Source organism: Sporosarcina sp. SAFN-015, from assembly GCF_059415085.1.
Map to the genome: position 1 here is coordinate 424,564 of NZ_JBPFDR010000002.1, position 52,229 is coordinate 476,792.

At 44.2% G+C, this 52,229-nt stretch carries 54 protein-coding genes; 36 read left to right on the forward strand and 18 right to left on the reverse strand.

Translation table 11 applies throughout. The features are described 5' to 3' along the window. The first annotated feature begins 123 nt into the window (after positions 1-123). From ACR65H_RS05235 to ACR65H_RS05265, 7 genes are all read left to right on the forward strand, one after another. Positions 124-822: an ABC transporter ATP-binding protein gene (locus ACR65H_RS05235; RefSeq protein WP_440499103.1), complete on the forward strand. Its 699-nt coding sequence runs from the start codon at positions 124-126 to the stop codon at positions 820-822. Then, a complete protein-coding gene (locus ACR65H_RS05240) occupies positions 812-2,089 on the forward strand; it encodes an ABC transporter permease (protein ID WP_440499104.1) in 1,278 nt (425 codons plus the stop codon). Before ACR65H_RS05235 ends, ACR65H_RS05240 begins: the two co-directional genes overlap by 11 nt. Before the next feature lie 111 nt (positions 2,090-2,200). Continuing rightward, complete coding sequence (locus ACR65H_RS05245) at positions 2,201-3,130, forward strand: HD-GYP domain-containing protein (RefSeq protein ID WP_440499105.1); 930 nt, start codon at positions 2,201-2,203, stop codon at positions 3,128-3,130. 79 nt (positions 3,131-3,209) lie between these two features. After that, on the forward strand, positions 3,210-4,592 hold the full coding sequence (gene fumC / locus ACR65H_RS05250) for a class II fumarate hydratase (RefSeq protein ID WP_440499106.1): 1,383 nt from the start codon (positions 3,210-3,212) through the stop codon (positions 4,590-4,592). A 1-nt stretch (position 4,593) separates the two neighbouring features. Then, positions 4,594-5,007 carry an HIT family protein gene (locus tag ACR65H_RS05255; protein ID WP_440499107.1) on the forward strand — a complete coding sequence of 138 codons (414 nt, stop codon included), beginning with the start codon at positions 4,594-4,596 and terminating at the stop codon, positions 5,005-5,007. Between the two features lie 62 nt (positions 5,008-5,069). Next, positions 5,070-5,567, forward strand: a complete 498-nt coding sequence (locus ACR65H_RS05260) for a PCYCGC motif-containing (lipo)protein (RefSeq protein WP_440499108.1) — start codon at positions 5,070-5,072, stop codon at positions 5,565-5,567. A 456-nt stretch (positions 5,568-6,023) separates the two neighbouring features. Further along, positions 6,024-6,545, forward strand: coding sequence for a DinB family protein (locus ACR65H_RS05265; protein WP_440499109.1), 522 nt, complete (start codon positions 6,024-6,026; stop codon positions 6,543-6,545). A 57-nt stretch (positions 6,546-6,602) separates the two neighbouring features. On the opposite strand, the gene rsiV is transcribed toward ACR65H_RS05265, so the two are convergent. Beyond that, positions 6,603-7,478 (reverse strand): anti-sigma-V factor RsiV, encoded by an 876-nt coding sequence (gene rsiV / locus ACR65H_RS05270; protein ID WP_440499110.1) that lies wholly within the window; start codon positions 7,476-7,478, stop codon positions 6,603-6,605. Next, positions 7,471-7,971: an RNA polymerase sigma factor SigV gene (gene sigV, locus ACR65H_RS05275; protein WP_440499111.1), complete on the reverse strand. Its 501-nt coding sequence runs from the start codon at positions 7,969-7,971 to the stop codon at positions 7,471-7,473. Before sigV ends, rsiV begins: the two co-directional genes overlap by 8 nt. A 132-nt stretch (positions 7,972-8,103) precedes the next feature. On the opposite strand from sigV, the gene ACR65H_RS05280 reads away from it, so the two are divergent. Both ACR65H_RS05280 and ACR65H_RS05285 read left to right on the forward strand, forming a co-directional pair. Then, on the forward strand, positions 8,104-8,760 hold the full coding sequence (locus ACR65H_RS05280) for a Dph6-related ATP pyrophosphatase (RefSeq protein ID WP_440499112.1): 657 nt from the start codon (positions 8,104-8,106) through the stop codon (positions 8,758-8,760). Positions 8,761-9,088: 328 nt separating this feature from the next. Beyond that, positions 9,089-9,649 (forward strand): integrase, encoded by a 561-nt coding sequence (locus ACR65H_RS05285; protein ID WP_440499113.1) that lies wholly within the window; start codon positions 9,089-9,091, stop codon positions 9,647-9,649. A gap of 75 nt (positions 9,650-9,724) precedes the next feature. Here ACR65H_RS05285 and ACR65H_RS05290 read toward each other — a convergent pair whose 3' ends face one another. The 3 genes from ACR65H_RS05290 to nfsA all read right to left on the reverse strand — a co-directional run bounded on the left by ACR65H_RS05290 (position 9,725) and on the right by nfsA (position 12,214). Then, entirely contained in the window at positions 9,725-10,051 is a 327-nt protein-coding gene (locus ACR65H_RS05290; RefSeq protein ID WP_440499114.1) for a nucleoside triphosphate pyrophosphohydrolase, read from the reverse strand. 40 nt (positions 10,052-10,091) lie between these two features. Beyond that, positions 10,092-11,261 carry a class I SAM-dependent methyltransferase gene (locus ACR65H_RS05295; protein WP_440499217.1) on the reverse strand — a complete coding sequence of 390 codons (1,170 nt, stop codon included), beginning with the start codon at positions 11,259-11,261 and terminating at the stop codon, positions 10,092-10,094. 221 nt (positions 11,262-11,482) lie between these two features. Beyond that, positions 11,483-12,214, reverse strand: coding sequence for an oxygen-insensitive NADPH nitroreductase (nfsA, locus tag ACR65H_RS05300; RefSeq protein WP_440499115.1), 732 nt, complete (start codon positions 12,212-12,214; stop codon positions 11,483-11,485). An 86-nt stretch (positions 12,215-12,300) separates the two neighbouring features. Between nfsA and ACR65H_RS05305 the strand changes: the two genes are divergently transcribed. Both ACR65H_RS05305 and ACR65H_RS05310 read left to right on the forward strand, forming a co-directional pair. Further along, positions 12,301-13,860: an FMN-binding glutamate synthase family protein gene (locus ACR65H_RS05305; protein ID WP_440499116.1), complete on the forward strand. Its 1,560-nt coding sequence runs from the start codon at positions 12,301-12,303 to the stop codon at positions 13,858-13,860. Between the two features lie 123 nt (positions 13,861-13,983). After that, positions 13,984-15,627, forward strand: a complete 1,644-nt coding sequence (locus ACR65H_RS05310; protein WP_440499117.1) for an AMP-binding protein — start codon at positions 13,984-13,986, stop codon at positions 15,625-15,627. Between the two features lie 115 nt (positions 15,628-15,742). On the opposite strand, the gene ACR65H_RS05315 is transcribed toward ACR65H_RS05310, so the two are convergent. Further along, positions 15,743-16,108 carry a DUF2188 domain-containing protein gene (locus ACR65H_RS05315; RefSeq protein ID WP_440499118.1) on the reverse strand — a complete coding sequence of 122 codons (366 nt, stop codon included), beginning with the start codon at positions 16,106-16,108 and terminating at the stop codon, positions 15,743-15,745. Between the two features lie 216 nt (positions 16,109-16,324). Here ACR65H_RS05315 and putP point away from each other — a divergent pair, with 216 nt between their 5' ends. The 3 genes from putP (at position 16,325) to hflX (ending at position 19,869) form a co-directional block, all read left to right on the forward strand. Continuing rightward, positions 16,325-17,809 carry a sodium/proline symporter PutP gene (gene putP, locus ACR65H_RS05320; protein WP_440499119.1) on the forward strand — a complete coding sequence of 495 codons (1,485 nt, stop codon included), beginning with the start codon at positions 16,325-16,327 and terminating at the stop codon, positions 17,807-17,809. Positions 17,810-17,890: 81 nt separating this feature from the next. Next, complete coding sequence (locus ACR65H_RS05325) at positions 17,891-18,577, forward strand: VOC family protein (protein ID WP_440499120.1); 687 nt, start codon at positions 17,891-17,893, stop codon at positions 18,575-18,577. Between the two features lie 20 nt (positions 18,578-18,597). Further along, positions 18,598-19,869: a GTPase HflX gene (gene hflX, locus ACR65H_RS05330; protein ID WP_440499121.1), complete on the forward strand. Its 1,272-nt coding sequence runs from the start codon at positions 18,598-18,600 to the stop codon at positions 19,867-19,869. A 261-nt stretch (positions 19,870-20,130) separates the two neighbouring features. On the opposite strand, the gene ACR65H_RS05335 is transcribed toward hflX, so the two are convergent. Next, positions 20,131-21,849, reverse strand: a complete 1,719-nt coding sequence (locus tag ACR65H_RS05335; protein ID WP_440499122.1) for an ABC transporter ATP-binding protein — start codon at positions 21,847-21,849, stop codon at positions 20,131-20,133. Between the two features lie 230 nt (positions 21,850-22,079). Here ACR65H_RS05335 and ACR65H_RS05340 point away from each other — a divergent pair, with 230 nt between their 5' ends. The 17 genes from ACR65H_RS05340 (at position 22,080) to ACR65H_RS05420 (ending at position 37,097) form a co-directional block, all read left to right on the forward strand. Then, on the forward strand, positions 22,080-22,967 hold the full coding sequence (locus ACR65H_RS05340; protein WP_440499123.1) for a DUF6612 family protein: 888 nt from the start codon (positions 22,080-22,082) through the stop codon (positions 22,965-22,967). Between the two features lie 280 nt (positions 22,968-23,247). Further along, positions 23,248-24,198: an ABC transporter permease gene (locus ACR65H_RS05345; RefSeq protein ID WP_440499124.1), complete on the forward strand. Its 951-nt coding sequence runs from the start codon at positions 23,248-23,250 to the stop codon at positions 24,196-24,198. Further along, a complete protein-coding gene (locus ACR65H_RS05350; protein WP_440499125.1) occupies positions 24,191-25,141 on the forward strand; it encodes an iron chelate uptake ABC transporter family permease subunit in 951 nt (316 codons plus the stop codon). Before ACR65H_RS05345 ends, ACR65H_RS05350 begins: the two co-directional genes overlap by 8 nt. Then, complete coding sequence (locus ACR65H_RS05355; protein ID WP_440499126.1) at positions 25,138-25,899, forward strand: iron ABC transporter ATP-binding protein; 762 nt, start codon at positions 25,138-25,140, stop codon at positions 25,897-25,899. Before ACR65H_RS05350 ends, ACR65H_RS05355 begins: the two co-directional genes overlap by 4 nt. 17 nt (positions 25,900-25,916) lie before the next feature. After that, positions 25,917-26,879: a siderophore ABC transporter substrate-binding protein gene (locus ACR65H_RS05360; RefSeq protein ID WP_440499127.1), complete on the forward strand. Its 963-nt coding sequence runs from the start codon at positions 25,917-25,919 to the stop codon at positions 26,877-26,879. Positions 26,880-26,978: 99 nt separating this feature from the next. Beyond that, entirely contained in the window at positions 26,979-27,965 is a 987-nt protein-coding gene (locus ACR65H_RS05365) for a FapA family protein (RefSeq protein ID WP_440499128.1), read from the forward strand. A 146-nt stretch (positions 27,966-28,111) separates the two neighbouring features. Then, positions 28,112-29,254, forward strand: a complete 1,143-nt coding sequence (locus ACR65H_RS05370; protein WP_440499218.1) for an MFS transporter — start codon at positions 28,112-28,114, stop codon at positions 29,252-29,254. A gap of 303 nt (positions 29,255-29,557) precedes the next feature. Continuing rightward, on the forward strand, positions 29,558-29,905 hold the full coding sequence (locus ACR65H_RS05375; protein WP_440499129.1) for a DUF6054 family protein: 348 nt from the start codon (positions 29,558-29,560) through the stop codon (positions 29,903-29,905). Position 29,906: 1 nt separating this feature from the next. Continuing rightward, positions 29,907-30,848 (forward strand): phosphotransferase enzyme family protein, encoded by a 942-nt coding sequence (locus tag ACR65H_RS05380; RefSeq protein WP_440499130.1) that lies wholly within the window; start codon positions 29,907-29,909, stop codon positions 30,846-30,848. Positions 30,849-30,892: 44 nt separating this feature from the next. Next, on the forward strand, positions 30,893-31,546 hold the full coding sequence (locus ACR65H_RS05385; RefSeq protein WP_440499131.1) for a uracil-DNA glycosylase: 654 nt from the start codon (positions 30,893-30,895) through the stop codon (positions 31,544-31,546). After that, positions 31,539-32,069 carry a DNA topology modulation protein gene (locus ACR65H_RS05390; RefSeq protein WP_440499132.1) on the forward strand — a complete coding sequence of 177 codons (531 nt, stop codon included), beginning with the start codon at positions 31,539-31,541 and terminating at the stop codon, positions 32,067-32,069. Before ACR65H_RS05385 ends, ACR65H_RS05390 begins: the two co-directional genes overlap by 8 nt. Beyond that, positions 32,066-32,638: a hypothetical protein gene (locus ACR65H_RS05395; RefSeq protein WP_440499133.1), complete on the forward strand. Its 573-nt coding sequence runs from the start codon at positions 32,066-32,068 to the stop codon at positions 32,636-32,638. Before ACR65H_RS05390 ends, ACR65H_RS05395 begins: the two co-directional genes overlap by 4 nt. Positions 32,639-32,653: 15 nt before the next feature. Further along, on the forward strand, positions 32,654-34,387 hold the full coding sequence (locus ACR65H_RS05400; RefSeq protein ID WP_440499134.1) for an ABC transporter ATP-binding protein: 1,734 nt from the start codon (positions 32,654-32,656) through the stop codon (positions 34,385-34,387). A gap of 47 nt (positions 34,388-34,434) precedes the next feature. After that, positions 34,435-34,647: a hypothetical protein gene (locus ACR65H_RS05405; RefSeq protein ID WP_440499135.1), complete on the forward strand. Its 213-nt coding sequence runs from the start codon at positions 34,435-34,437 to the stop codon at positions 34,645-34,647. Between the two features lie 26 nt (positions 34,648-34,673). Next, complete coding sequence (locus ACR65H_RS05410) at positions 34,674-35,267, forward strand: DNA-3-methyladenine glycosylase (RefSeq protein WP_440499136.1); 594 nt, start codon at positions 34,674-34,676, stop codon at positions 35,265-35,267. Positions 35,268-35,330: 63 nt separating this feature from the next. Beyond that, positions 35,331-35,846: a type 1 glutamine amidotransferase domain-containing protein gene (locus ACR65H_RS05415; protein WP_440499137.1), complete on the forward strand. Its 516-nt coding sequence runs from the start codon at positions 35,331-35,333 to the stop codon at positions 35,844-35,846. A 195-nt stretch (positions 35,847-36,041) separates the two neighbouring features. Further along, entirely contained in the window at positions 36,042-37,097 is a 1,056-nt protein-coding gene (locus ACR65H_RS05420; protein WP_440499138.1) for a YkvI family membrane protein, read from the forward strand. 77 nt (positions 37,098-37,174) lie between these two features. Here ACR65H_RS05420 and hmpA read toward each other — a convergent pair whose 3' ends face one another. Next, complete coding sequence (hmpA, locus tag ACR65H_RS05425) at positions 37,175-38,362, reverse strand: NO-inducible flavohemoprotein (RefSeq protein WP_440499139.1); 1,188 nt, start codon at positions 38,360-38,362, stop codon at positions 37,175-37,177. A 163-nt stretch (positions 38,363-38,525) separates the two neighbouring features. Here hmpA and ACR65H_RS05430 point away from each other — a divergent pair, with 163 nt between their 5' ends. Both ACR65H_RS05430 and ACR65H_RS05435 read left to right on the forward strand, forming a co-directional pair. Continuing rightward, positions 38,526-38,969, forward strand: a complete 444-nt coding sequence (locus ACR65H_RS05430) for an RrF2 family transcriptional regulator (protein WP_440499140.1) — start codon at positions 38,526-38,528, stop codon at positions 38,967-38,969. A 36-nt stretch (positions 38,970-39,005) separates the two neighbouring features. Beyond that, complete coding sequence (locus ACR65H_RS05435) at positions 39,006-39,932, forward strand: manganese-dependent inorganic pyrophosphatase (protein ID WP_440499141.1); 927 nt, start codon at positions 39,006-39,008, stop codon at positions 39,930-39,932. 57 nt (positions 39,933-39,989) lie between these two features. On the opposite strand, the gene ACR65H_RS05440 is transcribed toward ACR65H_RS05435, so the two are convergent. Together ACR65H_RS05440 and ACR65H_RS05445 are read right to left on the reverse strand one after the other, a co-directional pair. Continuing rightward, positions 39,990-40,775 carry an AAA family ATPase gene (locus tag ACR65H_RS05440; protein WP_440499142.1) on the reverse strand — a complete coding sequence of 262 codons (786 nt, stop codon included), beginning with the start codon at positions 40,773-40,775 and terminating at the stop codon, positions 39,990-39,992. Positions 40,776-40,821: 46 nt separating this feature from the next. Further along, complete coding sequence (locus ACR65H_RS05445; protein ID WP_440499143.1) at positions 40,822-42,198, reverse strand: FAD-dependent oxidoreductase; 1,377 nt, start codon at positions 42,196-42,198, stop codon at positions 40,822-40,824. 102 nt (positions 42,199-42,300) lie between these two features. On the opposite strand from ACR65H_RS05445, the gene ACR65H_RS05450 reads away from it, so the two are divergent. After that, positions 42,301-43,008 carry a DsbA family oxidoreductase gene (locus ACR65H_RS05450; RefSeq protein ID WP_440499144.1) on the forward strand — a complete coding sequence of 236 codons (708 nt, stop codon included), beginning with the start codon at positions 42,301-42,303 and terminating at the stop codon, positions 43,006-43,008. A 19-nt stretch (positions 43,009-43,027) separates the two neighbouring features. Here the strand turns inward: ACR65H_RS05450 and ACR65H_RS05455 are convergent, their stop codons facing one another. The 7 genes from ACR65H_RS05455 to ACR65H_RS05485 are packed head-to-tail and all read right to left on the reverse strand — an operon-like array spanning position 43,028 to position 48,821. Continuing rightward, complete coding sequence (locus tag ACR65H_RS05455) at positions 43,028-43,414, reverse strand: Na+/H+ antiporter subunit G (RefSeq protein WP_440499145.1); 387 nt, start codon at positions 43,412-43,414, stop codon at positions 43,028-43,030. Next, entirely contained in the window at positions 43,392-43,676 is a 285-nt protein-coding gene (locus ACR65H_RS05460) for a Na(+)/H(+) antiporter subunit F1 (RefSeq protein WP_440499146.1), read from the reverse strand. Before ACR65H_RS05460 ends, ACR65H_RS05455 begins: the two co-directional genes overlap by 23 nt. Then, on the reverse strand, positions 43,673-44,155 hold the full coding sequence (locus ACR65H_RS05465; protein ID WP_440499147.1) for a Na+/H+ antiporter subunit E: 483 nt from the start codon (positions 44,153-44,155) through the stop codon (positions 43,673-43,675). Before ACR65H_RS05465 ends, ACR65H_RS05460 begins: the two co-directional genes overlap by 4 nt. Positions 44,156-44,178: 23 nt before the next feature. Then, entirely contained in the window at positions 44,179-45,663 is a 1,485-nt protein-coding gene (locus tag ACR65H_RS05470) for a Na+/H+ antiporter subunit D (protein WP_440499148.1), read from the reverse strand. Further along, entirely contained in the window at positions 45,656-45,994 is a 339-nt protein-coding gene (locus ACR65H_RS05475; RefSeq protein ID WP_440499149.1) for a Na(+)/H(+) antiporter subunit C, read from the reverse strand. The genes ACR65H_RS05470 and ACR65H_RS05475 overlap by 8 nt, the downstream gene beginning before the upstream one ends. 3 nt (positions 45,995-45,997) lie before the next feature. After that, entirely contained in the window at positions 45,998-46,420 is a 423-nt protein-coding gene (locus ACR65H_RS05480) for a Na(+)/H(+) antiporter subunit B (RefSeq protein WP_440499150.1), read from the reverse strand. Beyond that, complete coding sequence (locus ACR65H_RS05485; protein WP_440499151.1) at positions 46,407-48,821, reverse strand: Na+/H+ antiporter subunit A; 2,415 nt, start codon at positions 48,819-48,821, stop codon at positions 46,407-46,409. The genes ACR65H_RS05480 and ACR65H_RS05485 overlap by 14 nt, the downstream gene beginning before the upstream one ends. A 283-nt stretch (positions 48,822-49,104) precedes the next feature. On the opposite strand from ACR65H_RS05485, the gene ACR65H_RS05490 reads away from it, so the two are divergent. Then, on the forward strand, positions 49,105-49,779 hold the full coding sequence (locus tag ACR65H_RS05490; RefSeq protein WP_440499152.1) for a histidine kinase: 675 nt from the start codon (positions 49,105-49,107) through the stop codon (positions 49,777-49,779). A gap of 63 nt (positions 49,780-49,842) precedes the next feature. Here ACR65H_RS05490 and murB read toward each other — a convergent pair whose 3' ends face one another. Further along, positions 49,843-50,754, reverse strand: coding sequence for a UDP-N-acetylmuramate dehydrogenase (murB, locus tag ACR65H_RS05495; RefSeq protein WP_440499153.1), 912 nt, complete (start codon positions 50,752-50,754; stop codon positions 49,843-49,845). Between the two features lie 475 nt (positions 50,755-51,229). On the opposite strand from murB, the gene ACR65H_RS05500 reads away from it, so the two are divergent. After that, positions 51,230-51,757, forward strand: a complete 528-nt coding sequence (locus tag ACR65H_RS05500; RefSeq protein ID WP_440499154.1) for a YceI family protein — start codon at positions 51,230-51,232, stop codon at positions 51,755-51,757. Positions 51,758-52,229: the final 472 nt, after the last annotated feature.

The window sequence follows — 52,229 nt, forward strand, 5'->3', positions numbered from 1 at the left end:
AAGAGAGTCTTCCCGCGTTCAAAGTCTACCACTATCTTAAGAATATCTTCATTTTTCTCCTCACTCCCCCTTAAGAATCTCTCCGTACAATGGGAAACAGTTAATACGTTGGAGGAGGAAATTATGATACAAGTTCAGGAATTAACGCATTCATTCAGGATTGGCAAGAAAGGCAAGGAGAAACGAGTGCCGGTGTTAAAGGGGCTGTCCTTTGCAATCAATGAAGGAGAAATTGTTTCGATTGTCGGCCGAAGCGGGTCCGGGAAATCGACGTTGCTTCATATTTTGGCAGGATTCCTTAAACCGGATGCTGGCATCATTCAAATCGGCGATGCCCGGACATCCGCGTTTAATGAAGCGGAAAGTGCAAAGTTCCGTCTCGGTCATTTCGGCTTCATCTTTCAAAACTTCCAGCTTATGCCGGGTCTCACCGCATTTGAAAATGTAGAGCTGCCATTGAAACTAGCTGGAGTAGCTAATAAGGAACGCAAGCAAAAAGTCCGCCAGCTGCTTCAGCTCGTCGGCCTTACAGACGTTCAAGATCATTATCCAAATGAGTTATCGGGTGGGCAGCAACAGCGGGTGAGCATTGCGCGTGCTCTCATCACCGATCCGCCCATCATCTTTGCGGACGAGCCGACGGGGAGCCTCGACTCGGAGACGGAGCAGGACATCTTGCTGCTCATCCAATCGCTGAATAAATCACGTGGCATTACATTCATCATCATTACGCATGATGACACGGTGGCGGAAACAGCGGATCGCATTTACCGTATGCATGACGGTGAATTGACAGAAGGGAGTGTCGTACATGCAATTTAACGATCAAATCGATTTCGTAAGGCAACATATCAAAAAAAATAAACTGCGCGTCTTCATGACAATTCTTGCCGCAACGATGGGAACAGCATTTTTGATCGTCCTTGCATCCGTCGGGTTCGGCATTCATGACACGATGCGAAAAGAAATACTCGATAACCGATTGGTAAACCAAGTTGAAGTATATTCAAGTGAGATGGATCAAGCGAAAGTGGAAGAACTGAAACAACGAGACCATGTGAAAGCGGTCGTCTTTCGCCAGTCTGTAAGCATTAATCAGCAAACCGATCTCGACGGGTTCATCGGCAGTCATAACATGACAGTTACAGAGTTTCAAGAGGAAGCAAAAGTGGGCTTTGCTTTACAAGAAGGACGCTTGCCGGAAAATAATAATGAAGTCGTTGTCGGCAGTCATTTCGCCGAAAGCCTGATCGAGATGGAAGCGGGTGACAGCGATCAAGAGGCGGAACCGCCAACTTATAAAGAGCCGCTTATCGGCAAGCAATTCACATATAAAATGGGATTGTTTGAAGAAAAAGAGCTTTTCCCGGAAGAAACAACATTGACGATCGTCGGCATCGCGAAAGAACCGGCGAAAGACTGGGTCATGGACACAAACATTTATGCGGACGCGGCAATCATGCCGGAATTGAATCAGATTTTCATCAGCCACGTTGAAGACGCAGACAGCCAGTTATTCTATGGAAATGTCAATGTCTATGCTGATAATCTAGAGAACGTGACAGCTGTCAGCAAAGCGCTTAAAGACGAAGGATACTCCGTTTATTCCATTGCAGATCAGCTTGAACAACTCGATGTCTTCTTTCTTGCATTCAAAGCAGGTCTCGTCTTCGTCGGCACAATCGCAATCTTAATTGCATCAATCGGGATTTTCAACACGATGACGATGGCAGTAACGGAGCGGACGCGTGAAATCGGGGTCATGAAAGCGATCGGAGCAAGCCCTAAATTAATTCAAAGACTGTTCCTCATGGAGAGTGCCTGGATTGGCATTGTAGGAACGATCATTGCAGTTGCAATCTCTTACGGTGTCAGTTTCATCGCCAATATAGTTTTGCCGATCATCGTTTCTACTGCACTCGGAGAAGAGGAGTTTACTAACTTGGATATTACTTTTTCCATTATTCCATGGCAGCTTGTTATTATCGCATCTGTCATCAGCATTACTGTCGCTATGGTTTCCGGTTGGCGTCCTGCTCGCAAAGCGACAAAAATTGATGTCATTCAGGCGCTTAGACAGGAATTGTAAAAGAAAATATATTCTATTTATTCTAAAAGTATTGTAGAAGTTCCCTGCATTCTCCGTTATAATGAAAAAAACATGCGAAAAAAGTCGAAACCTGTAAAACGGAGGATGCCTATGGGAACAACTCAAAACCCTTCACAGCGACAAGTAGCTGGCCAATACCCCGTTCTTCGGATGACATCAGGACAGATTACGCTTATCGGACGATGGGATAATGTTGCGGAAGCCCTCTTTTCAGTGAATGAAGGGGGGTCTTTCTGTGCCCAATATAACCCTGATAACACGATTGTCGAAACGTATACGCTATTGGATGGAGAAGTGGATATCGAATACCGCGATACTCGAATAAAGATGAAAGTCGGGGAGACGCTTGACGCTTCCTGCTACGACAAGATCGTCACATTTTACGGAACATCTGACGCAGAAATACTTATGAAAATGGATGCTGACTTCTATGAACAATTATTTTTTGAAACGTTGACATTACAAAACGAAATGGATGCCGTTTCGAGCGTTGACGGCTATACGTATCATCATTGCGACCGGATCAGACAATACGCGATCGAAGTGTGGAAACGGATGGACCAGCCGAAAAGCAGACTTAAATTGCTTCGGTGGGGTTCTTACTTCCATGACATTGGCAAGCTCGCGATTCCACTAAAAATACTAAATAAGCCCGGGAAGCTTACGCCGGATGAATGGGAAACGATGAAATCCCATTCCTTGAAAGGTGCTGACATGATGCGTTCCCATCCAGTGGAGTGGCTGAAAGATGCCGCATTTATCGTTGAGCAGCATCACGAACGATATGACGGCAAAGGCTATCCATATGGATTACAAGGAGACGAAATCTCCATCGAGGCAGCCATCGTCTCAGTCGTAGATGCCTTTGATGCAATGACAACGGAACGCGTCTATAAACAAGCGTTAACGGTGGAGGAAGCACTTGCTGAACTGAAAAAGGGCAAAGGGACACAGTTTCATCCCGATGTTGTGGATAGATTCATAGAAATAATTTTAGAAAAGAAATTGCCGGGTGCTTAAAGACTTGGATTCAACTCCGAAAAGGTGCATGATAGAAGAGGAAGTATTCAATTATTCATATGTGAAAGGCGGAGGGAACATGGAATATCGTATCGAGCATGACACATTTGGAGAAATTAAAGTACCGGCGGATAAGTTATGGGGCGCGCAGACACAGCGGAGCAAGCAGAACTTTAAAATCGGCGGAGAACGCATTCCCCTTGGCGTCATACGTGCATTCGCCCATTTGAAAAAATCGGCAGCGATTGCAAGCAACTCATTTGGCAATCTATCTGATGCGAAAATGAAAGCAATCGTCGCAGCGGCAGAAGAAGTAATTGAAGGCAAATGGGATGACCATTTCCCGCTCGTCGTTTGGCAAACTGGCAGCGGCACGCAATCGAACATGAATATGAACGAAGTGCTTGCGAACCGAGGCAATCAGCTGTTAGAGGAATGGGGCGAGGAAGAGCGCCTTCATCCGAATGACGATGTGAATAAATCACAAAGCTCTAACGATACATTCCCGACAGCATTGCATGTAGCTGGTGTAATTGCAGTTGAACGTGAATTGCTGCCTTCCTTGCAAGTGCTGAAAGAAACACTCGGCAAGAAATCTGAAGCGTTCATGGACATCATCAAAATCGGTCGTACGCATTTGCAAGATGCGACGCCGCTCACATTAGGCCAAGAAATTAGCGGCTGGCATCGCATGCTTGAGAAAACGGAAAAGATGTTGAACGAAAGCGTCCAATCGATGAAAGAACTTGCCATCGGCGGAACTGCAGTCGGAACAGGGTTGAATGCACCGAAAGGATTCGGAGAGAAAGTCGCTGAAGAAATTTCGAAATCGGTCGGTATCCAATTCACCTCGGCGGCAAATAAATTCCATGCCCTCACTAGCTATGATGAAGTCGTCTATACGCATGGTGCCATGAAGGCTCTTGCAGCAGATTTGATGAAAATCGCGAACGATGTAAGATGGCTAGCGAGCGGTCCGCGTTCAGGAATCGGCGAAATTACGATTCCTGAAAATGAGCCAGGCAGCTCCATCATGCCAGGCAAAGTGAATCCGACACAAAGTGAAGCACTCACAATGGTCGTTGCACAAGTAATGGGGAATGATGCGGCAATCGGATTTTCTGCTAGCCAAGGAAACTTCGAATTGAACGTATTCAAACCGGTCATCATTTACAACTTCCTGCAATCTGCAAAGCTGCTTGCGGACGGCATGCGCAGCTTCAATGATAATTGCGCGGTCGGAATCGAACCGAACCGGGAAGAGATTGATCGCAAAGTCAAAAACTCGCTTATGCTCGTAACGGCTTTAAATCCGTATATCGGCTATGAAAATGCGGCGAAAATTGCGAAGACGGCACATAAAGAAGGAACGACATTGAAGGAAGCAGCATTGAAAACTGGATTATTAACGGAGGAGCAATTTGACGAGTACGTTGATCCTTCGAAAATGATCGGCCGGTAATATGTACGAAGCAACTTGTCCATACTGCAATTTGACCGCGGATCCAGAGCAGCAAATCATTTTTGAGACAGAAACATGCGCTTATATTCAAAAGCCTTCCGAACAAAAAGTGTTGGAAGGCAGCGGCTTAATTGTGCCGAAACGGCATGCGGTCGACGTATTTTCATTGACGCCAGAAGAATGGCGGGATACGCAGGAGTTGTTACTGAAGGCAAAAGCTTATTTGGAAGAGCGTTATGCCAATGAGGGCTATACAGTCGGCTGGAATACAGGCGAAGTGGGCGGGCAATCGATACCGCACGCTCATCTGCATGTCATTCCACGGTTTTCGGATGAACCGTTAGCCGGCAAAGGCATCCGTTATTGGATTAAGCAGAAAGAGAATAAACGCGGCGCAATGTCCACAAAGTTGTAACCTTCTCCACGCCGTTTTCCGCTATGATGGAAGGACAAGAAATCCTAAAAGGAGCAACATGAATGAAGAAACTTACTCCACTCATACTAATTTTGATTCTTATTCTTTCCGCTTGCGGAGAAAAGGCGCAGCAACATTCCGAAGATGAACATTTGGAAGTGGGCCATGAAAAACATTTGCCGAATGGGGACTTGCAGGAAGTGACCGAATCAGCAGCAGTGCTGCCGAAATTTTTGGATGACAAGCCTGAAGATATGCGACTCGTCTACCAAGTGGCTGCATCCGCTTCGGACGTGCTGTCCTATATGCCATGCTACTGCGGCTGCGGTGAAAGCGCAGGCCATGGAAGCAATTTGAACTGCTTCGTCGACGAAATACGCGAAGATGGCTCCGTCGTCTGGGACGACCACGGAACGCGCTGCCTCGTCTGCCTAGAAATTGCTGTGAAATCGGTGCAAATGAAACAAGAAGGTAAAACGATGAAGGAAATCCGTGAATTCATCGATGAAACGTACAAAGAAGGCTACGCAGAACCGACAGATACGCCGATGCCTGCATAATTAAATGCTCCATCCTTTCCGGATGGAGCATTCAGCCTGTTGACAAACGCTCGCATCCGTTGTTGCTCGTCTCGCGCGTCCGCTCATGAACTTTAGTTCTATTCGCGTCTTCGCTCGACTTCGCGCCTAGGCTGGCAAGCGTTTTCAATCAGGCTGAGGAAATTCCTGCCCATTGCCACTTGCCTTAAAAAAGAGTGTAGACAAAGTCCAAAAACGACTTTGTCTACACTCTGAATGCTCCATCCTTTCCGGATGGAGCATTTTTTCATTTTCGCGCATAAACTCATAAAAAGACGCATAAATTGCTGCAATGACGCATAAAACATTTTATTACAAATATAACCAACAACTTATTTTTCTGAATATGTTTTTACTACTTTAATTTTTCTTCAAAACATCGTATGCTGTGGATGAGAATTGAATGCTCCTATTTCGTTCTACATAAGGAGAGATATAATGGTTTTTGAAGGGAATAATAAAATCCGAAGAAAGATCTATCAGACCATCGATGGGATGACTGATGTCGAATTCAATAGAACTCCATCCACTGGCGGGTGGTCTCCGAAGCAAATTTTGGAGCATCTTGCATTGATGGAAACATATATAGCTTCAAAAATATCAGGAGAATTAAAGAATCCAAATAGCCGAAAAGCCTCCAAGAAAATCATCGTCCTATCCGGAAGCTTGCTTGTAAAAGGGAAACTCCCTTTGCAAACACAACCGACCGATACGTACAAATCGATCGCGGAAATCAAAGAAGAGCTTCATAATTCAAGGATTTATTTGCTCGATGTTTATGATGGCAGCTGTAAGGAGCATTTACGCGAAAAGTCCTTCAAGCATCCAAATCTCGGTTTGATTCCTTTAGAACAATGGTTTCCGGTTGTTGGCCTATACGAAAAATGCCATTTGAAGCAATTGAAAAAAACGATTGATGAATTGCGAATAAACGGCTATTCATGGGAAGCGGCAGAATAATGAAAGTCCCCGAACGCTTTTACGCAAGGGGACTTTTTTTATATCGGATCGCATTTTTTATCGAATATACACATCACTCACCAACAAATCCTTCACTACACTAGTCGGGATTTCAAAGGTTACAACACCCATGTACCCAGGGGCGACTTCATATTTATCGAATGAAATGACAAGTTTTTGATCATCTGTAATATAGAAATTCTGATCCGGCTTGATTGTCGTAAAGCCTTCGCCATATTCATTGTCAGTGAAATAAGAAATCATTTCATCCGTCGCCATCTGCCGTTCCATCTCTTCTGCGATATAAGCATTAATTGCTTCGATATACGAGTCATCTTTGAATAGGCTTGGCAATGTAATCAAGACATTATCGACTTTATCGATTGTATCATATCTCATCGTTGTCGATGAGGAGCCGACTGTATTTACTTGATAACGCATGATCGAAAGAATTCGGTCATTATCCGTCAATACTTCATAGCCCGCGTCAACACCGAGATGACCGCCACCATCTTCCTTCAGCTCGGCAATCTCCTTCTCGAATTGCTCGAAAAGCTCCTTGTTCTCTTTCGCATATTTTTCGTTCAATGCTGCTTGCAATTCATCGTCCTCTAATCCGGTAATGATAGGCGTCGATACGTCTGCTTGATAAGTGCCTTCATCTATAGTGAATTGCTGTACAGTGAACACTTCTACGATTGAACCCAGAACAGGCACATCTGCCATCGACTTAGCGAATGCTGGACTGACATTGATGCCGCCTACGAAGAGAACCGCCGCAGCAGCAACTCCAATTAAGCTATTCCTAAAAACCGGCCATTTCTTTTTGCGTTTCATTTTGGCTTCGTGAATGGAAGCCCTCACAACACGATCCAATTCTTCGGGAATCTCAATGTTTTCATAATCATCCTTCAGTTTATCCAAATTACTCATTCGCTTGCTCCTCTCCCATTTCAACACGCAACTTCCGTAAAGCTGCGTATAGCCTCGTCTTCACCGTGTTAAGATTATCTCCGGTGATCTCGGCAATTTCCTCGAGTTTTAGATCCTCAAAAAACCGCAGAATTATTATTGTTTTATAAAGTGGTGGAAGGTGTTCGACCGCTTCTTGCAAATCTAAATCGCTCAATTCATTTTTCGAAGCAGGTAAATGGCTTTCCAAGATTTCGTCTTCCATAATGGACACCCGCTCATGTTTCCGGATGAAATCAATGGCGGTATTGACGATGATCCGGTACAGCCATGTCTTCAAATAGTTCACTTCTTCCAGTTTATCGATGGAACGAAGAGCTTTGAAGACCGCTTCTTGTACAATATCAAGCGCATTCTCTTTGTTTTTCACATAACTATAAGCTAATCGATAATAGGTTTGTTGATTTTCAATTATATATCTTTCCACCAGTTCGAACTTTTCTTCTTTTGTCATGACAGTTACACCTTCTTCAAAAATAACGCAGCGCGCTCACGTCTCATTAGTATGGACGGTTGATGCTAGAAAATAGTTTTCCACGATTATGCTATAATTTGAGCAATATACTGCAAGGGGATGTATTGCACAATGAACAATGAACCTTTTGTCGCTTCGTGGAGCGGCGGAAAAGACTCGGCGATGGCTTATTATCGTGCACTTCAATCAGGCGGAGTCGCCAAACGAATTTGGACAATGTTCGAAGAGGATAAGGAGCGTTCGAAATCACATGCATTGCCATTGGAAATTATTCAAGCGCAGGCTGAGAGTCTCGCACTTCCTTTGATGATACGTGGTGCAAACTGGAAAGGGTACGAAGAACAATTTTTAGATGCAATGAAGGAATGTGTAGATGCAGGCATTCCGAACGGCGTTTTCGGAGATATTGACCTGGAGGACCATTTAACATGGGTTCAAACGGCATGCGCCAAAGTCGATATGAACGCAATCCACCCGCTTTGGATGGAACCGCGCCGGAAGTTGTTGGAGGAATTCGTAAACGCTGGCTTTGAAGCATATATTATTGTCGTCAATACGAGAATGATGCCTGTTGAATTCATCGGGCGTAAATTCACGATCGAATTGATGGATGAGTTGGAGGCGCTCGGGATCGATTCATGCGGAGAATCAGGGGAGTTCCATACCGTTGTCGTCGACGGACCAATTTTTAAGGAACGTGTTCCTATCGTGTTTAAGGAGAAGCATAGGCGGGATGGATATGTATTTTTGTCCGTCGGGTTGGAATGAAATAATTAATAAAGAGAACCTGCCAACTTAGACAGTTAGCAGGTTTTTGACAATTTGGTGTAAGTTGGGATTTTTCTATTGAAAAAAAGATGTTACATATTTATAATGAAAAAGTCGCTTATTTGTAAAATTGCATTTGACGCAGATTTACTGAGTTGTACCGCGAAAAGCGCATAATTTGATACAGCCACATAAAAATCTCCTCAAAAACGCATTGAACACTTCAAATACGCATAAATCCACTTATTCACTTATAACCGTGTTGAAATATGCATAAAAACAGTTATGCCTTAATTTACAAAATAGAAAAGGATGTCAGGGAAATAGAATGGAAGAACGAATGACGGAATCGCAAATCGTCGCTTTGATTGAATCGACCATCCACGCCGTAAATATGGACGTGGAATTAAAGCAGGAAAGTACAGGTGTCAATATGATGTATGATTTCATTAAAGATGAAGTGATTGTCGATATTGCTCGTGTACGAAAGGCCTGCCAGGAACTTCCTGAACCGATGCCACTGGAAATCTATCTTCGCGTATTGACAATCCACGAGTTGGGGCATGCGATGGACCGTAAAGCCTTACTCGACTCACTTGACCGCACGAAAGAGATCATCCATATGAAAAAACAAGCCGCTGCAGAAATGCGGTCTACAGATTTGCCGTTCATGACGATGGTTATGGAAGAGCATGAAACCGATATCGCCTTCGAAGAAACTGCATGGGCCAATGCTGAAATATTGAATAGCTTTTTCGAAATCGTCGATGGAGCCAGTTTTGAAAAAGTGAAAGTTCATAGCCTTGCGACATACCGTACTGTGTATGAGGCTGATTTGGAAATCTATAATGGATTTATTCGCAAGCAAGAGAAATTATTAACTATATAACATGAAAGAAACCGCCTGCCTGAGAAATTCAGCGGCGGTTTTTCGTTGATAAAAATAGCATCCAGTTCCTTCTATTCACTCATCTTCTACATTAATCAAGAAGATTCTCTCATCAAATCCTCCACGCTTTTCTGCTTTTTGTAGACGGACTTTCTCCAATTCATCAAAGCTAGATTCATGGGAAAGGGCGGCTGCGTGGATCAGTTCCAATAAATCGGCCAATTCCTCTATCGCATCCTCCGCTGTTTCTGCTGCTTCATACTCAGCGAGTTCCTCATGCATTTTCTTGTTAATTTCGATTGTGAACTCATCATCGTTCATAATGCGAGTCGTGCAAGTTTTCCCTGAGCTTTCGATTATTTGGGGAATCAAGTCGCGGACAAGTTTATTGTAAGTGGGCATCATATCAACTCCTTAGGAGAACCGTTGTAACAGGTTAGCATTATTGTAAATAGCCCGCAGCTTTCAATTCCCGTTCCAAAAACGGTTTTGCGTTCAGCAAATCCCGAAACGCTTCATATTTTACGACAGAATCGGAAGTTGGCTTCTTACCCGTTTTATAAGCACGGATTAAAATATTCTTCGGCGTATGCTCCATATCGATGAATTCAAGCAGTTGTGCATCATATCCAACGAGCGTCAAAAGTTCAGCGCGGATGGAGTCTGTTGCAAGTGCCGAGAAGCGCTCTTTAATAAGACCGTGCTGCAACAAAACGTCTAGAGCCGGGGATTGGATTTGTGAAAACAGTTCATGCTGGCAGCAAGGGACGCTTAAAATTACTTCGGCTCCCCATTTGACAGCGCGGGCAAGTGCCATATCTGTTGCAACGTCGCATGCATGCAATGTGACGACCATATCGACGGACGTTTCATTGTTATAGTCGTTAATATCACCGACGAGGAATTCAAGTTGTTCGTATCCAAGATCTTTTGCGATTAGGTTACATTCTTCGATAACTTCTTTTTTCAAATCAAGCCCGGTTACGCGAATGTCTAATCCTTTTTCGATATGCAAATAATGATAGAGGGCAAACGTCAAATACGATTTGCCGGAGCCGAAGTCCAAAATACGAACGGGACGGTCTTTTGGCAAGTGGACGAGCGCGTCATCAATAAATTCAACGAATCGGTTGATTTGACGGAACTTATCGTATTTCTGCTTTTTCACCTTACCTTCGGGAGATTGCACGCCGAGTCGAATAAGGAAAGGATATAGAGTTTCGTCATCCAATAAATAATTCTTTTTCCGGTTATGCGACAAATCAACCGTTTTCGTCATTGCCGTCTTTTCACCTTTCCAGGAAACTTTGAACTTTTTCGTTAACTGGATATGGACTTTTTCATCTGCAAATTCCGCATGCATCTGCTTGAATTGCTCCAATAATTGTTTGAGAACTGGTTGAATATGTGGAACTCTTATATTTTCATGTTTCAAAATACGCTCATAGTGATATTCAAATTGAATATGGACTTCTTTTTTTATTTCCACAGGTTTTAGTTTCACTTTTTGCAAGCCGGTCGATTTATAACGGGGCTGACTGATCGTCCCTTGGATGAACGTCCCTTCTTCTATACGGCGGGCGACTTCTTCCACTAGTTCTTCAAATTGCATCATGATGGACCTCTTTTCGTACAAATATGTACATATAACAATACAACAAGGGATTGAAAAAATGTGCTCCTAACGCTTCGCTTTTACTCTCAACGCTTTGCTTTTGTTCGCAGAGCCCGTTCTACGTGACGGGCTGTACTCGCAAAAGCCGTTCTTCGTAACGGCTTTGGCTAATCCCTTGCAGTAAGACCCGTTTATGCGTTATGAGCATGTTTAGTGCTTTACTTAAATGTAAATCCTTTCTTTGCTAAGAAGTCTTTCATGAATGCTCGTCTTGGTGCGGAGAGGAAGTCGGCCATTTGCACGGACCAAGCCGTATCTTTCTGGTTTGACCCGCGGTTTAAATAATAGTCGTGCATTGTTTGATCATAGGCTGGCAGGAGTTCATCGTATTTGGCAGCATTGTAGCTGTTCTCATGGATGATCGCTTCGACCGGCAATCTCGGTTTCACTTCGTTCGCTTCGTCAGGAACGCCGATCGACATGGCGAACATCGGCGCGACGCCGTTCGGGAGCTCCAATAGGTCGCTAATCTCTGCCGGGGCGTTGCGGATGCCTCCGATATAACAGATGCCGTAACCTTTTGATTCCGCAGCGATGGCGACGTTTTGTGCGAAAAGCGCTACATCGATGGCGCCGACAAGCATGTTTTCTGCATGAGTATAATCGATTTCCTTGCCGTGAAGTGCAGCCGCACTAGCCAAACGGCAATAATCAGCACAAAATATGAGGACGGCTCCTGCGGTTAGGAATTGTCTTTTATTACTGGCCAGTTCCGCAAGTTGTTCACGTTTTTTCTGATCGGTTACATGGATGACCGAATAGGCTTGGACGAAATGGGAGCTTGCCGCGTGTTGCCCTGCATGGACCAGTTCTTGGACGTCTTCCTTTGATAGGGGTATGTCCTTGTATTTTCTAACGGATGCGTGTGATGTCAATAATTCGATGACCATATGTATCCCTCCAAAAATATGTTATTCAAATTGTGCGAATATATTCATGTTACACTACATGAAACGCATAGAAAAGGGGTGTGCTCATGGGGTGGTTTGAAGGTATCTCGTTAACGACGACATTGCTCGTCCTAATTTTAGTCGTCATTCCGATATCCTTTGCCATTTATCTTTATTTTTATGACAAACGGCAGAAGCAACATGCTATTCTGCGGAATTACCCGGTCCTCGGACGGATGCGGTATATGCTTGAAAAAACGGGTCCTGAGCTGCGACAATACTTGTTTAATGCCGACCATGAAGGAAAGCCGTTCAATCGGGAAGAATATTTGCATATGGTGCTGCCGGGGAAGTATTTGAACAGCATTATCGGTTTTGGATCAAAACGTAATTTTGAAGAAGCTGGCTACTATATCCGCAATGCACTGTTCACGAAGCAGAATGAGGAAATGCGTGTCGATAATGACGGGTTGATCAATACGATGCGCTACCGTATTGATGAAGATAATCTGTTTTCTCGGAAAGAGCATCGAGAGGAGATACCTGCATTGCCTTGGTTGTTGCCCAAAGAAGATGCGATAGTTATCGGGCCGAACTGTGAGCATCCTTTCCATGTCCGAAGCTTGCTCGGACAATCTGGCATGAGCTATGGGGCACTCGGTGAAAATGCAATCTCAGCTTTGTCGAAAGGGATCGGGATGGCGAAAGAAGCTTGGATGAACACTGGAGAAGGTGGTCTTTCCCCTTACCATTTGGCTGGGGACGCTCATATCATCGCGCAAATTGGATCGGGACTATTTGGATTTCGCACAGAGGAAGGGGAATTCAGCTGGGAGCGCCTCCGTGAAAAGGCGGAAATCCCGCAAGTGAAAGCATTTGAAATTAAAATGGCGCAAGGCGCGAAAATGCGGGGAGGCCATGTTGAAGGGGAGAAGGTGACGGAAGAGATTGCAAAAATCCGAAATGTCGTCCCTTATACGACGATCAACAGTCCGAACCGCTTTAACCAATTCTCGGATTACCCGACCTTATTTGATTTTATCGAACAAATTAGAGACCGTGGAGGCAAGCCTGTTGGTATTAAGATTGTCATCGGCGGCAAGGAGGACGCGGAGGAGCTTGCGTCGTTCATGCATGAGACGGGCAAAGGTCCGGATTTCATTTCCTTGGATGGAGCGGAAGGGGGATCCGGTGCTACGTATCAAGATTTGGCGGACAGTGTCGGATTGCCGCTAAAATCGGCACTCGTCTTATTGGACGATGCACTGCGAAAATATGAAGTGCGAGACCAAGTGAAAATTATAGCTTCCGGGAAAATAACGACGCCGGATAAAGCTGCAATCGCTTTGGCGATGGGAGCCGATCTTGTTCAAATTGCCCGGGGCTTCATGATTTCAGTCGGATGCATTATGGCTGAACGATGCCATACGAATGAGTGTCCAGCGGGTGTAGCAACGACGGATAAACATCTGCAAAGAGGACTTGTCGTGGAGGAAAAGAAATTCCGCGTCACAAATTATATTTTGACGATGCGTGAAGGGTTATTTAGAATCGCGGCTGCTGCCGGACTCGATTCACCGACAAAATTCGAGCGTCATCATGTCGTTTACAAAGATGAAAGGGGACGTGTATTCCCTGTTGAATAAACTGTTTGAGTCGTTCCGCCTAGTTGGTGGGACGACTTATTTTAATGTAAAGTACCTAAGACACCTTCTGAATTTTGTGATAATATATAAATAAATATAGATTCGTAGAAAGGGGTTTGATGGATGTCTTTGTTAAGTAAAACGGTTGGCGAGGTCGTAAGGGATTGGGCAGCAGCGTTGCCAGAGCAAGAGGCCTATGTATATCCGGAACTTGGAATTAGAAGGACATATAAACAGTTTGATCGAGAGACAGATGAGCTGGCGAAGGCATTCATCGGGATGGGGATCAAACGCGGAGAGCATATCGCCATTTGGTCCGATAACAAACCGCAATGGTTGTTGAGTCAGTTTGCAACAGGGAAAATGGGAGCTGTCCTCGTTACGGTGAATACAAATTACCAAGCGAAAGAGCTCGAATATTTGTTGAAGCAATCAGATGCGACGACGTTAATACTGGATGAAGGATTCAAAGGGACGAGTTATATCGACATTATCCGTTCGATCTGTCCAGAACTGCATGATAGTAAAGATGGTGTCGTTTCCTGTGACAAGCTGCCTAAATTGAAAAGAATTATTCTTATGTCGGATCGTGAAGAATCCGGAATTTATAAATGGTCAGAATTTCTTGCCCATGCTGAAGGTATTACAGACGAGGAATTGGCTGAACGGGAGAATGGCATGTCACCCGATGATGTCATTAACATACAATACACGTCAGGGACAACAGGTTTTCCAAAAGGTGTCATGTTAACACACCATAATATTGTGAATAACGGAAAGATTATCGGGGATTTTATGAAATTGACGGAGAAGGACCGTCTATGCATTCCTGTGCCGTTCTTCCATTGTTTCGGAGCTGTTTTGAGCAATCTGGCGGCAGTGACGCATGGTTCGACTATGGTCATCCTTGAGCAATTCCATCCTCTCCGCGTCTTAGAAGCGGTTCAAGAGGAGAAGTGTACAGCTCTTAATGGTGTACCGACAATGTTTATTGCCGAATTGAATCATCCGGATTTCAAGAAATTTGATACATCGACATTACGAACTGGTATTATGGCAGGATCCACTTGCCCGATTGAAGTTATGAAACAAGTGATTCACGAGATGGGTGCAGATGAAATTACGATTTGCTATGGACAGACGGAAGCATCACCTGTCATTACACAGACGCAAACTGATGATCCGATTGAAAAGCGGGTGTCCACTGTTGGAAAACCACATCCATTTGTCGAAGTGAAAATTATAGATCCTGTGACGGGAACCGAGATGCCTGTTGGCAGTCCGGGCGAACTATGTACACGTGGTTATCATGTGATGAAAGGGTATTATAACAATGAAGAAGCAACGCGAGAGGCGGTCGATGGAGATGGTTGGCTTCGTACAGGAGATATCGCAATCATGGACGAGGACGGCTATATCGACATTACGGGTCGAATAAAAGACGTAATCATCCGTGGGGGTGAAAACATCTATCCACGTGAAGTAGAAGAATTCCTTTACACACATCCAGGAATATCAGACGTTCAAGTTGTCGGAGTGCCGGATCCGAAATATGGAGAGGAATTGATGGCGTGGATCATCCCGAAAAAGGGTTCTTCCATTGACGAGGAAGCTGTACGTTCATTTTGCCAAGGAAGTATTTCATATCACAAAATCCCGAAATATATTAAGTTCATTGACGAATATCCGATGACCGCGTCAGGGAAGATCCAGAAGTTCAAACTTCGTGAAATGTCGATTGACGAATCATTGAGTCATCAAGTGTAAAGTTCTACACATAGCAACAGGTGAAGGAATGCAAACTTCCTCCACCTGTTTTTAAATTGAGGATTAAGATTCTTATTAAATCGGTATATAAACTCATTTATAAGTTGCTTTGGTATCAGTCATATAGAGTTGATTCGACTGATCCGTCGGCGTGGTGGATGACTAGGATTCCATTATGTTCATTTACGTACGGTTTCGCTTTTTCAAGAAGATCATCTTTTGTGTCCTCTTTGAAGATTGCGCGTTCGCCATTTTCTTTTATAAGAATCCAATCTTCGTTCCGTGCTTTCGCTTCATATTTAGCACGGTCAGAGTTATCGCCATGTACGTATTCCCTTGCTTTAGCTGTCGCAATGGAAATCGCTCGGCCCTCTTCATTCCCTTCTCGCAATAAAGCATTCGCAATTTCGATTGCCTTATTACGTACTTCGGGCTCCAAATTTTTAAAGGAATCGGGATAATCGTTTTTATTCCAAGGCATCAGGAATCGCCTCCTTACGCAGATATTCCCGTTTTTTTGCAAGCGTAAACTTCCTTCGTTTAAAATCATTTCAACTACGTTGTCGAAATATGTACATTTCCCGGGAAATTTGTTTCATTGGCATTTTTATAGGAATAATGACGTGGTTTTTCAAAAGATGTCTTTAATTAACGAAAAGGTGTTATTATATAGAAAAATGAAGCGGGAGGGGAAAGTATGTCTAGTGATTTTTATCAATTGATAGCCATTGTTGTATATATGGTGGCGATGCTCTTCATCGGATGGTATGCATATAGGAAAACAACGAATTTGAATGATTACATGCTAGGCGGGCGTTCACTTGGACCTGCTGTCACTGCACTCAGTGCCGGTGCAGCAGATATGTCGGGCTGGTTGCTTATGGGGTTGCCAGGAGCCATTTATGCTGTCGGGTTAACGGAAGCCTGGATTGCAATCGGTTTGACAGTAGGTGCGTATTTAAACTGGCTATTAGTTGCACCAAGACTTCGTGTGTATACGCAAGTGTCGAGCGACTCAATTACAATCCCGAGTTACTTGGAAAGTCGACTTAAAGACAAGTCAAGACTGCTTCGAATTGCCTCAGGTATTATTATTCTTGTCTTCTTTACGTTTTATGTCTCTTCGGGTATGGTTGCTGGCGGTAAATTTTTCATGAGTTCATTCGGACTGAGTTATCATTCCGGAATGTTGATCGTTTCGGCTGTCGTTATTGCGTATACGCTTTTCGGAGGGTTTTTAGCCGTAAGCTATACCGATTTTGTACAAGGTCTTACGATGTTCTTTGCGTTATTATTAGTTCCAATTATCGGTTTGACTTTGACAGGTGGATTTGCGGAAACGGCTGCAAGCATTAGGGAAGTGAATCCAGACATGCTAAGTCTTGTGAAAGGGGCCACAGTAGCTGGTGTTATTTCATCCGTTGCATGGGGGCTCGGTTATTTTGGACAACCACATATTATCGTTCGTTTCATGGCGATTAAATCAGTAAAGGAAACAAAAAGTGCACGCCGGATCGGAATTGGCTGGATGGCGTTAAGCTTGTTCGGTGCTATCGCAACCGCGCTCGTTGGGATTGCTTATTACCAACAGAACGCAGGCGCTGAATTGGTCGATGAGGAAACTGTATTTATTGCATTAGGACAGATCATTTTCCATCCATTCATTGCAGGGATCATGCTTGCGGCAGTACTTGCGGCTGTTATGAGTACGATTTCTTCGCAGTTGATTGTTACTTCATCAGCTCTTATCGAAGATTTGTACAAGGCAATCATCAAGGCGGATGCGACAGATAAGCGATATGTGTTCTTGGGCAGGATGGCAGTGCTTGTCGTTTCATTAATCGCTATGGCGCTTGCATGGCCAAACAATGAATCAATTCTAAAGCTCGTTTCATTTGCATGGGCGGGCTTCGGAGGAGCGTTTGGACCGATCATCTTGCTGTCTCTATATTGGCGCAAGCTGACAGCGACAGGTGCGTTATGGGGAATGGTGGCAGGTGCAATCACTGTCGGTATTTGGGGCACCGTCGACGTTCTGTCAGATAGTTTATATGAAATCGTCCCTGGATTCCTTATCTGTCTAGTCGTAACATATTTCGTCAGCTTGATGACGTATCGTCCGAACGCGGAAATCGACAAGGAATTCTATGACGCGATGGTTTTATTGAAAAAAGAAAGATAATGGAAACGGCCTCCTGCGTATGTAGCGGAGGTCGTATTTTTTTGGATATGGTAATCTATTCTTAAAAGGGGGATCTCGCAGATGAAACTTGATCATGTTGTTTATTTCACATCGAAAAGTCCTGACGAAATTGTAAGCGAGCAGAGGAATGAAGGTAAACATGCAGTGATTGGCGGTAGGCATGAAAAGTGGGGAACGCATAATGCATTACTATATGTGAAAAATGCTTATGTAGAATGGCTATCTGTGGAACGCGCCGAATTTGCGGCAAAAGTGGACCATCCGTTGACACGCTTGCTGCTTCATGATTTGAAGGACAAGGATGGATGGGGCACAATATGTTTATCCGTAACAGATATTGAGCAATTTAATGAGGACATTACAAACAAAGGCTTTGCGACTTCCGGTGTGTTGAATGCAGAGCGGCGGACAGCCGCGGGAGAATTGAAAAAATGGAAAATGCTATTTGTCGATCAACCGGTTTCCGGTGAACTGCCATATCCTTTTTTCATCGAGTGGGAAACGCCTGAAGAGATTCGTTTCGAGCAGTTGCGCGCTGAAGGTGTATTGACTGTGGAAAATGAGGAGATGGAAATCCGGGAGTGCATTTTTGGCGTTGAAGACCCTTTGCGAGACACTGGTGAATGGGCAGTGTTGCTTTCGCAGAAAGTCGGAGATTCAAATGACATTACGATTGGAAATGTCCGGCTGCGGTTCGTCGAACAAGAAGGCGGGAAAGATCGTTTGCAGGAAGTCGTCATTCGTTAAATGAAGAAAGGGGTTTTTTAGTGGATATATTGGTAGAATATGCGGTTCTTGTCGGAGTACAGGAACAGAATGATGAGCATTTTGAATACGAAATGGAAGAGCTTCGAAATTTGGCGGAGGCTATCGATGTGAAAGTCGTTGGCAGCGTAACGCAAAATTTGGAGCGCAGACATCCGACAACTTATGTCGGAAAAGGGAAAATCGCAGAAATTAAGCGTTTTTATGAAGAGACAGATGCAAATCTGATCATCTTCAATGATGAACTTTCTCCTTCGCAGATCCGAAATTTGGAGCAGGAGCTTGAAGTGAAGGTTATTGACCGAACGATGCTCATCCTCGATATATTTGCGAGACGGGCACGTACGCATGAAGCTAGGATGCAAGTAGAATTGGCGCAGCTCCAGTATACATTGCCGCGGCTTGTCGGATTGCGCGCTTCCTTAAGCAGGCAAGGGGGAGGAACCGGCGGAGGCTTCCAAAACAAGGGGGCCGGGGAAACGAAGCTTGAGCTCGATCGTCGGAAAATCGAAGACCAAATTTCGAAGTTGCGCAGGGATCTCGAGCATGTAAGAGATCGGCGTGATACACAGCGGAAACAACGGAAGAAAAGCGGCATACCGGTCGTATCGATTGTTGGATATACGAATGCTGGTAAATCAACGTTAATGAACGCATTACTTCGAAAAATGGATGATGAAAATTCGAAGCAAGTGTATGAAGAGAATATGCTTTTCGCAACGCTTGACACTTCTGTGCGTCGTTTAGTGTTTGCCGACAATAAGGAATTTCTCCTGACGGATACGGTCGGATTCGTTTCGAAGCTGCCCCATCACTTGGTCAAGGCATTCCGCTCCACTTTAGAGGAAGCTCGTGGAGCAGATCTTCTTATACATGTCGTCGACGTTTCAAATCCTGAATACCGTTATATGATGGAAGTGACAAACGACACATTGCATGACGTCGGTGTGGAAAATATTACGACCATCAATGTATATAATAAAGCAGACTTAGCAGGAGTCCCGTATCCTCGGGAAACAGCGGATAGCGTTTGGATTTCGGCTAAAGAAGAGATGGGATTAGATGAGTTGCTTGATTTGATCAAGAAAAAAGTTTTTGAACAGTACATTACTTGCAAGCTGCTCGTTCCGTTTGATCGCGGAGATGTCGTTTCGTATTTGAATGACAAAGCGAATGTGAAGAAGACGGAGTACGAGGAAGAGGGGACATTAATGACCGTCGAAATGGATGGTTCTGAACGAATCAAGTTTGAGGAATTCATTATCAGCCATTAACGAAAAGCGGAAGGCGCCTGCATAGGGGCGACAAGCATAAGGTGAAGATACGGCGTTGCGCTTTTTGCAACAGAGTATCATCGCCTTATGACCTCGAGCCCCTGGCGCCTGAAGCTAGACATTAACGAAAAGCGGAAGGCGCCTGTAGCTGGACATTAAACGAAAAAACCGTACCGTGTGACTCGAAAGTCTACGGTACGGTTTTTATCTATAAAGAGAAAGGGGGTGGGATGGTAGTAGTATCCCCCGGTTCTCGAAATGTTAAACCTCTTGGAATTGAATATTGTGCAGACGGGCGAAAATGCCGCCCTTTCTTACTAACTCATCGTATTTTCCGTCTTCTGCAATTCCGTCTTCTGTCACGACGACAACTCGATCTGCATCCCGGATTGTTGCCAATCGATGGGCGATGACAAGTGTCGTCCGATTTTCGGCAAGCTCGTTCAACGATTGTTGAATGATGCGCTCCGTTTCTGTATCAAGTGCAGAAGTTGCTTCATCCAAGATGAGGATCGGAGGATTTTTCAAAAACATCCTCGCAATTGCAAGCCGCTGCTTCTGCCCGCCGGATAATTTCAACCCGCGTTCACCAATCTGCGTTTCATAGCCGTCAGGAAGCGACGAGATGAAATCTTCCAAATGCGCTTTTTTCGCAGCCGCTATCACTTCTTCATCTGTCGCATTCAAATTTCCGTACGCGATGTTTTCCTTGATCGTCCCTGTGAATAAAAAGACGTCTTGTTGTACGATCCCGATTTGGGAACGCAACGACTGCTGTGTCATGTTGCGAATGTCAATGCCATCAATTGAAATCGCTCCGGAATCAACATCGTAAAATCGCGGTATAAGGGAGCAGATTGTTGTCTTTCCAGCCCCTGATGGACCGACGAAAGCAATCGTTTCACCAGATTTAATTGATAAGTCAATGCCATTCAATACATTTTTATTATCGTCGTATTGGAAATGGACATCGTCGAAATAAATATCTCCATGCAAGTGGCTGACAGTTTTCGCATTTGGCCGATCTTTAATTTCCGGTTCCTGTTCGATTAAATCAAGAAATCTACGGAAGCCTGCCATTCCTTTAGGATATAATTCAAGCAATGCACTGATCTTATCGACAGGCTTGATGAGAATATTGACGAAAAGAATGAATCCGACAAGCTCCCCTGGCTTCAGAATGCCCTTGTACGTATACCATGCTCCTACAACGAGCACGACTAACGTCACAAGCCTAGTCATCATATACATACTAGAATGCGTCCACGCCATTACATTATAAGCGACAAGTTTAGCGAGTCTGAAACTGCCGTTGTCTTTTTTGAAACGCGAAATTTCGAAGTCTTCGTTCGTGAACGATTTAACGACCCGCGCACCGGATACCGAGTCCTCGACCCGCGCATTGACATCCGCAATTTTCCCGTACATGTTCTGCCATGCTGCGTTCATCTTGATATTACAGAATGTCACGAGAACGACGAGTAGAGGCACCATGCAGATTGCGATGATTGCTAGTTCAGGATTAATCCCGTACATAAGAATGAAAGCACCGATGATCGTCATGACCGCAATGAAAGCATCTTCAGGACCGTGATGGGCGAGCTCGCCAATATCGAATAGGTCATTCGTGATCCGGCTCATTACATGCCCGGTCTTCGTATTGTCGAAGAAACGGAAAGATTGCCGATGGACATGATTGAATAGCTGCTGCCTCATATCCGTCTCGATATTGATGCCAAGCTTATGCCCCAAATAACTGACGATGTATTGAAGGAATGTGCTTAGCAAGTAAACTAGCAACAACAAAACGCTCGTCGTAACGATTTTCCCCCAATCTCCGGAAGGCAGAAGGGTATCAATGAACCATTGGACAGCCATCGGAAACGCCAATTCAAGCAAAGCAACGAATATGGCGCTTGAGAAGTCGATGATGAAAAGCCGTCTATGCGGCTTATAATAGGAAAAGAATTTTTTTAGCATAATTATGACGTCCTTTCTGTAGTCCAAGCTATTATAGCGAAATTTATTTAAAAGTGGTACGAAAAGTTTCAGAAGTCGAAATAGTTTAGTGGGTGAGAAAAGACATATAGGATTTTACTGGTAGAAAAGATTCAAATTAGAGGAATTCCGAAAAATGGTGGAACCCTTTTCCTTTAATACCGTATCATTAGGTGTGACATAAAGAGAATTACAGAAGGGAAGCGAATCAGATGAAAAAGTGGTTAAAGGGTCTTGGTGTTGGTGTTCTGGCACTTGGGTTAGCAGCTTGTGGATCTGCAGCGGAACCGAAGAAGGATGCAGAAACTGGTAAAGAAGTAGAGTTAGAAAACAAAAGTGAGATGACGGCGCAGGAAGTATATAGTAAAGCGATGGAAGTGTCTGCAGAGCAAAAGAGCATGCATGCAGTCATGGATATCGACCAAAAAATTTCCATACCAAGTCAAGAGCTTGAAATGGATTCAAAAATTAAAATGGACATGGATGCCATCGTTGAGCCATTGGCTATGCACCAAAAGATGAAGATGGACATGGGCGATCTAGGTAAAATGGATATGGAACTGTACATGACTGATTCAGGTTTCTTCATGAACGACCCTGAGTCTGGCCAATGGATTAAGATGCCTAAGGACATGTACGATGAAATGATGGCGCAAATGGGCGGTGAAACAGACCCGACGTTGGATATGAAAATGTTCAATGAATTCAAAGATGATTTCAAGTTCGAACAGACGGACGACGAGTACATCTTGACGCTATCCGCTTCTGGCGATAAATTCAGCGGTCTAATGAAAGAATTGATGGGTTCTGCTCTACCTGCAGATATGGAAATGACTGAGGAAGATGCTGATCTGTTGAACAACATGGATGTGAAAAGCCTTGAAGTCGTTATGTACATCGACAAAGAGACGTATTACACGAATGCATTTGATTTAGACATGGATATGACGATGAAAGTCGAAGAAGAAGAAATGCACATCGTTCAAAAGATGAAATCTGTCATTTCGAAAATCAATGAAATCGATGAAATCGTAGTTCCTCAAGAAATCCTCGACGAAGCAGTTGACCTTGAAGAATTGATGAACGAAACTCAAGAGTAAAAAAGAGAAAGTGGTCATGGATAGCCAAAAGCGGCTGTCTATGGCTGCTTTTTTATGTGATGAAAAGCGTTAGATTCTCGTCACAATTGCCGAAACCGCTTGAAGTGAGGATTTTATCAATCAATTCTCAACTAACAAACTTGTAATTGATAATCATTTTCAATTATCGGTTGACACTGAATACATACCTGCTATAATTGGATTTGCAGCTAACTGATAATCGTTTTCACTTGAAGGATTCTCAGTTAGAGCAAATATTCGATATCGGAGTTCTTTCTTCATGAAGAAACGTTATTTGTTCATTGCATTACTATTACTCTCATTTCTCTCATTATTCGTCGGAGTGAGCTCCATTAAACCGACGGATCTCCTCGATTTCGGATCTGAGGAGACTGAGATTTTTCTGATCAGCCGTGTACCGAGACTTGTAGCGATCCTACTCGCCGGGGCAGGGATGAGCATCGCCGGTTTGATCATGCAGCAACTAAGCCGAAACAAATTCGTTTCGCCCACAACTGCAGGAACGCTGGATGCTACACGGTTAGGTATTTTAGTATCGATGCTATTGTTTACCAATGCATCGACGATCGAGAAGATGGTTGTGGCTTTTGCATTCGCCCTTGCAGGGACGTTGCTGTTCATGCAAATCCTCGATCGAATCAAGTTCAAGGATGCGATATTCATTCCGCTCGTCGGACTCATGTTTGGGAATATCTTGTCCTCGATCACTACGTTCTTCGCCTATAAATCGAATGTCATTCAAAATATGGCAGCATGGCTGCAAGGTGACTTTTCGATGATTATGAAAGGGCGATATGAACTTCTATACATAAGCATCCCGGTTCTGATCATCACTTATTTGTACGCGAACCGCTTTACGGTTGCGGGAATGGGTGAGGATTTCTCGAAGAACTTGGGTCTTGCGTATAAGCGGATCGTCAATATTGGCCTCATCTTAGTGGCACTTGTTACGACGACGGTCATTTTGACGGTTGGGATGATTCCGTTCCTCGGGTTGATCATCCCGAATATCGTATCGATCTTCCATGGTGATCATTTGAAGAAAACATTGCCGCACACCGCTTTGTTAGGTGCGATCTTCCTGTTGATCTGTGACATATTAGGCAGGGTTCTCATTTACCCTTATGAGATTTCCATCAGTCTGATGGTCGGCGTCATCGGAAGCGGTATATTCCTCTACTTGCTGTTTAGGAGGAAGGCATATGCGTAATTCTACTAAATTGATTATCTTATCTGTTTTGGCTGCCGCATTTTGTGCTTTATATTTATTCCAAGATTTAAATGGCAGTTTTGACTATGCACTTCCTCGCCGGAGCATCAAAGTGATCGCGATGGCGTTGACAGGGGTGGCAATCGCGTATTCGACAGTCATATTCCAGACGATTACACATAACCGGATCTTGACGCCAAGTATAATGGGATTGGATTCCTTGTATTTATTGCTTCAGACGGCCATTATTTTCTTCCTTGGTTCAAACCATATTACAATCGTCAACAAGCATGTCAATTTCATATTATCCGTATCTACAATGATTGTTTTTGCGCTCATTTTATACCGTTTCCTCTTCAAAAGGGGCGGTCAGCCGATTTACTTCCTATTGCTCGTCGGCATAATTGTCGGGACATTTTTCGGAAGCATATCGACATTCCTGCAAGTTCTCATCGACCCGAATGAATTTATGCGGGTGCAGGACAAAATGTTTGCAAGCTTCAATAATGTAAGCGGTGAATTGGTTTGGTGGGCGCTTGGAATTGTCATCATCACGTTCGTCGTAGGTTGGAAATCATTCAATGATCTTGATGTACTGTCGCTCGGCAGGGACACGGCTATCAACCTTGGTGTTTCGTATGATAAAGTCGTCAAAATGATGCTCGTCATATCCGCGGTTTTGATCTCCGTATCGACAGCGCTTGTCGGACCGATTACATTCTTTGGTTTAATCGTCGCCAATTTATCTTATCAATTTTTAAAAACATATAAACATACAGTTCTTATTGCGGGTGCTTCTGTCATGAGCATCATCGCGCTCGTCGGAGGACAGTGGGTCGTAGAAAGGATCTTCACGTTTTCGACGACGCTAAGTGTTATCATCAATTTTGCGGGCGGTATTTATTTCATCTATCTACTATTAAAGGAGAGTCGATCCTCATGATCCAAGTCCGGGAGTTGTCAAAGTTCTATGGAAAAAAAGCGGTCGTTGAAAAGGTGAGTGTCAATATCCATCGAGGAAAGATCACTTCTTTCATCGGGCCCAATGGAGCTGGGAAATCGACGCTGCTTTCAATGGTAAGCCGTCTGATCGATGCTGATACGGGTGAAGTGCTCGTCGATGATGATCGTGTTCAAAAAATGAAATCCAATGAATTTTCCAAGCGGGTTTCAATTTTGAAGCAGTCCAACTTCATGAATGTAAAATTGACAATCCGGGAATTGGTGTCGTTTGGACGTTTCCCTTATTCGCGAGGGAAGTTGAATGCTGAAGACATCAGGATTGTAGAACAGGCAATGGATTATATGGGATTGATGGATATGCAGCATAGCTATATGGATGAATTATCCGGCGGTCAACGCCAACGTGCTTTTATCGCAATGGTTATCGCCCAGGATACCGATTATATCCTCTTGGATGAACCATTGAATAACTTGGATATGAAACATTCCGTCCAAATTATGAAAATCCTGCGCAGATTAGTTGACGATCTTGGGAAGACTGTTGTCATCGTACTCCATGACATCAATTTCGCATCTGTCTATTCCGATCGGATTGTCGCTTTGAAAGATGGGCGAGTCGTCAGAGATGGTCTGACAGAAGAAATCATCAATTCGGATGCGTTGAAGGAAATTTATGATATGGATATTCCTATTAAAAGAATGAACAACTGTAATATTTGCGTCTATTTTAATTCTTAAAAAAAAGGATGGTACTAATGAAAAAGCTTTCAATAACTCTTTTGCTTACGGCTCTAATGATTGTACTTGCTGCATGCGGCACGAAGGACAAAGATAATGAAAAAGCAACAGGTTCCGATGCAGAAAAAAACAATGCAGCTGAAACGATTTCAGTTGAACATGAACTTAGCGACAAGCCTGTTGAAGTGCCGAAAAACCCTGAAAAAGTAGTTGTCTTCGATTTCGGGACACTTGATACGCTGGATGAACTTGGTGTTGAAGTGGCAGGTTTGCCAAGAGCGAACGTTCCAGGATACCTTTCAAAATATGACGACGATAAATATGCAAATCTTGGAAGCTTGAAAGAACCTGATTTTGAAGCAATTCATGCAATGAAACCAGACCTTATCATTATCTCGACTCGTCAAGCGGAGTTGTATGAGGATTTTGCAGAAATCGCTCCAACGATTTATGTAGGAATCGACTATGCTCATTATATTGATTCCTTTAAGCATAATGCTGAATTGATGGGACAAATTTTTGGCAAGGAAGACGAAGTGAAAGCTGAGCTTGCGGAGATTGACGAAAACGTTGAAGCCATTCGTGAAAAAACATCTTCTGTAAATGAAAAGGCGCTTATCGTTCTTGCAAGCGAAGGTAAAGTGAGTGCATATGGTCCGAATTCTCGTTTTGGATTAATTCACGACGTGTTGGGCTTTACAGCGGCCGATGAGAAAATTGAAATCTCTACACATGGGCAAAATATTGCGTTTGAATACATTGTAGAGAAAAACCCTGATGTCCTATTCGTCATCGATCGTGATGCAGCAATCGGCAACGGTGCAAGTGCAAAAGACTCTATTGAAAACGATCTTGTGAAAAAGACTAATGCTTATAAAAACAATAAGATTATCTACCTGAACGGGGAATACTGGTACCTGTCCGGCGGAGGCTTGTTGTCCATGAAGGAAATGATTAAAGAGGTAGAAGCAGCACTATAACTGTAATGAGCAACTGTGCTCAAAAGGTCTGTTCACTAATTAGGTGAACAGGCCTTTTTTTGCTATTATGAGATTAAAACAGTGACTCGAGGTGAGAGCATGGAGAAATCTGTGACGGAAATAACGCAAAATGTCAATGAACTTTTGCATGATGGAAATGTCGATGTGAGAAGCGGCAATATTTGCTTCAACGGTGATGTCCGCATCGGCAAAGATGTGGAAAACTCAATGTTTGTCGGCGCATCGGGGAAGATTTTTATTCACGGGACTGTCCGGAAAGCGACCGTCGAAGCGGGAGCGTCTGCCACCATCGAAGGAAATGTCTTCTCCTCCACTGTGACAGTCGGAATGCAGGAAGTGTTGGAAGAAATACTTGCGGAACAATTAAGCGAACTTATTTCCTATTTGGAGAAGGTGCAGGAAACCGTACTTCAAATCATCCATTTACGCGGCGTCAAGCCAGATGAAGTAAATGCTGGTGAATTGAAAGACGTTATGCGGGTTATTCTAAAGGAAAAATATTTGGATTTTCAACGCGACAAGCTTGAATTCATTCAAAAGGCAAAAGATCATTCTGCCCAATTGTCGCCGGAATGGGAGCCGATCATTGAGAAGTTGTCTAACGTTTTTACAGACACATCGTTGACGGTTGTCAATAATGCGGAAGAGTTTGTAAAGCTTTTAAAGGAGGCCAATGTGCTTGTCGAGAAATTCTCGGCAAAGGGATGCATTGATTCTTTTCTAAAGCTTCCTTATGCCAGTAATAGCGCCTTGTCATGCAATGGATCTATCGAGGTGACGGATGCAGGGCTTTGCAATTGTTCAGTTACAGCGAAAAGTCAAGTTTCCGTCGAAGGCTCTTGTCGTGGTGGGCTCATCGAAGCCGGTGAAAAGGTGTCCATTAAAGAAACTGGGTCTGCGAATGGTGTGAAAACGGTTGTCAAGACGGATAGTGGCGGGACAATTACGATTGGGCTCGCCCGATGCGGCACAGAAATTTGGATAGGAGATCAAGTCCATCATATTGACGTGGATAAATTAGGGGTTCATGCGCGAATGATAGATGGACGATTAAGTATCGTTTAAAAACTGCTTGTGATTACTAGTAGCCTGGTAGTATAATGACAAGTGTCAAGACACTAAACTATACAACGAAGGGCAGACTTATTTTGAATACAAAAAATAGCAGCATCTCCCGCAATAAATTACTCGCGATTTCTGGGACAGGTTGGATGTTCGATGCGATGGACGTCGGTATCCTTTCGTTCGTCATTGCAGCCATTTCGGTCGAATGGCATTTGACGACAAGTGAAATGGGTTGGATCGGAAGCATGAACTCGATCGGTATGGCAATCGGGGCATTTGGCTTTGGATTACTTGCAGACCGGATTGGACGGAAAAATGTTTTCATGATGACGCTCGTACTCTTTTCATTGGCGAGCGGATTATCGGCATTGACGACAACGTTGACCGTCTTCCTCATTTTGCGCTTTTTCGTAGGGGCAGGTCTTGGTGGAGAGCTTCCAGTTGCTTCGACGCTTGTTTCGGAGAGCGTATCGGCAAAAGAGCGTGGACGAGTCGTTGTCTTATTGGAAAGCTTTTGGGCTGCAGGCTGGCTTATTGCAGCGTTGCTTGCGTACTTCATCATCCCTGAATTCGGATGGCGGATAGCGCTCATCCTGACTGCGCTCCCGGCATTTTACGCCATCTATTTACGGAGCAATTTGCCCGACTCCCCGAAATTTGAAAGGGAGGGAGAACCGAAACAGTCAATCGGCGACAAGTTGAAGCTAATTTGGTCCAAGGAATACTCGCGTAGGACGACGATGCTATGGATTGTCTGGTTTACCGTCGTGTTCTCCTATTATGGGATGTTCCTCTGGCTGCCGAGCGTCATGGTCATGAAAGGATTCGATATGATCCATAGCTTCAAGTATGTGTTTATCATGACTCTCGCACAATTGCCGGGCTACTTCACAGCTGCCTGGCTTATTGAAAGGGCAGGACGAAAATTTGTCCTTGCGACCTACTTGATCGGTACAGCGGTGAGCGCACTTCTTTTCGGAAATGCTGAGTCGCTTACGATGTTACTCATTTCAGGCGCTTTCCTTTCATTCTTCAACTTAGGGGCATGGGGGGCATTATACGCCTATTCACCGGAACAATATCCAACTGCCGTCCGGGCGACCGGCTCGGGAATGGCGGCTGCAGTTGGCAGAATCGGCGGCATCTTCGGCCCATTGCTAGTCGGCTCGATGTTGACTGCTGGATACGGCTTCGGATTCATTTTCACGATTTTTTGCGGTGCCATTATTATCGGCGTCCTCGCAGTTCTGCTGCTAGGGACCGAAACTAAACAATTGGAATTGGAATAAGAGATAGGACTGCCGTGGCAGTCCTTTTTTGATTGGAAAAGTCAGCGCGTCCAAAGCGGCAGGACTGCGCTCAAGAAACAGGTTCCGTGCTCAAGAAATCAAATTTGCGCTCAAGAACCGGCTTTTGCGCTCAAGAAATCAAAACCGTGCTCAAGAAGTGGAATTCTGCGCTCAAAGCGTAGCGTTCTGCGCCCAAAGAACGCCTTTTCACGCTCAAACCCACCTCTCCTCCGGTAACCTCAACAAATTGAAACTTCCAAACGATTCCAAACGTATATAAAAATATAGAGAGGGGATGTTGATATGTCAGTTAAGGACTTCAACGTGTCGATTACGCCAGGAGAAGCAGTAGACATCATTCAGTCTGAAATCCTCCGTGGAAGCATTAGCGGTACGTTAGTAGATCATTATAGGAGGACAGCCGGTTCGTCGGAAGTCCATGTGTTGATAATGGAAAAATATTATATGCGTTCGAATAACAGAGCTTCTGTCACGACGACGATTGATAACTTTGATGGTGCAACACGTGTCCATGTCGTCGCGGCGGGCAGCTCGGAAGGTGTATTTTTCCGCTTTGATTGGGGAGCTGGCAATAGCTTCGCGACAAGCGTAGAGCGATCGTTGCAACAACATATTGTTGGAGGCGAATGAATTGATCCAAAAGGTAATGCAGCACTATTTTTCAAAGCCGATAACCCGCCAAGAAATTTTGCGAGATAAAGATCGGCTTGTTGCAGAGGTGGAAGTGGAAGGGGAAACGTATTTCTTGAAAGGTGAAAAACAGCCAGCTGCTTTTATTGAAAGTATCATCGAATTCACCGTGATTATGAATGATGCGGGTTTACCTTTTATCATGCCGGAAAAAACAATAGATGGAAACGGGTATGTAAAGCACGAGGGTTTGCTTTTCATTCTCGAACAGAAAGGGAAGGGAGAAGAGATAAAGAAACTCCACTTATCACATATTAAAGAAATTGGAAAGATGCTCGGTAAACAACATGCCGTTTCATCAAAAACAGATTTCCGTTTCCATACAGGAACAAGCTGGGGCATGTTCGGCGGGAACCAAACGGATGCATTTGGTGAATATGATGAAAATGAATTAAGTTATTTGGACTTGATCAAAACTGTGGCTGAAGATAAAAACTATGCTGTTGAGTTGGCCATGATAAAAGAACTGTATCAAAGTAGAAGAACGCAATTACAAAAAGAGTGGGATTCACTTCCATCGGGGCCGGTACAAGGAGATCTATGTCCTTATAATCTTCTATTCCAACAAGATAAAATTTCCGCTGTTTTTGATTACAATATCGCAGGGGATGAAGTTTTGCTTAATGAGTGTATAGGCGTTGCTGTTTTCTTAGCATGGCATTATGACTTCGAGGGAAAAGAAACTTCTGAAGAACGATACGAAGCATACATAGACGCTTATGAAACTGAAAGGCCTTTATCTGATCGCGAAAAGGAGATGATCCCTCATCTATTCGCAATTATCCGCGCATTTCGATATGATCGGATAGAAGAAGGAATCGAGAAGATCAAACAATGTGACGGGAAAGCATTTTTAGATGAAACAATAAAGTTACTAACTTAACCCAGATATGAAAAACCCGGATAAGGTTGAAAGGGAGTGTGTCGATGTTTCGAATACCTGAATCGATAGCTGAACTTGGCAGGGAGCGGATCAAAGGGTTTCCGGTGGAAGGGTTTGTCTATGGGGAAGGACCCCAGAAGCCAGAGCTGTTGCTGATCGGCGAAGCGCCTGGGGAATTTGAGGCGATAAATGGAATTCCTTTCATCGGCAGGGCTGGTAAGGAATTGATGAAGTCACTTGATTCGATCGGACTTACGCGTGACGATGTGTATATTACGAGTGCAGTGCGCAGCCGTCCATACAAATGGGGAGAGAAGCGGGAGCGTGACGGTTCGATGACGAAACGGAAGTATAATCGGCCGCCGACAACAAAAGAGATCTTGGCGCATGCCCCAGTACTTGATTATGAGTTGGCGAATATTGAGCCGAAGCTTATTGTAGCGCTCGGGAATGTCGGATTGCAAAGGCTGCTCGGCAAAGATGCGAAAGTGACGGAGCTTCACGGCCAATTGCTGGAACGGCCAGTTCGGTTTCTCCCTGATCTTGATGCAACTACGTTTGAGTGGACAGAGCGTCTATATCGAATTGTTCCGACTTTCCATCCGGCAGCGGTATTTTATCGACCGTCCCACCGTCCCGACTTAGATGCGGATTGGTTGGCGATTGGCAGGATGCTGGAGGAATTGCGAGATGAATGACAAGTCATATAACCGGATTTTAATTATCGGATGCAGCGGGGCGGGAAAGTCAACGTTATCTGTTGAGCTTGCAGAACGTCTCAGATTGCCGGTCCTCCATTTAGACGCCCTTTTTTGGAATGAAGGATGGGTGCCGACCCCGAATCCTGAGTTTCGTGAAAAACTTCAAAATGAATTAAAAAAGCCCGCATGGATCATCGATGGAAATTTCAACTCCACGATTGAGATGCGGGCTCAATATGCTGATTTGATTATTTTCCTCGACTTCCCGAATTGGCTATGCCTATCGAGGGTTTTCAAAAGAAGATGGATGTATCGCGGGAAAACGCGTCCGGATATGGCGGAAGGCTGTCCAGAAAAGATCGATTGGGAGTTTGTGAAGTTCATATGGACGTATCCAAAAAAGAAACGGCCGGGCGTTTTGCAAATGCTTGAGCGTGCCAATGCGGAAGTGATAATTTTGAAATCGCCGAAGGAAGTGGAGAGGTGGCTGGCGGTTTTGCATAAGGGGGATATGGATTGAAAAAGGAGATGTGGATCGGGTTAGTTATTGTCACAGGGTTATTATTTGCACAGGTGTTTTTCCCCTATTCGGCTTTCAGCGTCTATCAATCCGTTTCAGTCAGTACGGAGCTTCCTATTTTGCAAGATTACAAAATGAAATTATATGAATTCAGGAAGGTGGATGAAGAGAATGAGGGGAAGGATCCGGAAGGCTATACGATGGATCATGTTAAGTACGCTACTCCATACATTCTCGAAACGTATGAAATGGATATGATGACGACCTCCAGATCAAGAATCAGTAAAAGTGACTTGAATATTATTGTGGAAGACCTTAGATTCTTGCAGGACAGGTTATTGGATATCACTTTTGAGGAGGCACACTCGTCGGAATCCAGAAAGTATCTCAATGCCGCTTTGAGTCGGAGTCGAGCAGCTGAGGAGGAGATTGTGAGCATTATGAACACCCCATTTTATTCAAGATTCCATATGATCCATCGTCTTGAAGAAATTCAAAATGACATTAGAATGAGCTTTGATATGTATACGAAATTTTATAATGCTTATTATTGGTATGAAGGAAAATAGAGAGTCGGTGATTGGATGGAAGATGAGTTAAAAACGAAGGGATCGATGAAGGAATTCATTGCTTTATTGCGGCAGCTGAAATGGCCAAAGGGGAAGACGGCGATTGCGCTGGTGCTTGCTCTGTTTTCGACTGCGGCGAGTTTGGCGGTTCCGTTAGTGACGAGGGAGCTTGTTGATTCGTTGACGGCGGCATCGTTTAATTGGAAAACAGCTGTGTTCCTTTTTACTGTTTTTATTTTACAGGCGGTGTTGGGCGGAGTTTCGTATTATTTGCTTGCGTATATCGGCGAAACAATAGTTGCCGATTTGCGGGGCAAGCTATGGGGGAAAGTGCTGAGGCTGCCCGTTGCCTATTACGATGAAAATGAAACCGGTGAAACGATGAGTCGCATTACGCAAGATACGACGATGTTGAAACAATTAGTATCTGATCATCTCGTGTCGTTCATAACGGGCATCATTTCAATCATTGGAGCAGTTGCGATTCTGTTGTATTTGGACTGGAAGATGACGTTGATCATGTTGATTAGCATTCCGGTCAGCATGGCGATCATTTTTCCGCTTGGCCGGATTATGCATAAGATTGCGAAGGCGACACAAGGGGAAATGGCAAAGTTTTCGGGTCATCTCGGACGTGTGCTTGGCGATATTCGTTTGGTGAAGGCATACCGGGCAGAGCCCAATGAAGGGGCGAAAGGAGAGAAGGCAATTCAATCTTTGTTTTCGTTTGGATTGAAGGAAGCAAGAATACAGGCGATTATATCTCCTGTCATGACGCTTGTGATGATGAGCATTTTGGTCGTCATCTTAGGATATGGCGGTGCACAAGTTTCAAAAGGTGTTTTATCCGCAGGAACGCTCGTCGCCATTATTTTTCTCATGTTCCAGATCATTATGCCATTTGCGCAAATGGCGCAAGTGTTTACGATTTTCCAGAAGGCAGTCGGCGCAACGGAGCGCATTCAGCAGATTTTGGGAATGGACAGCGAGAAGGCGGAAGGTGCCGATATGGTGCTGGATGGAAGTATTCATTTCGAATCGGTTAGCTTTTCGTACGAAAGTGGAAAGGAAGTCTTAGAGGGGATTTCATTCCAAGCAAAACCCGGGACAGTAACTGCGTTTGTAGGACCGAGCGGCGGAGGGAAAACGACGATTTTTTCTTTGATTGAACGGTTTTATTTACCGACGGAAGGTGAGATTTCTATCGGAGATGTACCGATTTCGAAAATCTCATTGTCTGATTGGAGGAAGCGGATCGGTTATGTATCGCAGGAAAGCCCATTGTTGAGCGGAACGATTATGGATAATATTGCGTACGGCTTAGAAGTGCGTCCAACAATCGATGAAGTGCAGAAGGCTGCTGAGGCGGCGAATGCTCTGCAATTTATTGAAGCGATGTCAGACGGTTTTGAAACGCTCGTCGGGGAGAGGGGAATGAAGCTTTCGGGTGGCCAACGGCAGCGGATTGCAATTGCGAGGGCGTTATTGCATGATCCGGAAATTTTGCTGCTCGATGAAGCGACCTCTAATTTGGATAGCGGATCCGAAGCGCATGTTCAAGAGGCGTTGCAGAGATTGATGGAAGGGAGAACGACGCTCATTATCGCGCATCGCTTATCGACTGTCATTGATGCAGACCAGCTCATTTTCCTTGAAGCGGGGCGTATTACGGGGATCGGCACGCATAATGAATTAATTGAATCACATCCTCTTTATAAAGAGTTTGCGGAAGGGCAAGGATTGTCGTAACCTATTGGAATAAAACATTTGAAGAACATTATCGGAGGAACTATGTAATGGCAACAAAGAAATCGCTTGCGGATTATCAAACAGAATATGAGGAAATCATTCATTCAGACCAACCAAGAAGGGATATGCTGCTGGTTGGTTTAATGAATGAGTTGGAGAAGCAATATAAGATTCCCATGCCGAGAAATAAAGAATGGGAAAGAGAGAACCCAAAAATCGCAGCGATGTACAGAAAATTAATGATAACGAGATCTCTATAAAAAACTTGCACGGAGGGAGGATATGGATGTACGAGCCAATTGATAAATCATTTTTCGAGCCGCATGTGCTGGAGCTTGCCCGCAATCTTGTCGGACAATATATTGTGCATGAGCGGCCGGATGGGGTTATTGCCGCAAGGATAGTTGAGACGGAAGCGTATCACGGACCTGAAGATCGTGCAGCACACAGTTTCGGGAACCGGCGTACGAAGCGGACGGAGATCATGTTCGGTGCCCCTGGGCTTGTGTATACGTATCAAATGCACACCCATACGTTGATGAATGTCGTGAGTGGACCGATTGGGACGCCGCATGCTGTTCTGATCCGTGCGGCGGAACCTGTCGATGGTCTTGAGCTGATGAGGGATAATCGCGGACCGCATTTAAAAATGAAAGATTGGACGAATGGGCCGGGCAAGCTGTCAAAAGCGCTCGGTGTGACAATGAAGTACTATGGGCATCATTGGGCCGACGAGCCGCTGTTCATTGCCGAAGGTCCAGGAGGAATTGAGATTGAAACGGGCCCTCGTGTAGGAATTGGTAATTCGGGAGAAGCCGTCCATTATCCGTGGAGATTTTTTGAAAAAGATAATCCTTTTGTCTCAAAGTATCGCCCTTAAGTTTAGTAGTACAACAATGTGGAATAGTAGTAAGGTGAACATAAACGAAAGGGTGAGTGCTTAATGGCTAAAATTGCTACAGTGATCACGAATCTATTCGAAGACTCGGAGTATACGGAGCCGGCTAAGGCTTTTCAAGAAGCGGGACATGAAGTCGTCGCTATCGAGAAAGAAGCTGGCAAAGAAGTGAAAGGCAAGCAAGGTGAGTCAACGGTCAAGATTGACGTTGGAATCGACGATGCTTCACCTGAAGACTTCGATGCCCTGTTCATTCCTGGCGGCTTTTCACCGGATCAGCTACGTGCGGACGATCGATTCGTACAATTTGCGAAAAAGTTCATGGATGATAAGAAACCTGTATTCGCCATTTGCCATGGACCGCAACTGCTGCTAACGGCGAAGACATTGGAAGGCAGAGATGCAACAGGCTATAAGTCCATCAAAGTCGATATGGAATATGCAGGTGCAAAATATGCGGATAAAGAGGTCGTTGTTTGTCAAAATCAATTGGTGACGAGCCGAACGCCTGACGATTTGCCGGCATTCATCGAAGAATCTAAGAAATTACTTGAAAAATAATAAGATGGAACTGTCCTCGATGGGGGCGGTTCTTTTTTTGTAAGATTTGGGAATAAAAAAATAAAGAAAAAATATCATGTTGAAAAGAGTTGAGGAGCATGGTAAATTGGAACGGGACAACTTAATCCGCGTTAAAAATTCGGACTATTTGGTACATATTCGTTTTTTTTACGGGGACACCAAGGGGGAAACACCATGATAAAAATAATGAAAATGGGAAGCGCTTTCATCGGAATTATCGTTGGAGCCGGTTTTGCGTCTGGCCAAGAGATTTTGCAGTACTTTACAAGTTTCGGAATGATGGGGATTGCAGCTGCAATTGTTTCTACTGCTTTATTTGCTTACATAGGGATGGCACTGACAAGGCTTGGAAGCCGGTTGCGTACAACATCCCATAAGGAAGTCATTTATAAGATTAGCGGGCGTTTTTTAGGCACGATTATTGACTACATAATTATTTTCACGTTGTTTGGTGTAGGTGTTGTCATGGTAGCGGGTGCTGGATCGAATCTTGAACAGCAATTTGGCATCCCTTCATTCGTCGGTAGCTTACTGATGGTTGTGCTTGTCTTCATCACGATTTTATTAAATGTTGACAAAGTCGTAGCGGTTATCGGAAGTATTACTCCATTCCTTATTCTTGCGGTTGTCGGCGTTGCGGTCTATTGCTTAGTGACAATGGATACGTCGTTTGCAGTGCTTGACCCGATTGCCCAAGGTGTAGATACTACATTGCCGAACTGGTTTATTTCTGCAGTGAACTATGTGTCGTTCAATATTGCGGTTGGTGCGTCCATGTCACTCGTTATGGGAGGCGCGGAGAAAGATGAAAGGACAGCAGCGCTTGGAGGATTAGTAGGCGGTTTAGGTTTAGGTATTCTTATCTTACTAAGCCATTTGGCAATCTTCTCTAAAGTGGATGTAGTTGGTGATGCACAATTGCCAATGCTGGCAATTATTAACGACATTTCTCCAGCACTAGCAATTTTCATGGCATTCGTTTTGTACGGAATGATTTTCAACACGGCTGTCAGTATGTTTTATGCTTTTGGAGCACGTTTTGTGAAAATCGGTACGAAGAATTTTAAGCTATTTGTTTTGGTAACCTTAGTAATCGGCTTTGCGGTGAGCTTCCTAGGCTTCAAAAACCTTGTTGCATATTTCTATCCGTTGATCGGTTATTTAGGATTATTACTATCAGGTATTTTGATTGTCGCTTCAGTAAAATTGCCTGAGAAGGTTCGAAGATAATAATAAAAGTGAACGCGGCTCCCTTCGGTTGGGGGCCGCGTTTTTTCATCCAGCTTCAGACGTCAAATGCATTTGAATTAAGCAGTAACCATTTCCAATTCTTCTTTTGGTCCGAAGAATTCGAAGTGAATGTTTTCTTCTTTTACTCCGATGCTGTGCAATGCAGAGACGACGGCTTGCATGAATGGTGTCGGTCCGCAGACGTACACGTCGCTGCCTTCAAGTACGTGCTTCGCAAGGAATTCACTGTTAATGAACCCATCGCCTTCTTCAGAATAAAGCACTTCATATTTGGAATGTGGAAGTGATCCGTTCAAGTTGCGTACGACTTCATTGAATGCTTGGTGATTGCGTGTACGTGCTGAATGAAGGAATGCAACTGGACGTTCAGGTGTAGCATTCGCAATCGTTTCGTACATAGCCATCATCGGTGTGATGCCGACGCCACCGCTAATTAGTGTTACAGGTGCTGCGCTCTCTGTATCCAAGAAGAAATCTCCCGCTGGAGCACTCACTTCGATTTTGTCGCCGATGTTCATATTTTGGTGAAGGTGGACGGACGCTTTTCCGTTCGGCATGCATTCGTCTTCACGTTTTACCGAGATGCGGAATGTGTCTTTCCCTGGTGCTTGGGACAAGCTATATTGTCGGTTCAATGTGAATTTATCTCCAGGGACCCGGAAACGCACTGTAATGTATTGACCTGGTTTGTACGTAGGCAATTGTTTGCCATCCGCAGGTTTCAAGTAGAATGATGTAATGACGTCGCTTTCTGGAACTTTGTCGACGATGACGAATTCCTTGAACGTTCTCCAGCCGCCTTCAGCTTCTTCAGTTGCATCATACATCTCTTTCTCAATGCCGATGAATGCATCTGCGATAACTCCGTATGCTTCTCCCCATGCTTCGATGATTTCTGGAGTTGCTGCTTCACCAAGCACTTCCTTGATAGCGCCGAGAAGATGGTAGCCGACGATTGGATAATGTTCTTTTTCGATGCCTAATGAACGGTGCTTATGCGCGATCTGAACGACCGCTGGAATGATGGCACCTAGATTGTCGATGTTTGCAGCTGCTGCGTACACAGCATTAGCGAGTGCTGTTTGCTGACGCCCTTTCGATTGGTTTGCATGGTTGAAGATATTTAATAGCTCAGGATGAGCGGCGAACATATTTTTATAAAAGACTGTCGTAATTGTTTTGCCATGTTGTTCAAGAACGGGAACTGTCGATTTTACAATATCAATTGTTTTTTGGGATAACATAAGGTGCACAACCTTTCTTGTTTTGTTAATTCCACTATAAACGATTATTTTTCTAAAAGGTATATTTAAAATGCATCTTTATATTGATGTAAAATTTTAGACACATTTCTTTCACGATACCGACATAATCGCTTATAATAGGTTGGTGAATGGCGGTGAAAATATGCGGTTAACTTTATATACAGATTTTTCTTTGCGGGTATTAATGTATTTGGCAACAAAGGAAGCAGAAGAGTTATCGACGATCCAGGAAATTTCGGATCGCTACCAAATTTCTAAAAACCATTTGACAAAGGTCGTCCATGAGCTAGGAAAAATGGGGCTTATCGAAACGGTGCGCGGGAGAGGCGGAGGAATCAGGCTGAACGTGAAGCCGGAAGATATAAATGTAGGCGCACTCGTCCGGAAAACAGAAGATGATTTCTATTTAGTCGAATGTTTCCGTCCGGATGGCAATCATTGCATCCTATCGTCTGCATGCAAGTTGAAAGGCGCGTTGCATGAAGCACTTTCCGCTTATTTGGCCGTGTTGGACAAGTATACGATTGCCGATTTTCTTGTGAATAAAGAAGAGCTGGCAGCAATTTTGTTCAGTAAACCTTTATGATAGAATAAATAGGAATATATTAGTAGGAGGATTATGATGGGGAAAGTATTAGTATTTGGACATAAAAACCCTGACACCGATTCCATTACGTCGGCGATCAGCTATGCTTATTTGAAACAACAGCTTGGAATGGATGCAGAAGCGGTGCGTCTCGGTTCCATTTCAGGTGAAACTGCTTATGCGCTCGGTCAATTCGGCTTTGAAGCTCCACGATTGATCGAAAAAGCAACGCCCGAAGCAAAGCAAGTCATCCTTGTCGATCATAATGAAAAACAGCAAAGCGTCGATGATCTGGATGATGTACAAGTCATCGAAGTTGTCGATCATCATCGGATCGCCAATTTCCAGACAGCGGACCCGCTCTATTACCGTGCTGAACCGGTCGGCTGCACTGCGACGATCTTGAAAAAGCTTTATAAGGAACATGGAGTAGAAATTCCGAAGGATATTGCGGGGCTTATGCTATCTGCGATCATTTCCGATTCATTGCTTTTCAAATCACCGACATTCACGGAAGAGGATCGTGCGGCGGCTGATGAATTGGCTGCGATTGCGGATGTGGATGCGCAGACGTATGGCCTTGAAATGTTGAAGGCTGGGGCAGATTTGAGCGGAAAATCGCTTGAAGAACTTGTCTCGCTTGATGCGAAGGAGTTCACAATCGGGGATTCGAAAATTGAAATCGCCCAAGTGAACGCGATTGAAGTCAATGATGTCATGAGCCGCCAGTCTGAGCTGGAAGTTCTATTAAACAGCATCATTGAAGAAAAAGGATTGGATCTGTTCTTGTTCGTCGTAACGGACATCTTGAACAATGATTCTACTGTCATTGCGCTCGGCAACGCAGCTGAACGCGCTTGCGCTGCATTCAACGTTCCTTTGAAAAACAATACGACTTTGTTCAAAGGTGTCGTTTCAAGGAAAAAACAAATCGTGCCTGTTTTGACAGAAGCGCTAAAATAATGAATTGAAATGATGAAAAGAAGCGGAAGGGGAGCGAAATTTCCCTCCGCTTCTTTTTCATTCAAATAAATGCCGTAAATATCGGTCAGGTGCGTTTAGGAAATCACGCGTCAATTGGACGTGGGACATTTCCTCGAAAGTGGCTCTAATGAGCTCGCCATCCTGAATTTCATACAGATCTGCTTCAGGGTATGCCATGAAGATCGGGGAATGCGTGGAGATGAGAAATTTGGCGCCTTCCTTCGTCATGTCGTGGATCATCGCAAGGAGCGACAACTGGTTTTGCGGAGATAAAGGCGCTTCGGGCTCATCGAGTATGTAAAAACCACCGGGACGGAATCTTGCTTGAAATAAATCGAAAAAACTTTCACCGTGAGACCTTTTCTCAAGCCCCTCCCCGTATAAATTACGCAGTTCATGATACGTCTTGGCATAAGGAAGGACTTCAAGGCTATATGGATCGTGTCGTTTGATTTCCTCCACTTTCGCCTTCGCCTCTTCACGGATTATTGCAAGGCTACGCGTATACGTAATGAAATCGGATGCCCTGAAAAAGAATCCATTTCTCGTTTTAACATCCCATACAAGTTTTAAATCATCTGCTAGATCGAATGCGGGGGAGAGGGAATGATCCCGTTCCATATGCTCGCCGCTGATGAGGATGCTACCCGCAGCCGCCGCAATCCCTTCTAACAGTGTCGTCTTTCCGCTGCCATTGTCGCCTGCGATAATTGTAACGGGCGAATCGAGGGAGAGGGATTCGAAATTCTGTATAAGATCTAGATTGAACGGGTAGTTGTCTTCAATCGTTTCCTGTTTCCGTATGATTTTCCGCAAGGACATCCGTGTCACCCCTTTTGGACAGTATACTGGATAACAGAAGAAGTGCCTATCCTAAATCTAATGGCTTCGTTGCAGGTCCTTCGAGGACAGAGCCATCCTTTCGGAAACGTGATCCGTGGCACGGGCAGTCCCACGTCTGGTCGGCTTCATTCCAGCGCGTCCTGCACCCCATATGAGTGCAAATAGGGGAGTCTGTCCTAGAAATGTGACCGCCGGTAAATTCTTTCAGCACAAGTCCCGTGTTTTTCAACGCTTGGACGAGGAATGAACCAAAACCTGTGCGATCGGGAGCATAAAGTGAAGCTGCCTTGTTTTGACGTCCGACAATCTGGTCGCTGATGATTCGTGCACTGACGAGCGAATTCGTAAGCCCCCATTTTCTAAAGCCCGTATTCAAATAGACATACGGCATGCTCGTCGAAATGCAGCCGGCGTATGGAATAAGGTCTGGTGTCTGCGGATCTTGTGCCGACCAGCCGTATTTCATCTCGTCTAGCTGATAGACGTTTCTCAATTCGGAGGATAAAGTTTCATAATGTACTTGTGTCTCTTTTTCCATCCCCGCCTGATGCCCTTCGCCGGATAAAAGAAAATGTGTTTTTCCATCTATATAAGCTGTTCTGATCGAACGTTTCGGATTGTCGACAGAAATATATTGACCGGTCAACGGCATATTCGCCTGTGCGGAGACGATATATGATCTACTGACAGACAACTTCAATATTTGCAATCCTCTCAGCGCTTCTATCGGATAATGTGTGCAAAGAATAAGTTCATTGAATTGGATTTCGTGTTCAGCATTTGTATAGAGCAAACGTTTTTTCAAGTCCATCAATCGTACATCCGATTTCTCAAAAATGCGTGCGCCCGCCTGTACGGCTAACTTCGCTAAATGCTGGCCGAAGCGGACAGGATGGATTTGCGTTTCATCTCTCAACGTCAATGTAGCTTCCGTTTTCAATGGAAGTTCGCTATTTTTGCCAAACTCTCCTACTATACCTATGTCATCGTACGCCTTCTTTTCATCTTGAAGCAGCTCAGTCCCATACTTGGATTGAGAAAAAAGGATAGAATCTGCGTTCCTTAATTCATCCCCTTTAGAAATAGACCTTCCAAACAGGACGGCTTGTCGGTTTACATCATAATAAATTCTTGCATTGTCATGTCCAAACTGTTTGATCAGATTTGCATAGACGATATCATGCTGTGTCGTCAATTTGCCTGTTGAATTGCCTGTTGCACCACACAGAATTTCATCTTTCTCGAGCAGGATGACGTCCTTTCCTTCTTTTGCAAGAAAATAAGCGTTGGCAATTCCGCTCAAACCTCCTCCGATAATGCAAACATCGCAATTGACATCTTTGTCTAAAGCGGGATATGAATCACGAGGATAAGCGGTTCGCAACCATAGTGAATTGTACATGTTCAGCCCTCCAAATAATCTTCGATAACGATAGCAGTAGGCATATTCATTGTTGCCAATTTGAATGAATTCTAAAATGGAAGATGAAAGGTGGTAGGTATGATGAAAATTGAAGTGTGGTCAGACTATGTTTGCCCTTTTTGTTACATTGGAAAACGAAGATTGGAAGAAGCGTTAAAAGAAACAGGCTTAGAAAGCAAGGCGGAAGTCGTGTTCAAGGCGTACCAATTGGATCCGAATACACCAGTAGGAGCAAGTGGCTCTGTGCCGGAAGGGTTAGCAAAAAAATATGGCATCGGCTTGGATGAAGCAAAAGGGATGTTGCAGAACGTCGCCATGCAGGCGAAAACAGTCAATCTCGACTATGATGTCGACGGCATGAAAGTCGCAAACACTTTCAGCGCACATCGCCTTGCAAAGCTCTCCGAAGCGGAAGGTAAGGGTGCAGCTGCTTCGGAACGTCTGTTGAAAGCTCATTTCGTGAATGGGGAAGTAATCGACAGTGAGGAGACGTTGCTTGCGATAGCCGAAGAAGTGGGACTGTCAATGGAACGCGCTCAGCAAACGCTTCAATCTGACGAATTTGCAGATGACGTGAAAAAAGATATCGCAGAAGCAGGACAACTCGGTGTTCAAGGTGTGCCATTCTTCGTTATCAACCGCAAATACGCCATTTCAGGAGCACAGCCCGCAGAAGTATTTACACAAGCTTTGGAAAAAGTGGCTGCTGAAGAAGGAATCCAACCACAATTAAAAGTGCTAGGTTCAGAAAGCCAAGGCGTATGTACAGACGATAACTGCGATATTTGATAAGAATAAAATAACGGTTCTAGCTTTTTTCGCTAGAACCGTCATCTTTGTTTTCATTCCCATATAACACATCATACAACTCATCTTCCGTCGAAATATCCGCCAGCTTCACCTTCGATCGATACGCAGCCCGGACAATCAAATGCCCTGCAACCGGTGCTGTGAGAAAGACGAAAACGATGCCGAGAAGCACCCGCACACTAACAAACTGCTCGCGGAACAAGAAATATAGAAAAGTACCTGAAAGCGTCAGCAGCACTGCCAAGGTCGAGCTTTTCGTTGCAGCGTGCGATCTTGTATAAATATCCGGCAATCGAATAAGCCCGAAGGCACTAATGACGCTCGCTATTCCCCCTGTCAAAATAAGCAATGCCCCTAAAAATTCACCTGTCTCGTTTACGCTCAACGATGACCCCCCTCTCAATGGACTTCGAAAAGGCGATCGTTCCGATGAAAGATAAAATTCCTAAAATCAAAATGACCTCTAAAAAGGCTTTCGTCTTCAAGATGATCGACACAACAGCAATCATAGCAATCAAATTGACTCCAATCATATCAAGTGCAATGACACGGTCCGGCATGGATGGGCCGAGAATGATCCGAATGACGGCAATGGAGATCGTGATGGAAAAGAGGAAAAGTGCAATTGTAATCATTGTTTCGATCATCGTGTCACCTCCATGATAGCTCTCTCGAAATTCTTCAGTTGTTTAATTAAACCTGCACGTGACTGCTCGACGTCCATCGCGTGGATATAAAGTGTGTTGCCTTCAGGGGATACTTCCATTACGACAGATCCAGGCGTCAAGGTAAGGAGAAGCGACAGCATAGTCACTTCCACATCACTAATCAAAATGGTCTCATATTTAAAAATGCCAGGCTTGATTTTCAATCTTGGACTTAGAATCTGCCGCAAAACGACGATGCTAGACTGGGTCAATTCCGAGATGAAAATCAAGAGCAATTTAAATGAAGAAAATAACCGGCGCAAATAAAATTGAGTGCCGAAAAAGCGGTGCATGAAAAAGATGATCCCAATCCCGACTAGGAAACCGGCAAAGAAAGTCGTAAATTTCAATTCATCTTCATCCATTAAAGTCATCCATAAAAACGCGATGAACAGATTCAGTAATAACTGGGCTGGCATTAACCTCCACCTCCACTTTCCGCTTAACGATTTCCTTGTAAAACAGCTTCTATATAGATACTAGGGTTCATAAGCGTCTTCGCGGCATCACTGACATAAGGAGCGAGACCTTCGACGCCGATCCCGATGGCAATCGTCATAATCCCAAATACGATACATGGGATAAGCATCCCTTTTTTCAATGGCACGTCGTCATCCTCGCTTATGATCGTCTCACCCCAGAAACAATTTAGGAAGATGCGCAAAAGCGAATACAAAACGAAAATGCCGGATATAAAGGCGGCTGCCAACAATATGAATGAGCCGGCTTCAATTGCTCCTTGGCCTATGTACACCTTTCCGATGAACCCGCTTAACGGCGGAATGCCCGCCAAAGACAGCATTGTTATGAAAAACAGCCAGCCGAGCGTAGGGTAGTTCCGGATCAAACCGCTCATTTCTTCGATCTTTGATTTCCCCGTCAAATAAATCATCGTTCCTGCAAGAAGGAACAGTAAAGCTTTGACGATTATGTCATGAATCAAATAATAGATAGCTCCTTGGAAAGCAACTTCCGATTGAACCGCAAGCCCTGCCAAAATAAATCCTACTGCAATGACAACATTATAGGACACAATTTTTCGGATATCGTTGTACGCAATGGCTCCGATACTTCCACCAATCATCGTAATAATTGCCATGACACCAATCACGGTATGAGTAATGGACGATTCGTGATAAAAGATGAGAGTGAAGATACGGAACATCGCATAAATTCCCACCTTCGTAAGCAAGGCGCCGAAAAGGGCGGCTATTACAGTCGGTGGTGCACTGTAAGACCCAGGCAGCCAGAAATAAAGGAGCAAGCCTGCCTTCAAACTAAATACGATTAAAAATAGAAGGCTGATCACTGTCAGCAACGGACCTTGTCCTACTTCTGCGACTCTGACTGACAAATGCGCCATATTTAGTGTGCCGAGTGTTCCGTATAAGTACGCAATCCCGATTAAGAAGAACCATGAGGACAACACGTTGATTGTGACATATTTGATTGACTCTACCAGCTGGATCTTCCTGCCTCCCATCGTAATGAGTACATAAGAGGATAGAAGCATCACTTCAAAACAGACGAATAAGTTGAATAAGTCACCTGTTAGGAATGAGCCGTTAACACCCGCGACAAGGAAGAAGACGAACGGATAGAAAAACATATTCTCATGCTGCTTGCCGATGGACGAAAAAGCGTATAGTAGAAGAATTCCTGTTACGATCGAAGTCGTCACAACGAGGAGCATGGAAAAAGAATCCGCAACAAATAAAATGCCGTACGGCGGCATCCAGCCACCAAAATCGAGCCTTAAGATTCCTTCCTGCTGAATCGTGTCTAATATTATAATACTGACAACTCCCGTCGCAATGCTCGATGCAATGGCGACCACGCGCTGTATGATTACATAAGGACGTAAAAAAACTAAGATGATTCCGGTTAGTAACGGAATGATCATTGGCATAACTATTATATTATTCATCTTCAAACCCTCTCAATGCTTGGAGGTTGTCCGTTCCTGTCTTCTTGTATGTGCGGTAGGCAAGCACGAGTAAAAAAGCGGTAACGGCGAAGCTGATGACAATCGCTGTAAGAATAAGCGCTTGTGGCAATGCATCCGTATAGCTTTCCGCTTCTTCGCCAAGCAACGGTGCACTGCCTTTCTTCAATCCTCCCATAGTCATCAATAGCAGATGCGCTGCGTGTGACAGGACAGCAGTCCCTAAAATCACGCGAATTAAATTGCGGGACAGCAGCAAATAGACAGCGATCGTTACAAGAATGCCGACAAGTACCGTTATTAATGTTTCCATTTGCTACACATCCTCACTAATCGTTGAAATAATTGTCACGACAACGCCGACAACCGTCAATGCAACCCCCGCTTCAAATACGATGACTGTCGATAGTTCGGTATTGCCGAAAACAGGCAAGTGTAAATGTCCGGCTGCCTGCGTTAAGAATTGGTTGCCAAACAGAGCGGAACCAATCCCCGTCCCGACGGCAAGAAACGCTCCAAGTGCAGCTACTTTCTTGAAATCGAACGGAATGCCTTTATGCACTGTTTCAATATCATTTACTAAGTAAAGCAGTACAAACGCAGAGGAGAGGACGAGGCCGCCAATAAAACCGCCGCCGGGATTGTTATGTCCCGAAAGAAAGAGCTCCACGCCGAACGTCAATATTATGAATACGACAATTCTCGATACCGTTTTCAATATGACATCATTGATCTTCAAATTCTCGTCCCTCCTTCCTCGTTTTCAATTTAATAAGTGTAAACACACCGATTCCGGCGATGAAAAGTACAACGACTTCGAGCATTGTATCGAAAGCTCGGAAATCTCCTAAAATCGTATTGACGATATTTTTACCGCCGGCAAGGTTGTAGGAGTCTTCAAAGTAAGCCGAAATCGATTCGAACATTCTATTCCCTTGCACGGTTAAACCAAGAATTGTCACGATCGCGCCGACAGAAATGGCAATCAATCCATTCAACAATTTCGTGCGAGGTGCTGAACTTTCCTTCTTCCATTCCGGAAGAAAATGAAAACATAAAAGGAACAGTGCAGTCGTCACCGTTTCAACGATTACTTGAGTGAGCGCCAAATCAGGTGCGCGGAAGATGACGAAGAAAAATGCGATTGAATAGCCAAGCACACCATTTAAAATAATTGCCGTCTTCCGGGATTTTGCAAAGAGTATTGCGATTCCCGCCACGGTCATAGTTATCACAATTAGAAATTCATTTGCTGTAATCGGCCCGTCATTCGAAAAGTCGAATGAATAGGAACCTGTCAGTAAAAGAGCTCCTCCGACCGCCACGATAAAAAACGAGAATATATAGACAAGGTAATCTTTCAAGTACCCTTTCATATAGAGGCGGGTAAAGTAATTCGATCCCTTTTCCAATAATATTAATGTGGCATTGAAAGCGGCATCCAAATTCCATTTCAAAGGGGCGATCGTATAAACGCCTCTCCAATATCGTAGGAACTTATAAAGGATGATTCCGAGAATAACGACGCCAACTGTCATCCATAATGCAGGGTTCGTAAAGCCGTGCCACGCGACGATATGCGGAATGAGACCTTCCGCGTTTTCAAATGAAGGATACACTGCGGCCATGGCAGGACGCAGCAAGTAATTACCGATAATATTAGGGAAGAAAAAGATTCCGACAACAAGAGTGGCCAAAATGGAAGGCGCCAAGAGCATGCCGAAAGGAGCTTCCCTGGATGGCTTCTCGATTCGATCCGGTTGGAATTCCCCGAAAAACGTTTGGAAGACGATAATCATGCTGTATACGAATGTCAGTACACTCGCAAGCCAAGCGACAACGAGGAAGAGCGTCCCCAAGGTGCTTGCGTCAAATAGATCTAGATTGCGCGCATTGACAAGCGACTCAAAAAACATTTCCTTACTTAGGAAACCATTAAAAGGAGGTAGTCCTGCCATTGAAAAGCTGCCGATCAAAGCGATAGTGAAAGTAATCGGCATGAATGCCATGAGGCCGCCTAATCTACGGACATCCCGCGTACCGAGTTCATGGTCGACAATACCGACAACCATGAAGAGTGCTCCTTTAAAAGTGGAATGGTTAATGAGATGGAATAATGCTGCAAATGTGGCTTGTGCATAGATGATCGAATTGGCGCTGTGCCCTTCATTGAGCGCAGCGGATCCGAGGCCGAAGAGGCTCATGACTAATCCAAGCTGGCTGATCGTGGAATAAGCGAGCAACGCCTTTAGATCAGTCTGCTTCACTGCATTAAACGAACCCCAGAACAAAGTGAAAATCCCAATACTGCTAACAATATAAAACCAAGTCATTTCACCGCCAAAAACGGGAGTGAAACGTGCGACTAAGTAAATGCCTGCTTTGACCATCGTTGCAGAATGCAAGTAGGCACTGACTGGAGTTGGTGCTTCCATTGCATCCGGCAGCCAAATATGAAACGGAAATTGTGCGGATTTCGTAAATGCACCTACTAACACAAGCAACATAGCGAACAAAAAGAGAGGTTTGTCCGTATGCTGACCAATCGTGTCGACTATCTCACGCACGCTATACGATCCTGTCATAGTATGTAGCATAATGAAACCAGCAAGCATCGCTATTCCGCCAGATACTGTAATAAGCATTGATTTTTGTGCCCCGTACCTTGACTTTTTCCGATAGTACCAGAAGGCGATCAGCAGGAAAGAGGAAATGCTCGTCAGTTCCCAAAAGACGTACAGCACCAAGAGATTATCGGAAAATACGACGCCGAGCATAGCACCCATAAACATCAAAAGATAAACGTAAAAGCGTCCTAATGATTCCCGTTCTGATAAATAATAGATGGAGTATAGGATGACCAAGGTGCCGACACCCGTTATAAGTAGACCGAAAATTAAACTGAGACCATCAAGATATGTCGTGAAATTAATGCCCGCGGAGTCGATCCACCGGATTGTATGGATATATGTTTCCCCATTCGCGATGGAAGGGATGAAGCTTGCAAGCATTGCAAATAACACAAATGGAACAAGTAAGACAAACCAACCGATTTTCCGGCTATGTATCCACTTATATAGTAAGGGAACGAAGATGGCTGCCACAAAGGGGATGAATATAGATAATGTAATCGTCAACAACAGCGAACCTCCTGTTTTATGCGGATTTTCAACTACTTATGTAAATTTATTCTTAATTTTTGGGGATTGACTTGACTCACGACAGAACTGGGGACATAATAGGTAGCTACAGATAGCTTGCGGAAAAGTGTATATTTGAATTATACACTAAAAAAATTTCTATCGCACAATGTTACATTTACATCTTGTCAATCAATCATCTTTTTTGTATAATACTAAGGTTTTCAATTGTAGATGATAAAATGAAGCTGAACGAAAAAAACTGTAAGAGGTGACTACGGTCATGGGCAAAGTAAAAGGACGTATGGACGAAAGTATATTAGTTTGTGTCTACTACGGTCCAAATGGTGAACGTCTCATTAGACGTGGGCATAAAATGGCAACTATTGCGGATTGTCCACTATATATATTAACGATTGACCCATTGCCATTCGATGAATTTGACGCCGAAAAATCCGAGTATATCGAAAGATGGCAAGAGCTAGCCAAAGAGCTTGATGTTGAAGATTTCATCATTATGGACAATGAAAAACGGCCAGTTGCAAAAGTGATCAAAGAAGTAGCCCATAAACATAATATTACGCAAATTATTATCGGCCAAACTGCTCAAAGCAGATGGGAAGAGATCACAAAAGGTTCATTCATGAACGTTTTACTGCGGGAAATCACGTTTGTCGATTTCCACGTCGTTTCCGTCGACCGAGCTATTAAAGATGAAATAGAAGGCATGTTCGAAAAAGGCGTACGAGCTTACTTAGTGGAAGATGGGGACGGATTTCAAATCCAGTTCACCCTATCAAAAGAAGCGCGTTTCGAAGGCATTTTCTTTAAGGAAATCGGAACGGATTTCAATAACGGGATATTTAAATTCATGAACAATAATAAAATGTGCCAAGTGCAGATCACAGACGATAGAGTGACTGAAGCGACTCAGTTTGTCTGCAAAACGGAACAGTGAACATATCGATTCCAAATACAAGCGGATGGCCGGTTTATGGTCATCCGCTTTTTGTTTTTCGCTTTATTCTTCCCCTACAATCTTTACTTCCAATTCCAAGTCGACTCCAAATTTCTTCTTCACTTCTGTCTTTACCATATTGATTGTGTTGATATAATCGGATGCGGTTGCTCCGTTTTTATTAATAATGAAACCTGCATGCTTCGTTGACACTTCTGCGCCGCCATGACCTTTTCCTTGCAAGCCGCAATCTTGGATCAGTTTACCTGCAAAATAACCAGGTGGCCGTTTAAATACACTTCCTGCCGAAGGATATTCCAAAGGTTGCTTGGATTCCCGCTGGAACGTCAAGTCTGCCACTTTCGCATTGATTGCTTCGGGATCTCCTTCCGCTAGCTCAAAATCGGCGGACAAAACGAAATATCCTTCAGACGCAATGATGCTTTTTCGATAGCCAAGCTCGAGTTCATCTTTTGATAGAACGAGGCGTTCCCCGGATTTTGTAAGGACAGTGCATTGACGAATGATATCTTTAATTTCTCCGCCATACGCGCCTGCATTCATAGCCATCGCGCCTCCGATTGAACCAGGGATTCCGCAAGCAAATTCGAGGCCGGTCAACGATTCCTCAGCTGCTCGTCTGGAAACGTCGATGATGAGGGCTCCTGCTTCCGCATGGACATTTGTGCCATTCACTTGGATTGCATCCAACTTCGCCAGATGAAGAACGATTCCGCGTACTCCGCCATCTCTTACGACCATATTCGATCCGTTTCCTAATAATAAAAGCGGAATGTCATTTTCATATGCATAGCGCACTGTTGCTTCCGTTTCCTCGAGCGTCCCCGGAATGACTAATAAATCAGCGGCTCCGCCAAGTTTTGTCATCGTATATTTGTTTAATGGTTCATCCATCCGTAATATGCCTTCTGCAATAATTCCGCGTAGTTCCTCAAACCACTGATGTTTCGACATCAACATCCAGTCCCTTCAATTCTTATGCATGAAAACCTTCGTTTCTTGATGAATAAAAAGAAGGCTTCACTTGTATAAGTATGCTGGCTATCAAGTGATTTGACAAGAAAATATAACCGGCGTCCTTGATGTTGAAAAATTCCATTCACAAATAGAGACGATGAATAGCCATTCATAGAAATGAATAGCAGGTGGGGTGCATTTTGAGAAAAAGGAAAATGGGGAAGTGGACAGGGGTATTGCTATCCGTCTTCGGTGGATTATTTGCAATAGACTCGTTCACAGTGCATGCATAATTGGGTAGTTTTGAACTTTTGTTATTATCTTGACTTCGAGACATATTCAGGTTATCATATGGAATATATCTTGAAGTGGAGATATTTTTACTGGACGACAATATCTCTTGGGAAATTCGGGTATATAGAAAAGGGCAATGAAAAATGAAGAACAAAAAATGGAAAGGGTGGATGTTAAAATGACGACATGGAAAGTAGACGCATCACACACGAGTGTTGGTTTTTCAGTAAAACATATGATGGTTTCAAAAGTTAAAGGAAGTTTTGCAGGAGTGGAAGGGACAATTGAGGGGAATCCCGAAGACTTGACAGGTGCAAAAATCAATTTCACAATCGATGCAAATTCTATTAATACAAATAGCGAAGATCGCGACAATCACCTTCGTTCAGGCGATTTCTTTGATACTGAAAAATTTCCTCAATTGACATTCGTCTCTACGAATATCGTGAAAAAAGGCGATGATGAGTACGAAGTAACAGGTGATTTGACTATTAAAGACGTAACAAAGCAAGTTACATTTGAAGCAGAATTCGAAGGTACAGGAACAAACCCATGGGGCGTTCAAGTAGCTGCATTCGAAGTAGAAGGGAAAATCTCCCGTAAAGAGTTCGGCCTAACGTGGAACCAAGCACTAGAAGCAGGCGGCGTACTCGTAGGCGATGACATCAAAATTTCGATCGACCTACAAGCAAATCCAGCACAATAATAGAACACGGCACGCATGAGAGAAATCCATGCGTGCCGTTTTTTAATTGGAAAGAATATATAACCTCGCGCTCAAAAAAATGCGTTTTGCGCTCAAGCATGCCACTCCCGCGCTCAAGAATCCCATTTGGCGCTCAAGCATATCGCACTCGCGCTCAAGAATCGCATTTGGCGCTCAAGCAAGCCGCCCCCGCGCTCAAGAATCGCATTTGGCGCTCAAGCAAGCCGCCCCCGCGCTCAAGAATGGCATTTGGCGCTCAAGCAAGCCGCCCCCGCGCTCAAGAATCGCATTTGGCGCTCAAGCATGCCACACTCGCGCTCAAGAATCCCATTTGGCGCTCAAGCAAGCCACTCCCGCGCTCAAGAATCGCATTTGGCGCTCAAGCAAGCCACTCCCGCGCTCAAGAATCGCATTTGGCGCTCAAGCAAGCCGCCCCCGCGCTCAAGAATCGCATTTGGCGCTCAAGCAAGCC

What these genes read in the sequence shown, in the direction of transcription:
- ACR65H_RS05235 (WP_440499103.1), top strand. Translation starts at nt 124, where the DNA reads ATGATACAAGTTCAGGAATTAACGCATTCATTCAGGATTGGCAAGAAA.
- ACR65H_RS05240 (WP_440499104.1), top strand. Translation starts at nt 812, where the DNA reads ATGCAATTTAACGATCAAATCGATTTCGTAAGGCAACATATCAAAAAA.
- ACR65H_RS05245 (WP_440499105.1), top strand. Translation starts at nt 2,201, where the DNA reads ATGGGAACAACTCAAAACCCTTCACAGCGACAAGTAGCTGGCCAATAC.
- fumC (WP_440499106.1), top strand. Translation starts at nt 3,210, where the DNA reads ATGGAATATCGTATCGAGCATGACACATTTGGAGAAATTAAAGTACCG.
- ACR65H_RS05255 (WP_440499107.1), top strand. Translation starts at nt 4,594, where the DNA reads ATGTACGAAGCAACTTGTCCATACTGCAATTTGACCGCGGATCCAGAG.
- ACR65H_RS05260 (WP_440499108.1), top strand. Translation starts at nt 5,070, where the DNA reads ATGAAGAAACTTACTCCACTCATACTAATTTTGATTCTTATTCTTTCC.
- ACR65H_RS05265 (WP_440499109.1), top strand. Translation starts at nt 6,024, where the DNA reads ATGGTTTTTGAAGGGAATAATAAAATCCGAAGAAAGATCTATCAGACC.
- rsiV (WP_440499110.1), bottom strand. Translation starts at nt 7,478, where the DNA reads ATGAGTAATTTGGATAAACTGAAGGATGATTATGAAAACATTGAGATT.
- sigV (WP_440499111.1), bottom strand. Translation starts at nt 7,971, where the DNA reads ATGACAAAAGAAGAAAAGTTCGAACTGGTGGAAAGATATATAATTGAA.
- ACR65H_RS05280 (WP_440499112.1), top strand. Translation starts at nt 8,104, where the DNA reads ATGAACAATGAACCTTTTGTCGCTTCGTGGAGCGGCGGAAAAGACTCG.
- ACR65H_RS05285 (WP_440499113.1), top strand. Translation starts at nt 9,089, where the DNA reads ATGGAAGAACGAATGACGGAATCGCAAATCGTCGCTTTGATTGAATCG.
- ACR65H_RS05290 (WP_440499114.1), bottom strand. Translation starts at nt 10,051, where the DNA reads ATGCCCACTTACAATAAACTTGTCCGCGACTTGATTCCCCAAATAATC.
- ACR65H_RS05295 (WP_440499217.1), bottom strand. Translation starts at nt 11,261, where the DNA reads ATGCAATTTGAAGAACTAGTGGAAGAAGTCGCCCGCCGTATAGAAGAA.
- nfsA (WP_440499115.1), bottom strand. Translation starts at nt 12,214, where the DNA reads ATGGTCATCGAATTATTGACATCACACGCATCCGTTAGAAAATACAAG.
- ACR65H_RS05305 (WP_440499116.1), top strand. Translation starts at nt 12,301, where the DNA reads ATGGGGTGGTTTGAAGGTATCTCGTTAACGACGACATTGCTCGTCCTA.
- ACR65H_RS05310 (WP_440499117.1), top strand. Translation starts at nt 13,984, where the DNA reads ATGTCTTTGTTAAGTAAAACGGTTGGCGAGGTCGTAAGGGATTGGGCA.
- ACR65H_RS05315 (WP_440499118.1), bottom strand. Translation starts at nt 16,108, where the DNA reads ATGCCTTGGAATAAAAACGATTATCCCGATTCCTTTAAAAATTTGGAG.
- putP (WP_440499119.1), top strand. Translation starts at nt 16,325, where the DNA reads ATGTCTAGTGATTTTTATCAATTGATAGCCATTGTTGTATATATGGTG.
- ACR65H_RS05325 (WP_440499120.1), top strand. Translation starts at nt 17,891, where the DNA reads ATGAAACTTGATCATGTTGTTTATTTCACATCGAAAAGTCCTGACGAA.
- ACR65H_RS05335 (WP_440499122.1), bottom strand. Translation starts at nt 21,849, where the DNA reads ATGCTAAAAAAATTCTTTTCCTATTATAAGCCGCATAGACGGCTTTTC.
- ACR65H_RS05340 (WP_440499123.1), top strand. Translation starts at nt 22,080, where the DNA reads ATGAAAAAGTGGTTAAAGGGTCTTGGTGTTGGTGTTCTGGCACTTGGG.
- ACR65H_RS05345 (WP_440499124.1), top strand. Translation starts at nt 23,248, where the DNA reads ATGAAGAAACGTTATTTGTTCATTGCATTACTATTACTCTCATTTCTC.
- ACR65H_RS05350 (WP_440499125.1), top strand. Translation starts at nt 24,191, where the DNA reads ATGCGTAATTCTACTAAATTGATTATCTTATCTGTTTTGGCTGCCGCA.
- ACR65H_RS05355 (WP_440499126.1), top strand. Translation starts at nt 25,138, where the DNA reads ATGATCCAAGTCCGGGAGTTGTCAAAGTTCTATGGAAAAAAAGCGGTC.
- ACR65H_RS05360 (WP_440499127.1), top strand. Translation starts at nt 25,917, where the DNA reads ATGAAAAAGCTTTCAATAACTCTTTTGCTTACGGCTCTAATGATTGTA.
- ACR65H_RS05365 (WP_440499128.1), top strand. Translation starts at nt 26,979, where the DNA reads ATGGAGAAATCTGTGACGGAAATAACGCAAAATGTCAATGAACTTTTG.
- ACR65H_RS05370 (WP_440499218.1), top strand. Translation starts at nt 28,112, where the DNA reads ATGTTCGATGCGATGGACGTCGGTATCCTTTCGTTCGTCATTGCAGCC.
- ACR65H_RS05375 (WP_440499129.1), top strand. Translation starts at nt 29,558, where the DNA reads ATGTCAGTTAAGGACTTCAACGTGTCGATTACGCCAGGAGAAGCAGTA.
- ACR65H_RS05385 (WP_440499131.1), top strand. Translation starts at nt 30,893, where the DNA reads ATGTTTCGAATACCTGAATCGATAGCTGAACTTGGCAGGGAGCGGATC.
- ACR65H_RS05390 (WP_440499132.1), top strand. Translation starts at nt 31,539, where the DNA reads ATGAATGACAAGTCATATAACCGGATTTTAATTATCGGATGCAGCGGG.
- ACR65H_RS05400 (WP_440499134.1), top strand. Translation starts at nt 32,654, where the DNA reads ATGGAAGATGAGTTAAAAACGAAGGGATCGATGAAGGAATTCATTGCT.
- ACR65H_RS05405 (WP_440499135.1), top strand. Translation starts at nt 34,435, where the DNA reads ATGGCAACAAAGAAATCGCTTGCGGATTATCAAACAGAATATGAGGAA.
- ACR65H_RS05410 (WP_440499136.1), top strand. Translation starts at nt 34,674, where the DNA reads ATGTACGAGCCAATTGATAAATCATTTTTCGAGCCGCATGTGCTGGAG.
- ACR65H_RS05415 (WP_440499137.1), top strand. Translation starts at nt 35,331, where the DNA reads ATGGCTAAAATTGCTACAGTGATCACGAATCTATTCGAAGACTCGGAG.
- ACR65H_RS05420 (WP_440499138.1), top strand. Translation starts at nt 36,042, where the DNA reads ATGATAAAAATAATGAAAATGGGAAGCGCTTTCATCGGAATTATCGTT.
- hmpA (WP_440499139.1), bottom strand. Translation starts at nt 38,362, where the DNA reads ATGTTATCCCAAAAAACAATTGATATTGTAAAATCGACAGTTCCCGTT.
- ACR65H_RS05430 (WP_440499140.1), top strand. Translation starts at nt 38,526, where the DNA reads ATGCGGTTAACTTTATATACAGATTTTTCTTTGCGGGTATTAATGTAT.
- ACR65H_RS05435 (WP_440499141.1), top strand. Translation starts at nt 39,006, where the DNA reads ATGGGGAAAGTATTAGTATTTGGACATAAAAACCCTGACACCGATTCC.
- ACR65H_RS05440 (WP_440499142.1), bottom strand. Translation starts at nt 40,775, where the DNA reads ATGTCCTTGCGGAAAATCATACGGAAACAGGAAACGATTGAAGACAAC.
- ACR65H_RS05445 (WP_440499143.1), bottom strand. Translation starts at nt 42,198, where the DNA reads ATGTACAATTCACTATGGTTGCGAACCGCTTATCCTCGTGATTCATAT.
- ACR65H_RS05450 (WP_440499144.1), top strand. Translation starts at nt 42,301, where the DNA reads ATGAAAATTGAAGTGTGGTCAGACTATGTTTGCCCTTTTTGTTACATT.
- ACR65H_RS05460 (WP_440499146.1), bottom strand. Translation starts at nt 43,676, where the DNA reads ATGATCGAAACAATGATTACAATTGCACTTTTCCTCTTTTCCATCACG.
- ACR65H_RS05465 (WP_440499147.1), bottom strand. Translation starts at nt 44,155, where the DNA reads ATGCCAGCCCAGTTATTACTGAATCTGTTCATCGCGTTTTTATGGATG.
- ACR65H_RS05470 (WP_440499148.1), bottom strand. Translation starts at nt 45,663, where the DNA reads ATGAATAATATAATAGTTATGCCAATGATCATTCCGTTACTAACCGGA.
- ACR65H_RS05475 (WP_440499149.1), bottom strand. Translation starts at nt 45,994, where the DNA reads ATGGAAACATTAATAACGGTACTTGTCGGCATTCTTGTAACGATCGCT.
- ACR65H_RS05490 (WP_440499152.1), top strand. Translation starts at nt 49,105, where the DNA reads ATGGGCAAAGTAAAAGGACGTATGGACGAAAGTATATTAGTTTGTGTC.
- murB (WP_440499153.1), bottom strand. Translation starts at nt 50,754, where the DNA reads ATGTCGAAACATCAGTGGTTTGAGGAACTACGCGGAATTATTGCAGAA.
- ACR65H_RS05500 (WP_440499154.1), top strand. Translation starts at nt 51,230, where the DNA reads ATGACGACATGGAAAGTAGACGCATCACACACGAGTGTTGGTTTTTCA.